The sequence below is a fragment of the Sorangiineae bacterium MSr12523 genome, from assembly GCA_037157775.1.
Classification (GTDB): domain Bacteria; phylum Myxococcota_A; class Polyangia; order Polyangiales; family Polyangiaceae; genus Pendulispora; species Pendulispora brunnea.
The window spans coordinates 8,623,602-8,681,272 of sequence record CP089982.1; the positions used below are offsets into that span (position 1 = coordinate 8,623,602).

General features: G+C 63.1%; 50 protein-coding genes and 1 pseudogene (1 of these 51 only partly in view). 30 read left to right on the forward strand and 21 right to left on the reverse strand.

Annotated elements, in window-relative coordinates:
* The 8 genes in view from LZC95_33835 to LZC95_33870 are tightly spaced (at most 10 nt apart) and all read left to right on the forward strand, a layout consistent with a single transcriptional unit that may run on beyond the window.
* Positions 1-1,618: the 3' portion of a fatty acyl-AMP ligase gene (locus LZC95_33835; protein WXA91426.1), read on the forward strand. It extends 71 nt beyond the left edge of the window; only the last 1,618 of its 1,689 coding nucleotides appear in the window; its start codon lies off the left edge, out of view; it ends in the stop codon at positions 1,616-1,618.
* A complete protein-coding gene (locus LZC95_33840) occupies positions 1,615-2,649 on the forward strand; it encodes a fatty acid desaturase (protein WXA91427.1) in 1,035 nt (344 codons plus the stop codon). The genes LZC95_33835 and LZC95_33840 overlap by 4 nt, the downstream gene beginning before the upstream one ends.
* Entirely contained in the window at positions 2,646-2,873 is a 228-nt protein-coding gene (locus LZC95_33845) for an acyl carrier protein (GenBank protein WXA91428.1), read from the forward strand. The genes LZC95_33840 and LZC95_33845 overlap by 4 nt, the downstream gene beginning before the upstream one ends.
* A 5-nt stretch (positions 2,874-2,878) precedes the next feature.
* Entirely contained in the window at positions 2,879-3,787 is a 909-nt protein-coding gene (locus LZC95_33850) for a cyclopropane-fatty-acyl-phospholipid synthase family protein (protein ID WXA91429.1), read from the forward strand.
* Entirely contained in the window at positions 3,769-8,778 is a 5,010-nt protein-coding gene (locus tag LZC95_33855; protein ID WXA91430.1) for an SDR family oxidoreductase, read from the forward strand. The genes LZC95_33850 and LZC95_33855 overlap by 19 nt, the downstream gene beginning before the upstream one ends.
* Positions 8,765-9,565 (forward strand): methyltransferase domain-containing protein, encoded by an 801-nt coding sequence (locus LZC95_33860; protein ID WXA91431.1) that lies wholly within the window; start codon positions 8,765-8,767, stop codon positions 9,563-9,565. The genes LZC95_33855 and LZC95_33860 overlap by 14 nt, the downstream gene beginning before the upstream one ends.
* A complete protein-coding gene (locus LZC95_33865; protein ID WXA91432.1) occupies positions 9,562-10,890 on the forward strand; it encodes a condensation domain-containing protein in 1,329 nt (442 codons plus the stop codon). Before LZC95_33860 ends, LZC95_33865 begins: the two co-directional genes overlap by 4 nt.
* Before the next feature lie 10 nt (positions 10,891-10,900).
* The gene (locus LZC95_33870; GenBank protein ID WXA91433.1) at positions 10,901-11,968 is read left to right on the forward strand and encodes a methyltransferase domain-containing protein; all 1,068 of its coding nucleotides are present in this window, start codon (positions 10,901-10,903) and stop codon (positions 11,966-11,968) included.
* Positions 11,969-11,973: 5 nt separating this feature from the next.
* On the opposite strand, the gene LZC95_33875 is transcribed toward LZC95_33870, so the two are convergent.
* The gene (locus LZC95_33875; protein WXA91434.1) at positions 11,974-13,032 is read right to left on the reverse strand and encodes an AraC family transcriptional regulator; all 1,059 of its coding nucleotides are present in this window, start codon (positions 13,030-13,032) and stop codon (positions 11,974-11,976) included.
* Positions 13,033-13,161: 129 nt separating this feature from the next.
* Between LZC95_33875 and LZC95_33880 the strand changes: the two genes are divergently transcribed.
* The 5 genes from LZC95_33880 (at position 13,162) to LZC95_33900 (ending at position 19,625) form a co-directional block, all read left to right on the forward strand.
* Entirely contained in the window at positions 13,162-14,292 is a 1,131-nt protein-coding gene (locus LZC95_33880; protein ID WXA91435.1) for a fatty acid desaturase, read from the forward strand.
* Between the two features lie 167 nt (positions 14,293-14,459).
* Positions 14,460-16,136 (forward strand): hypothetical protein, encoded by a 1,677-nt coding sequence (locus LZC95_33885; protein ID WXA91436.1) that lies wholly within the window; start codon positions 14,460-14,462, stop codon positions 16,134-16,136.
* A 16-nt stretch (positions 16,137-16,152) separates the two neighbouring features.
* The gene (locus LZC95_33890; GenBank protein WXA91437.1) at positions 16,153-18,039 is read left to right on the forward strand and encodes a hypothetical protein; all 1,887 of its coding nucleotides are present in this window, start codon (positions 16,153-16,155) and stop codon (positions 18,037-18,039) included.
* A 216-nt stretch (positions 18,040-18,255) separates the two neighbouring features.
* Complete coding sequence (locus LZC95_33895; GenBank protein ID WXA91438.1) at positions 18,256-19,005, forward strand: methyltransferase domain-containing protein; 750 nt, start codon at positions 18,256-18,258, stop codon at positions 19,003-19,005.
* A 59-nt stretch (positions 19,006-19,064) separates the two neighbouring features.
* The gene (locus LZC95_33900) at positions 19,065-19,625 is read left to right on the forward strand and encodes a DUF3455 domain-containing protein (protein WXA91439.1); all 561 of its coding nucleotides are present in this window, start codon (positions 19,065-19,067) and stop codon (positions 19,623-19,625) included.
* On the opposite strand, the gene LZC95_33905 is transcribed toward LZC95_33900, so the two are convergent.
* Positions 19,612-21,240 carry a hypothetical protein gene (locus LZC95_33905; GenBank protein WXA91440.1) on the reverse strand — a complete coding sequence of 543 codons (1,629 nt, stop codon included), beginning with the start codon at positions 21,238-21,240 and terminating at the stop codon, positions 19,612-19,614. The genes LZC95_33900 and LZC95_33905 overlap by 14 nt on opposite strands.
* A gap of 482 nt (positions 21,241-21,722) precedes the next feature.
* Between LZC95_33905 and LZC95_33910 the strand changes: the two genes are divergently transcribed.
* The 3 genes from LZC95_33910 to LZC95_33920 all read left to right on the forward strand — a co-directional run bounded on the left by LZC95_33910 (position 21,723) and on the right by LZC95_33920 (position 25,284).
* Positions 21,723-22,880: a hypothetical protein gene (locus tag LZC95_33910; protein WXA91441.1), complete on the forward strand. Its 1,158-nt coding sequence runs from the start codon at positions 21,723-21,725 to the stop codon at positions 22,878-22,880.
* 75 nt (positions 22,881-22,955) lie between these two features.
* Positions 22,956-23,879 carry a hypothetical protein gene (locus LZC95_33915; GenBank protein ID WXA91442.1) on the forward strand — a complete coding sequence of 308 codons (924 nt, stop codon included), beginning with the start codon at positions 22,956-22,958 and terminating at the stop codon, positions 23,877-23,879.
* Positions 23,880-24,048: 169 nt separating this feature from the next.
* A complete protein-coding gene (locus tag LZC95_33920) occupies positions 24,049-25,284 on the forward strand; it encodes a DUF2252 domain-containing protein (GenBank protein ID WXA91443.1) in 1,236 nt (411 codons plus the stop codon).
* 35 nt (positions 25,285-25,319) lie between these two features.
* Here the strand turns inward: LZC95_33920 and LZC95_33925 are convergent, their stop codons facing one another.
* From LZC95_33925 to LZC95_33940, 4 genes are all read right to left on the reverse strand, one after another.
* On the reverse strand, positions 25,320-25,661 hold the full coding sequence (locus tag LZC95_33925) for a hypothetical protein (protein ID WXA91444.1): 342 nt from the start codon (positions 25,659-25,661) through the stop codon (positions 25,320-25,322).
* A 19-nt stretch (positions 25,662-25,680) separates the two neighbouring features.
* Positions 25,681-26,055 carry a nuclear transport factor 2 family protein gene (locus tag LZC95_33930; GenBank protein ID WXA91445.1) on the reverse strand — a complete coding sequence of 125 codons (375 nt, stop codon included), beginning with the start codon at positions 26,053-26,055 and terminating at the stop codon, positions 25,681-25,683.
* A gap of 149 nt (positions 26,056-26,204) precedes the next feature.
* A complete protein-coding gene (locus tag LZC95_33935) occupies positions 26,205-26,924 on the reverse strand; it encodes a YafY family transcriptional regulator (GenBank protein WXA91446.1) in 720 nt (239 codons plus the stop codon).
* A gap of 60 nt (positions 26,925-26,984) precedes the next feature.
* Positions 26,985-27,251, reverse strand: coding sequence for a hypothetical protein (locus LZC95_33940; protein WXA91447.1), 267 nt, complete (start codon positions 27,249-27,251; stop codon positions 26,985-26,987).
* Positions 27,252-27,828: 577 nt separating this feature from the next.
* Here LZC95_33940 and LZC95_33945 point away from each other — a divergent pair.
* Complete coding sequence (locus LZC95_33945; protein ID WXA91448.1) at positions 27,829-28,179, forward strand: hypothetical protein; 351 nt, start codon at positions 27,829-27,831, stop codon at positions 28,177-28,179.
* Between the two features lie 271 nt (positions 28,180-28,450).
* Positions 28,451-29,282: pseudogene (locus tag LZC95_33950) on the forward strand (IS5 family transposase).
* A gap of 210 nt (positions 29,283-29,492) precedes the next feature.
* On the opposite strand, the gene LZC95_33955 reads toward LZC95_33950, so the two are convergent.
* Together LZC95_33955 and LZC95_33960 are read right to left on the reverse strand one after the other, a co-directional pair.
* Positions 29,493-30,146, reverse strand: a complete 654-nt coding sequence (locus LZC95_33955; protein ID WXA91449.1) for a transposase — start codon at positions 30,144-30,146, stop codon at positions 29,493-29,495.
* A gap of 920 nt (positions 30,147-31,066) precedes the next feature.
* The gene (locus LZC95_33960; protein WXA91450.1) at positions 31,067-31,519 is read right to left on the reverse strand and encodes a nuclear transport factor 2 family protein; all 453 of its coding nucleotides are present in this window, start codon (positions 31,517-31,519) and stop codon (positions 31,067-31,069) included.
* 75 nt (positions 31,520-31,594) lie between these two features.
* Here LZC95_33960 and LZC95_33965 point away from each other — a divergent pair, with 75 nt between their 5' ends.
* Positions 31,595-32,233: a TetR/AcrR family transcriptional regulator gene (locus LZC95_33965; GenBank protein WXA91451.1), complete on the forward strand. Its 639-nt coding sequence runs from the start codon at positions 31,595-31,597 to the stop codon at positions 32,231-32,233.
* Here the strand turns inward: LZC95_33965 and LZC95_33970 are convergent.
* The 3 genes from LZC95_33970 to LZC95_33980 are packed head-to-tail and all read right to left on the reverse strand — an operon-like array spanning position 32,230 to position 35,520.
* A complete protein-coding gene (locus tag LZC95_33970) occupies positions 32,230-33,549 on the reverse strand; it encodes a HAMP domain-containing histidine kinase (protein WXA91452.1) in 1,320 nt (439 codons plus the stop codon). The two genes, LZC95_33965 and LZC95_33970, sit on opposite strands and share 4 nt — an antisense overlap.
* A 1-nt stretch (position 33,550) precedes the next feature.
* Positions 33,551-34,273, reverse strand: coding sequence for a response regulator transcription factor (locus LZC95_33975; protein WXA91453.1), 723 nt, complete (start codon positions 34,271-34,273; stop codon positions 33,551-33,553).
* The gene (locus tag LZC95_33980; protein WXA91454.1) at positions 34,273-35,520 is read right to left on the reverse strand and encodes a hypothetical protein; all 1,248 of its coding nucleotides are present in this window, start codon (positions 35,518-35,520) and stop codon (positions 34,273-34,275) included. Before LZC95_33980 ends, LZC95_33975 begins: the two co-directional genes overlap by 1 nt.
* A 140-nt stretch (positions 35,521-35,660) precedes the next feature.
* Between LZC95_33980 and LZC95_33985 the strand changes: the two genes are divergently transcribed.
* The 4 genes from LZC95_33985 (at position 35,661) to LZC95_34000 (ending at position 39,511) form a co-directional block, all read left to right on the forward strand.
* Positions 35,661-36,368, forward strand: a complete 708-nt coding sequence (locus tag LZC95_33985; GenBank protein ID WXA91455.1) for a peroxiredoxin family protein — start codon at positions 35,661-35,663, stop codon at positions 36,366-36,368.
* A 23-nt stretch (positions 36,369-36,391) separates the two neighbouring features.
* Positions 36,392-37,861, forward strand: a complete 1,470-nt coding sequence (locus tag LZC95_33990; protein WXA91456.1) for a multicopper oxidase domain-containing protein — start codon at positions 36,392-36,394, stop codon at positions 37,859-37,861.
* A gap of 126 nt (positions 37,862-37,987) precedes the next feature.
* Positions 37,988-38,542 (forward strand): DUF695 domain-containing protein, encoded by a 555-nt coding sequence (locus LZC95_33995; GenBank protein WXA91457.1) that lies wholly within the window; start codon positions 37,988-37,990, stop codon positions 38,540-38,542.
* Between the two features lie 48 nt (positions 38,543-38,590).
* Positions 38,591-39,511, forward strand: coding sequence for a LysR family transcriptional regulator (locus LZC95_34000; protein WXA91458.1), 921 nt, complete (start codon positions 38,591-38,593; stop codon positions 39,509-39,511).
* Positions 39,512-39,515: 4 nt separating this feature from the next.
* Here the strand turns inward: LZC95_34000 and LZC95_34005 are convergent, their stop codons facing one another.
* On the reverse strand, positions 39,516-40,514 hold the full coding sequence (locus LZC95_34005; protein ID WXA91459.1) for an MBL fold metallo-hydrolase: 999 nt from the start codon (positions 40,512-40,514) through the stop codon (positions 39,516-39,518).
* Positions 40,515-40,787: 273 nt separating this feature from the next.
* Here LZC95_34005 and LZC95_34010 point away from each other — a divergent pair, with 273 nt between their 5' ends.
* Together LZC95_34010 and LZC95_34015 are read left to right on the forward strand one after the other, a co-directional pair.
* Positions 40,788-42,005 (forward strand): glycoside hydrolase family 88 protein, encoded by a 1,218-nt coding sequence (locus tag LZC95_34010; protein WXA91460.1) that lies wholly within the window; start codon positions 40,788-40,790, stop codon positions 42,003-42,005.
* Between the two features lie 118 nt (positions 42,006-42,123).
* Complete coding sequence (locus tag LZC95_34015) at positions 42,124-43,335, forward strand: phospholipase D-like domain-containing protein (GenBank protein WXA91461.1); 1,212 nt, start codon at positions 42,124-42,126, stop codon at positions 43,333-43,335.
* Positions 43,336-43,344: 9 nt separating this feature from the next.
* Here the strand turns inward: LZC95_34015 and LZC95_34020 are convergent, their stop codons facing one another.
* Both LZC95_34020 and LZC95_34025 read right to left on the reverse strand, forming a co-directional pair.
* Positions 43,345-43,623, reverse strand: coding sequence for a hypothetical protein (locus tag LZC95_34020; protein WXA91462.1), 279 nt, complete (start codon positions 43,621-43,623; stop codon positions 43,345-43,347).
* Between the two features lie 169 nt (positions 43,624-43,792).
* Positions 43,793-45,370, reverse strand: coding sequence for a hypothetical protein (locus LZC95_34025; protein WXA91463.1), 1,578 nt, complete (start codon positions 45,368-45,370; stop codon positions 43,793-43,795).
* A gap of 477 nt (positions 45,371-45,847) precedes the next feature.
* Here LZC95_34025 and LZC95_34030 point away from each other — a divergent pair, with 477 nt between their 5' ends.
* A complete protein-coding gene (locus LZC95_34030; GenBank protein ID WXA91464.1) occupies positions 45,848-46,117 on the forward strand; it encodes a hypothetical protein in 270 nt (89 codons plus the stop codon).
* 10 nt (positions 46,118-46,127) lie between these two features.
* On the opposite strand, the gene LZC95_34035 is transcribed toward LZC95_34030, so the two are convergent.
* The 5 genes from LZC95_34035 to LZC95_34055 all read right to left on the reverse strand — a co-directional run bounded on the left by LZC95_34035 (position 46,128) and on the right by LZC95_34055 (position 51,648).
* Positions 46,128-48,902, reverse strand: a complete 2,775-nt coding sequence (locus tag LZC95_34035) for a tetratricopeptide repeat protein (GenBank protein WXA91465.1) — start codon at positions 48,900-48,902, stop codon at positions 46,128-46,130.
* Positions 48,903-48,949: 47 nt separating this feature from the next.
* Entirely contained in the window at positions 48,950-49,741 is a 792-nt protein-coding gene (locus LZC95_34040) for a hypothetical protein (GenBank protein ID WXA91466.1), read from the reverse strand.
* A 530-nt stretch (positions 49,742-50,271) separates the two neighbouring features.
* Complete coding sequence (locus LZC95_34045) at positions 50,272-50,559, reverse strand: hypothetical protein (protein ID WXA91467.1); 288 nt, start codon at positions 50,557-50,559, stop codon at positions 50,272-50,274.
* Positions 50,556-51,068, reverse strand: a complete 513-nt coding sequence (locus LZC95_34050; GenBank protein ID WXA91468.1) for a hypothetical protein — start codon at positions 51,066-51,068, stop codon at positions 50,556-50,558. Before LZC95_34050 ends, LZC95_34045 begins: the two co-directional genes overlap by 4 nt.
* 94 nt (positions 51,069-51,162) lie before the next feature.
* Positions 51,163-51,648 carry a Rid family detoxifying hydrolase gene (locus LZC95_34055; protein ID WXA91469.1) on the reverse strand — a complete coding sequence of 162 codons (486 nt, stop codon included), beginning with the start codon at positions 51,646-51,648 and terminating at the stop codon, positions 51,163-51,165.
* A 231-nt stretch (positions 51,649-51,879) separates the two neighbouring features.
* Between LZC95_34055 and LZC95_34060 the strand changes: the two genes are divergently transcribed.
* The 3 genes from LZC95_34060 to LZC95_34070 all read left to right on the forward strand — a co-directional run bounded on the left by LZC95_34060 (position 51,880) and on the right by LZC95_34070 (position 53,754).
* Positions 51,880-52,317 (forward strand): YciI family protein, encoded by a 438-nt coding sequence (locus LZC95_34060; GenBank protein WXA91470.1) that lies wholly within the window; start codon positions 51,880-51,882, stop codon positions 52,315-52,317.
* Positions 52,318-52,451: 134 nt separating this feature from the next.
* On the forward strand, positions 52,452-52,811 hold the full coding sequence (locus tag LZC95_34065; GenBank protein ID WXA91471.1) for a DUF2325 domain-containing protein: 360 nt from the start codon (positions 52,452-52,454) through the stop codon (positions 52,809-52,811).
* Between the two features lie 19 nt (positions 52,812-52,830).
* Complete coding sequence (locus LZC95_34070) at positions 52,831-53,754, forward strand: acyl-CoA dehydrogenase family protein (GenBank protein WXA91472.1); 924 nt, start codon at positions 52,831-52,833, stop codon at positions 53,752-53,754.
* Here the strand turns inward: LZC95_34070 and LZC95_34075 are convergent.
* Positions 53,751-54,986 (reverse strand): hypothetical protein, encoded by a 1,236-nt coding sequence (locus tag LZC95_34075; protein WXA91473.1) that lies wholly within the window; start codon positions 54,984-54,986, stop codon positions 53,751-53,753. The two genes, LZC95_34070 and LZC95_34075, sit on opposite strands and share 4 nt — an antisense overlap.
* Before the next feature lie 405 nt (positions 54,987-55,391).
* On the opposite strand from LZC95_34075, the gene LZC95_34080 reads away from it, so the two are divergent.
* Entirely contained in the window at positions 55,392-56,111 is a 720-nt protein-coding gene (locus LZC95_34080; GenBank protein WXA91474.1) for a glycoside hydrolase family 75 protein, read from the forward strand.
* Positions 56,112-56,176: 65 nt separating this feature from the next.
* Here the strand turns inward: LZC95_34080 and LZC95_34085 are convergent, their stop codons facing one another.
* Positions 56,177-56,878 carry a hypothetical protein gene (locus LZC95_34085; GenBank protein WXA91475.1) on the reverse strand — a complete coding sequence of 234 codons (702 nt, stop codon included), beginning with the start codon at positions 56,876-56,878 and terminating at the stop codon, positions 56,177-56,179.
* Positions 56,879-57,671 lie beyond the last annotated feature (793 nt).

The window sequence follows — 57,671 nt, forward strand, 5'->3', positions numbered from 1 at the left end:
TTTCCTGGGCGACGGAGAATCCGAATCGGCTCGCATCGCATTCGGTGAACTCGACGGGCGTGTAACCGCCGTGGCGAGAACGCTGCGCGAACGATACGACTCGGGAGATCGCGCGTTGCTCCTCTATTCTGCAGGCCTCGAATTCATCGTGGCCTTTCTCGGTTGCCTGCGCGCGGGCGTGGTCGCCGTCCCCTTCTATGCGCCGAGACCGCGCGAGGGAACGGACAAGGTCCTCGCCGTCGCCGCCCATTGCGGCGCCCGCGCCGTGCTTACCACCTCCGCCCTGCGCCCTCATTTGGAGCATCGTTTCGGTCGGGCCGGAGCTTCGAACGCCCTCGATTGGCTGGAAACCGACGCCCTTCCGGCGTCCGCGAGCCCCGTGCTTTTGCCACCCACCAACACGGAATTGGCATTCCTCCAGTACACCTCCGGCTCGACCGGCTCACCGAAGGGCGTCATGGTGAGCCACGCGAACATCCTCCAGAACGAGCGCATGATCGAGCGCGCCTTCGAGCACTCGCCCGAATCCATCGTCGTGGGCTGGCTGCCGTTCTTTCACGACATGGGGCTCATCGGAAATATGCTCCAACCCCTGTATCTGGGGGCTACGGGCATTTTCATGTCGCCCATGGCTTTTCTGCAGAAGCCGGTGCGCTGGCTCCGCGCCATTTCCAACTACCGTGCGACCACCAGCGGCGGACCGAATTTCGCATTCGACCTGTGCGTGGAAAAGATCACCCCCGATCAGTGCGAAGGGCTCGACCTGCGCTCCTGGAGTCTCGCCTTCAACGGGGCGGAGCCGGTCAAACGCGACACCCTCGAGCGCTTCACGCGCGCGTTCGAGCCCTATGGTTTCCGAAGGACATCGTTCTTTCCTTGTTACGGATTGGCCGAGGCGACGCTCTTCGTCACGGGCGGCCGGAGCCACGCAGGTACCGACGTCGTGAGTTGCGGCCGGCCCGAGGATGGCCTCGAGGTGGCCATCGTCGATCCCGAACGCCACGTTCGCTGCCCTCCGGGCCAGGTCGGCGAAATCTGGTTGCGAGGTCCCTCCGTCGCCTGCGGCTATTGGAACGAGCCATCGCCAGCCTTCTCCGCGGAGCTGTTCGAGCACGACGGCCGAACGCGCGAGGGCCCTTTTCTTCGCACGGGCGATCTCGGCTTTCTCGACGATGGTGAGCTTTACGTCACCGGCCGCATCAAAGACATTCTCATCGTGCGCGGGCGCAAATACCATCCGCACGACATCGAACGCACCGTCGAGGGCTGCCACGCCGCGCTCAAACCGGCGGCAAGTGCAGCCTTCACCGCCGATGGAATGGGCCGCGAACGGCTGGTGATCCTACAGGAAGTGCGCAAAGAGCATGTGCGCCGATTCGATGGTCGCGAGATCCTCGGCAACGTTCGCGAGGCCGTCGCTTCCCAACATGGACTGACGGTCGATATGTTGATCCTGATGCCGCCTGGCGGCGTCCTACGGACGTCGAGCGGCAAGGTTCGCCGGAGCGCGTGCCGCCAAGGCGTGCTCGATGGCTCGCTCCTCCAATCGTCGCTCGCCACCTTCGGGCGGCTGTCCGGCGAAAAAGCCCTCATCGAAGGGGAACGTTCATGTTCGTGAAATCCATACGAGAACCCGACGCGCTGGAGTTGGATATTCCGGGCGAAGATCCCGGAGCATCGGCCGAGAACCGCGCCGCCACGAAGTTCGAAACGCGCGCGCCCGCCAGCCGCACCGTGGATCTGACCTTCGCCGTCATCGTCACCTTTTTTCCGCCCATCGCTTTCGCCGGCGCCCTCTATTTGCATTTTCAAGGCTGGTACCGCATTGGATTCATCGACATCGCCTTGATGCTGATGATGTGGTTTTTGAGCGTCACCGGCATCGAAGTTGGCTATCACCGCCTCTTTTCGCATTGCTCGTACAAAGCGCACCCCGCCGTGCGCCGCACCTTGGCTGCATTGGGATCCATGGGCTTCCAGGGCCCGGTCATCTGGTGGGCATCCATCCACCGCAAGCACCACCGCACCAGCGACAAGCCCGGCGATCCCCACTCCATGTACCTCTTTGGGACCGGTCCGTGGGCGCTCTTTCGCGGCTTCATTCACTCCCACGTGGGCTGGATCTGGACCGGATCGAGCATCCGCTTTCGCGGCCTGGAGCGGTACGTGTCGGATCTGTACCGCGACGAGGACATCTTCCGCGTCCACATGCACTATTTCCGTTGGCTCGCGGCGGGCTTCATCGTCCCGGCCATCATCGGCGGGGTGGTGCGCGGCTCGTGGCAAGGCGCCTTTCTCGGGTTTCTCTGGGGCGGATTCGTGCGGGTGTTCTTCATGAATCACTTGACCTATTGGTGCACGAATACGGTCACCCACAGCCGGCTTGGCAGGCGCGCGTACCATACGTCGGATCGGAGCAGCAACAGCTTGCTGCTGGCCATTCCCACCCTCGGGCAAACATTCCACAACAACCATCACGCGTTTCCGAGCTCCGCCATCATGGGCCACGAGTGGTGGCAAATCGATGTCGGCACCTGGATTTTACGCGCCCTCGAGCGCCTTGGATGGGTGTGGGACGTGCGCGTGCCCGACGAACGAATGATGGCCAAAAAGCGCATTGTCGAACGAAACGAGGAACATCGCACATGACCAAAGAACACATTCAGGACTGGCTAATCACCGCGTTCGCGCGCGTGCTCGAAATCGCCCCCGAGGAGCTGGACACGTCCATTCCCTTCGAACGCTATGGCATCGATTCGGCCTTCGCGGTGCAGCTCACCGGCGATCTCGAGAAGCTCCTCGGCCGGAGTCTATCCCCTACCCTGCTGTACGATTATCCAAGCATCGATTTGCTCAGTGCCCACCTCGCGTGAATGACATGAATGCATCGACTCAAGTCTCGGGTCAGGCCTCGGGCGCTTCGCCCGAAGCGATTCGGTATCACTACGACGTCGGCAATGACTTCTATCGTCTTTGGCTCGACGCCAACATGGTTTATTCCGGCGCCATGTGGGGCCCCGATGACGATCTGGAGGCCGCCCAGCTCCGAAAGATCGATTACCACATTTGGGAAGCGGGTGCGCCTGGCTCGGCCAACGTGCTCGACATCGGGTGCGGTTGGGGAGCGCTGCTCCGGCGGCTCGTGGGAGAACACGGTGTTGCGCGCGCGGTGGGCCTCACCTTGAGTGATGCGCAGGCCGAATGGGCCCGCGCGCGCAGCGACGGGCGCGTCGACGTGCGCGTCGAGAGCTGGGCGGACCACGTTCCCGCGGCTCCGTACGACGCGATCATTTCCATCGGCGCGTTCGAGCACTTCGCGCGCTTGGAGTCGAGCGAAGAGGAAAAGATCGACAACTACCGTGCTTTTTTCCAGCAATGTCAGCGCTGGCTTCGCCCAAATGGGCGCATGTCGTTGCAGACGTTCGCCTACGGCAATACGCGCTCCCGCCGCGAAGCCACCGCCTCGCCGTCGACGCAATTTCTGGCAAACGAGATCTTCCCGGAGACGGATCCTCCGCGCTTGGCCAACATCGCCGAGGCCACGGAGGGCAGTTTCGAGGTCGTCTCGCTGCGCAATGACCGAAAGGACTACGCACGGACCTGCCGCGTGTGGCTCGACAACCTGCGCACACGGCGCGACGATCTGGTCGCCCTCGTGGGCGAGGAGAAGGTCGCGCGGTACGAACGCTATTTGCAGTACTCGTTTTACGGCTTCGAGACGGGAAATCTGGGGCTCTTTCGAATCACCTTGCGGCGCATCGAGCCGAAGTGGCAACCGAAGCGATGATGCGCGAGCCGATCGCCATCGTGGGGCTTGCCTGCCGTTTTCCCGGCGCGAGCGATGCCGGGGCGTACTGGCAGCTGCTCGACGAGGGGCGGGATGCCATCACCGAGATTCCAGCATCACGCTGGAGCATCGAGGATCTGTACGATCCCGTCCCGGGAAGACTCGGAAAGACGAGCAGCCGCTTCGGCGGCTTTCTCGACGATGTCGATCGCTTCGACGCCACGTTCTTCGGAATCACGCCGCGCGAAGCTCGCGCCATGGATCCGCAGCAGCGGCTCATGTTGGAGATCGCGTGGGAGGCTCTGGAAGACGCGGGCGCGGTGGCCTCTTCCCTGTCGGGAAGTCGCACCGGTGTTTTTCTGGGGGCCACCACGTGGGATTACAACAAAATTGCCAATACCGACGTGCGGTTCATGGATGCGCATGCCTCCACGGGAACCGTGCTCTGTATTCTGGCCAATCGCTTGTCTTATCTTCTCAACTTGCGCGGGCCCAGCATGGCCGTCGACACGGCATGCTCCTCGTCCCTCACGGCGGTGCATCTCGCGTGCTCCAGCCTGCGGAGTGGGGAAAGCCATCTCGCGCTGGCCGGCGGCATCAATTTGATTCTATCGCCGGAGACGTCCATCGTTTTGTCGCAGGCGCGCATGCTCTCCCCGGATGGGCGCTGCAAGGCTTTCGACGAGACGGCCAATGGATACGTTCGCAGCGAGGGGTGCGGTATCCTCGTTCTGAAACGCGAATCGGACGCGCGCCGAGACGGCGACCGCATTCACGCGCTCATCCGCGGGACGGCCATCAATCAAGATGGATTGAGCAATGGCCTTTCGGCGCCCAATGGACTCGCCCAGCAGGACGTGATCCGCACGGCCCTCGAGAATGCCGGCGTGGCCGAAACCGAGATTAGCTACGTCGAAACGCACGGCACGGGCACCCCGCTCGGAGATCCCATCGAGGTGGCCGCCCTCGTGGCGGTGCTCGGCGCGAACCGGCCTTCGGATCGGCCGTGTGGGCTCGGATCCGTGAAGACGAACATCGGACACACCGAGGCGGCGGCGGGAATCGCGGGGCTCATCAAGGTCGTGCTGTCCATGCAACATGGCACGATACCGCGGCATATCCATCTTACGTCGCTCAATCCCAAGGTGCGCGCCCTCATGGCGCAAACGCCTTTTTACATTCCGACGGAGGCGAGACCGTGGGTCTCGGAAACGCCGCGCCGGGCCTCCGTCAGCTCCTTTGGATTTGGCGGGGCGAATGCGCACGTCGTTCTCGAGGAGAGCCCCGGCGAGGCTCCACGCCCCGAATCCGTCGACCGTTCGTCGCTTTTGCCGCTATCGGCCAAAGATCAGCGTGCTCTTCGCGCCCTCGCTGCGCGTTTCGCGGAGTTTTTGCGAACCACAGCAGAATCGCTCGAGGATATTTGCTTTACCGCCGGCGTTCGCCGAACCCACCATGCCCACCGGCTGGCCATCACCGCGGGCTCGAAGGTGGAGGCGGCGGAGGCGCTCGATACCCTCGCCCGAGAGGCGGAAACGCGCCCCGCTTTGCGACGCCCGAAGGTCGTATTCGTCTTTTCCGGCCAGGGGTCGCAATGGGCCGGCATGGGCCGGGCCTTGCTGCAGAGCGAACCCGTTTTTCGAGAGGCCGTCGAACGCTGCGCGGCGGCGATGGAGGCGTACTTCGATGCACCGCTCGCGGAGCTTTTGTCACGCGAACTCTCCGAAGCGGAGTCGCTCGATCCGGCGCGGGTGCAACCGATGCTCTTTGCCATGCAGGTAGGGCTCGCCGCGCTTTGGGCGTCGTGGGGGGTGAAGCCCGATGCCGTCGTGGGGCATAGCATGGGCGAGGTGGCGGCCGCATGCGTCGCAGGATCCCTCTGCCTCGAAGATGCCGCGCGCGTGATCTGCATTCGCAGCCGCCTCGTCGGGCGAACCTCGGGCAAAGGTGGAATGCTCCATGTGGAGCTTTCGCGTGCGGACACGGAAACGCTGCTCGCGCACTACGAGGGGCGCCTCTCGGTGGCTGCGAGCAATGGGCCCACCACGACGCTCGTCTCCGGAGATCGCATGGCGCTGTCCGAGCTTCAGGGGGTGCTGGAACGGCGCGACGTGTTCGCCCGACCCGTGAAAGTGGATTACGCATCGCACAGTGCGCAAATGGATCCCATTCGGTCCGAATTGCTCGCACTCCTCGGGAGCGTGCGTCCGCGTGCCCCGGAGGTGCGTTTCGCGTCGACCACCGTGCTCGGCGACGAGGTTCCCCGGCTCGATGCGGCCTATTGGTGGAAGAATTTGCGGCAGCCGGTTCTCTTCGCCGAACGCGTGGGCACGCTGCGCGAAAGCGGATTTGCGACCTACGTCGAAATAAGCCCGCACCCGGTTTTGACCGCCGCACTCCAGGGGATCGTTCCCAATGGCACGGTCGTCGGCACCCTGCGACGCCAGGAGGAACCGCGGGCGTCCATGCTGCAAACGCTGGGGGCGCTGCACACACGCGGATATCCGGTGTCGTTCGAAGCGCTGTCGCGGCCTGCGGCCCGCCACGCCTCGCTGCCAAGCTATCCATGGCAACGGGAGCGGTATTGGCTGGGCGGCGACGAGCCTCGCCCGGCCGATACCCGCCCCGCGGAGCCAGCTCCCAAGTCGACCGATGCATGCTTGTTCGAGGTGGCCTGGCTCGAAGACGCGGCTCAGGGTGTTCCGCTTCCGCGCGGCACATGGCTCGTTGTCGACGACGGCGACGGCGAACCCTTTTGCCGCGAGGTGCGCTCCCGCGGCGATCGGTGCATTCGCGTCAGCTCGAATCCCAACGAGCCGCTCGACATGGCGCGGTTGCTCCACGAGATCACCTCCCCCGTCGTGGCCGTCGTTTTCTTGTCCGGTTACGACTGTGGAACCGTCCTCCATGGAGTCCAGGCCATGGCAGGCAAGGAATGGGACGAACCGCCGCGCCTTTGGCTCGTCACGCGAGGCATGTCCGACGCGCCAACCGACGCTTTGGCGGGCGCGATCTGGGGCATGGGCCTCACCGTCGCACGCGAGCTGCCCGAATTTCGATGCACGCTTCTCGATTTGGAGCACGGCGCCAGCTCGGAGTGCGCATACGGCGAAATCGTCCGCGGGGCTGGCGAGGAGCGGATTGCCCTTCGCGGTGGCGTGCCACACGTCGCGCGGCTACGTGCTTTTTCCTCGGGCGTGCGCGACACGAAAGCACATGTTCGACCCGACGCGACGTATGTCCTGTCGGGAGGTCTGGGGAGCCTTGGACTTCTCGTGGCCCAGTGGCTCGTCGACCGCGGTGGACGGAATCTCGTTTTGCTCGGGCGCAGCGCGCCCACCGAGGAAGCAGAACGCGTCCTTTCCGATTTGCGATCCCACGGGGTGGACGTTCGCGTGGCCGCGGTCGATGTCGCCGATGCGGACGCCGTCCAAAAGCTGTTTACCCAATGGCCTGCCGCGCTGCCGCCCGTGCGCGGCGTCTTTCATCTCGCGGCCGCGCTGGAAGACGGCACACTGCTCCATTTGAGCGCGAAGCACTTCTCCGGGCCGGCGTTCACGTCGAAAGCCCTTGGCGCCTGGAATCTGCACCGAGCGACGGAAGGCATGAACCTCGACTGGTTCGTCCTGTTCTCGTCCGCGTCGAGCGTCTTCGGCGCACCCGGCATTGCCAATTACGCCGCTGCCAATGCATCCCTCGACGCACTGGCCCGCATGCGCCGGACTCGCGGATTGCCCGCCGTCAGCATCAATTGGGGTCCGTGGGCGGGCCAAGGCTTCGCGGCGGCCAAACATCGCGAAGACCGGCTCGCGGCACAGGGCATCGGCAGCCTCTCCCCGACGGAGGCGCTCTCCTGCCTCGAGGAGATTCTCGCCTCGAATGCGTCGAACGTCATCGCCGCACGTTTCGCGCGCCGGCCGGCCTCCCTTCGCGGCCCGTTGGCACGTTTCGTCGAACACCTCGAGATCGGAACCAGCACGGCGCCCGTCGCCGTGGACATGGCCAGCATCGAGCCCGCGCAGCGCCTCGAGCATCTTCAAAAACTGGTTTGCGCGCGCATCGCCCGCTCGACCGACATTCCGGCCTCCCGCATTCCCATGCACGAAACCTTTTACGGGCTGGGCATGGATTCCCTCCTGCTGCTCGAACTTCGCAATGGTCTCGAGGCCGACCTCGGTCTGTACGTGCCCATGACCATTCTCGCGCGCCATCCGACCCCGGAATCGCTGGCCCAGTATCTTTTATCGAAAATTGCCGCCGCGCCCCTTCGTGCGCCCGACACCTCGGGATCGCGAATCGTTCGCGCCGTGGTCCGGCCGAATGCGAGGCTTCGGCTCTTTTGTTTCCCCGCGGCAGGCGAAAGTGCGTTTGCCTTTCGACATTGGCACAACGCACTACCGGATTGGGTCGACGTCTGCGCCATCGAGCTACCCGGGCGCGAAGCCCGCGCGGGCGAAGCTCCGTGCGCATCCATGACCGAGTTGCTCGACGATGTGATGGCCGGCATCGAAGGCGAGCTGGATCGCCCCTTCGCGCTCTTCGGTACCAGCTTGGGCTCGCTCGTCGCTTACGAAACCGCATTGCGCATTCACCGCGAACACGGCATCTGGCCAAAGAAGTTCTTCGTGGCAGCGTTTCCTCCGCCCGCCGTCGTCCGACAGACGAAATCCGGAATTTCGGAACGAGAATGGCTACGACTGTTGGCGCCGGACGCTCCCGAGCGCGACGATGCCCTCTCCGTACTCGCGGCCGACGTCCGTGTGGGCTTCACCTGGAATCGCACGATCGATCCGCGACTTGGCTGCCCGATCACGGCATTCGAGGGTGCGCACGATCACATCACGGAAGCATCCCTGGAGGGCTGGCAAGAGTATGCCGGCGGCGCGTTCGCCCGGAAGGTGCTGCCCGGAGGGCACATGTTCACGCAAACCCACGAGCGCGAATTTCTATCGAGGCTGCGGGAAGAGGTCGAAAACGATGACATCGAATGATTATTTTGGAATCGACACCCCCGAAGGCATCGAGGGGCGCCGGCTCGCACGATTGGAAGCCGTTTCCGACCCCATCACGGTCAGCCGGCTCACGCGACTGGGTGTAGCGCCAGGGTGGCGCTGCCTCGAAGTCGGCGCCGGAGGTGGCTCGATCGCGCGATGGCTCGCTGACCGTGTCGGCCCCGAAGGGAGCGTGGTCGCCACCGATCTGGACATGCGCTTTCTGGCGCACGCGGACCTCGGCCCCGTCGAAGTCCGCCGGCACGACATTCTCACGGATCCCCTGGAGACGGACGCGTTCGATCTGGTTCACGCGCGCGCTCTTTTGATGAACCTGCCCGACCCCCAACTGGCGCTTCGTCGCCTTGCCGCGGCCGTGAAACCGGGTGGCATCCTGTTCGTCGAGGACGCCGATTGGAGCTCGCTGTCGTCGCTCGATCCCACCATCGAATCGGAGTTCCATCGATTGAGCCATGCAGGCTTTCAGGCGCTCCGCGCGGCGCGCATTTCCGATGGATACTTCGGCCGGCGGCTGCTCGGGCTCGTCGAAAGCATCGGTTTCGAGCACGTGGAGGGGGACGGCATCGTCCGAATGGGACGGGGCGGCGCAGATCCGTGGGGGCAGTTTCAAAGCATGAATTTGCAACTTCCGATCGCCACCAGCCTCGTATCCAAAGGAATCATGACGCAGGCCGATCTCGATTGGCTCCGCGCCACCTATGCCAATCCCGAATTTTCGTTCCTCGGCTTTACGCTCTTCGGCGCCTGGGCGCGCAAGCCGGCATGAACACGCAACGCAGACTCTGTCACACGGAAAAAGGGCTCTGGAAATTCGATCAGGCCGCCCCGGCCAATACGTGTGTGGCCGCCCGCATCCGTGGCGTGCTCGCAGAATCGGCCTTGCGCGAGGGGCTGTCCGCTCTTCGTGCGCGCCACCCCTACCTTCGTGCGGCGTTTGGCTTGGACGGCTCCGGAGAGCCCGTATTTCAATTCGAGCGCAGCGCGGATATCCCACTACGGGTACTCGATACTACGCCCGATGGCTGGCTTTCCGAGTTCGAAGACGAGCTCAATGATCGATTCCCGGCGCTAAATGCCCCCTTCGCACGCAGTGTATGGCTGCGCCATGCTCCCGACGACCACACCGTGATGCTGACGGTGCATCACGCCGCGAGCGACGGATTCAGCCTCGGTCTTGCCATGCGCGATCTCGTGCGCGCCACCGCGCGCGCAGCCTCGGGTTCCCCGGCCCGCCTCGAGCCCCTTCGCGATACCCGCTCCGTCGAGGAGCGTTTACCCCATCGGCTGTGGAGCCGGCGAGGTATTCGCCTCTTGGGTCGTTTCGTCGCCGAAGAAGCGCGGCTTTCTGCGAAGTACGGGGCGCCGTTCAAAGTACCACGTGATCGCCCCGCGCGCGTCGAAGGCCGTCGATTCCGCTGCATCCCCCGCATCTTCGACGAAAGCACGACACGACGTCTTCTCGCCCGCGCCAAAGCCGAGAACACCACGGTTCATGGCGCGCTCGCGGCCGCGATGATTCTCGGCGCATTCCGCGAGGCCAGCATCGCGCGTCCCACGCGCGTTGCACTCGGGAGCCCCATCAACCTGCGCGAGGCCCTCGTTCCACCGGTGAAAGAGAGCCTTGGGTATTACGTCTCCATGGTTCCCTACCGCGCGGCGGTCGACCCTCACGCATCCTTTTGGCAACTCGCGCGATCCATTCGAGAGCAGATGTCGCTCGGCATCGCCCGCGGTGATGCGCCGCTGATGCTGGATCTCTTCGAAGGGGTGTTTCGCCTGCTCCGCGGACACTCGGCAAGCCCGTCCGAAATTGCGGCACGCTGGGATCGAACGGTGGTCAATTCGATGATCCTGAGCAATCTCGGGCGTCAGGACTTCGGTTTGGAAAATGGCCCGCTCTCCGTCGAGGCCGTGTACTTCTGCGCCGCCATGTCGGTTCTCGGCGACTTCGGCTCGGTCGCCAATACGTTTCGCGACAGGCTCATTTGGACATTCATTTGGGCCGAGCCTCTCATTGGGTCCACCCGGGCCCATCGCTTGATGGACTTCACCGCCGAACGCCTGCTGCAGGCGCTCGACGAAGCCTCCTAACGGACGAAACATGCGCGTTGGTCTCATTCCTCAAAGCTTTCTCGAACGGATATCCCTCTCTTCGAACGTCGGGCCCACGCCGATTTTGCTTGCGGTGTGGGGCCTCGGGGCCTGCCGCACCATGATGGCCGGAGTTCGGCTGGGCATTTTCGATGCACTTTCTCGCGACAAGGGCGGGGACCGGTCGGCGGAAGAACTCGCGCGCCAGCTCGGGTACGATCCCGCCGGGACCGAAACGTTGCTCGATGCACTGGTAGGCTTCGGGCATCTGTCCCGCCGCGACGGCCGCTACCAAAACGGCAAGGTCGCGGAAAAATGGTTCACCGCAAACTCGAAATCGAGTTTGCACAACATGGTTCTTTTTCTTTACCACGTCTGGGATTTCATGAATTCCCTCGAGGAAGCCGTCCGTGGCGGGAAATCCCACGTTCGGGACTTGCACGATCCGGAGCGGCCCCCCGAATTTTGGGAGCATTATCTGCGCGGCCTCGCCGAGTTCGCCCGGCTTCAGGGCTGGGAGATGGTGCGGCGCGTTCCTTTGCCGAAGAACGCGAAAAGCTTGCTCGACGTCGGCGGCGGCCACGGAATGTTCAGCGTCGCCTTCTGCCGCTACCACGAGGGCCTCGCGGCCGACGTACTCGACTTCCCACCGGCGGCTGCAGTCGGCCGGAGCGTGGTCGCCGAGGAACGAATGGACCACCGCGTTCGATTCATCGAGGGCGATCTGCGGCATACGGATTTCGGGCAAGATCGTGATGCGATTCTATTGTTCATTCTGGTTCATCACTTTTCACCCGAGGAGGTGCAGCGCATTCTGGCGCGCGCCTTCGCCGCGCTCCGCCCCGGAGGCACCATTGCCATCTTCGAGCCCGAGCACCGCGGCGGAAGCGACGACGTGACGCAATCGGGCGGAATGATGGAGCTGATGTTCTTCCTCACCAGCCGCGCGCGCGCCTACCGCGAGGAGACACTGCGCGGATGGCTCGAAAAGGCGAAATTCGACCGAATTCGCACCACCCGGCTGCTCACCGCCCCGATGACCGTGCTGCTCACCGCGCGCCGCCCCGAGCACGCATGATGCGATCAGCCGCGCTTGCGATACTCCCCCGGGGTATGCCCCGTCCACCGCCGAAAAGCGCGGACGAATGGCCCTACCTCGGCGTACCCGAGGCGCGCGGCCACATCGCTGATGCGCAATCGAGGCTCCTGCAGGTAGAAGAGCGAGAGCTCGCGCCGCGCGTCGTCGACCAATTTGTTGAAAACGGTTCCCGCGTCGTCGAGCCGTCGCTGGAGCGTGCGCACGCTCATGTGATGAGCCTCCGCCGCATCCTCGATCGACGGCGGCGCTCTTCTCTTCAACGCTTCGACGATGTAATTCCGAACCGACGCCACACAATCACCGTCGCTTCGTTGTCCATCGGTTTCGGACAAAGGCATGGCCTGCAAATGGCGTTGCGCCAGTCCGTCCAAAAGCTCCAAGAGGTCGGCGTCCGCCGTCACGATGGGCATATCGGCCATCTCGGCCGGAAAGACGAGCGTGTTGATCCCTCGGTCGAACTCCACGCGATCGGTGCCGAAAAATTCCTTCACCTCGAGGGTGCCGGTCGACCGCGCGTGCGCGAACCTCGCAAGCTTCGGGGCGACGGGTATCGACGTGACGTCGCGGATCATTTTCATCATGACGGCCATGGTGAACTCGTGGCCGTGAACACCGGTGCCGCGAGGATCGCCCAAGATGCGATGCGAGATGACCAGTTCGTCGTCTTTGATTTCCGCATCGAAGAAGGCGAGGTTGTTGATCAATCGTTGGTACCTCGCCAGCCGCTGGATGGCCTCGCCCACCGTGGGAGCGCTGCGAGCGGCAAATTCCAATACGCCGTAGCCTCCTCGTTTTTGCTTCGTGCCCAAGTGAAGTCCGAGGTGCGGATCGTCCATCACGTTTTGGGCGGCATCGGCCACGTCCCGCGTCAGGTCGAGCGGGGCCGAAAACAGCTCGCCAATGGGCAAACTGGTCGGAAGACGAAAGGCCCGTTCCAACGCGTCCGACTTCCCTCCCGCCTCGCGCACGTGCGCGAGCACCCTGGGAATGAAGAACGAGACCATCGCCGGTCCGCGGGCACGAGGACGCTTTCTCGACACCATTTTAGCAGCAAGTTCATATGACGCGGCGACGGCCGCGCAATCCGGATTTCGCAAGCCATCGCTATTCGAGCCATTTGGGTGTCATTGCAACACCACGAAGCCTCACAACATTACAACCAGCCGAAAACCATGCACGATTCCCGCTCCTTCGACTTGTCCACCATCGATCTGGATGGCTTCCTTGGCGAGCTCACCGAATTACGCCGTGAAATCGATGCTTCGATTGGCGAGGAGGATCTGCGCCACCTCCGAAAGGTGGAACGGTGGGGGCGCGCGTGCACGGCACTCGGCCTGCTCACCGCGGGAATCGCGCCGAATCCGCTGAGCCCTGCGCTGCTCGGCCTGGGCCGCGCGGCGCGTTGGTTGCTCATGCACCATGTGGCTCACCGCGGATACGACAAGGTGCCGGGGGTGCCCGCGCGCTTCACGAGCAAGGTCTTCGCACGGGGCCGGCGCCGATTCCTCGATTGGGCGGATTGGATGACGCCCGAGGCTTGGGTGTACACGCACAACGTTCGCCACCATTCCTTCACCGGCGAGGCGCGCGATCCGGACATGGTCGACGTGGGCGTCGCCATGCTGCGGCCTTTGCCCAGACCGCTGCGTTACGCGCTATTGGGCATCATGGCCACCAACTGGCGGCCCACGAGCTACACGCCGCAAAGCGTTCGCACTTGGCTAAGTCGGCGCGAATCACGCGAATCCCATGCGGAAAAGCCGGTCTTCCCGCCGGTGAATCCCAAAGGACACTTTCGCGAACTTTGGCTTCGATGCTACCTGCCTTGCGCCACGTTCCAGTTTGGGCTGCTTCCCCTCGCCTATCTGCCGCTGGGCCCCTGGGCCGTATTCAGTGCATTCTGCAATTCACTGATGGCGGAGGTGTTCTACAACCTCCACACGTTCGTCGTGGTGGCGCCCAATCACGCAGGTGACGATCTCTACTGCTTCGACGATCGGCCGGCATCCCGTGCGGAACACGCCGTGCGACAGATCGTCTCCTCGACGAATTACGCGACACGCGGCGATTTGCACGCGTTCTTTCATCTCTGGCTCAATTATCAAATCGAGCACCATCTCTGGCCGGACATCCCCATGCGGCAGTACGGGCTCGTCCAGCCCAAGGTTCGCGCGCTCTGCGCAAAATACGGAATTCCGTATGCGCAGCAGAGCGTCTTTTCGCGCCTTCGGAAGATGATCGCGGTCATCGTGGGCAACGCAGAGATGCCGCGCGGCGTGATTCGCAAGCACGCGACGGGGTAGTTTCGATAACATCGCCACGTCGAGGGAGAACGCGCTTTTCGATGTATGGCTCCGCCCGCTGCCACTTCGTTGCGGTGGGTGCGGATTAATTTGCGACAGTCGAACGCGCGCTGCGTCCTAATGCCGGACATGGGCGGTAACACGCCCTGTGCGGAGGTATTCCCATCGTGCGATCGAAGAAGTCTCTTTCCCATTTGGGGCTTGCGTGCTCGGCGCTTGGCGCCGCGGTCGTTGGGTTCGTCGGGTGCTCGGGAAGTAGCGAGCCGCCTTCGGCCTTGGAGGACGGAAAAACGACCGAGGGCCCGCGCCATGCGTCGGTGTTGCAACTAACGTACGACGAAAGTGCGAAACGCCTCGGGGCGCGATTGAACCGCCCGCTCGGGGAGCATGAGCAGCTTTACATGCGCGTCCGGCGAGGCACGCTTTCCGGCCCCCCAACGTGCTCCGAGCTCGCGGCCAGCGGCCCCGCCCTGCGCGGGATGCAGGAAGGAAGCTCCGTCCTTCGTTTCGATGGACCGCAGGTCGAGGACGAGTTGCTCGAGTTGCCACGCCGGTTCGATTCCGAAGTATGGGTCACTGGACCTTTCACCGAGTCGATGCGCGAGGAGCTCCGCAAGGGCACCGACGCCATCGTCGAAGCGTGCCTCGTCAAGGATGGCGAGGTCCGCAACGAGCAGTACACGACCTTGGGCAACGTGATCGACCGCTCGCGCGAAGAGGACGCGGCCCCAACCGGCAATCCCGCCGCGCGCGCCATCACGACGAGCCGGCGCGCCGTCGAAAGCATGGAAGAGTACGCAAAGCTTTGCGTGAAGGACCTCGGGGAGATTCCCTTCTTCCCCAAAAAGGGTGAGGACTGGAAGTACGAGACCTTCGATTGCCGTGACTTCCAGGCCTCCGATAGGACTGGCCCTCGATCCATCGACGGGGTGCAGGGCGCGCCCATTCCCCTCACGGTGGAGGACACGCCGAAACCCGACTGCGACTTCCCCAAACCAGTCCCGGATCGCGACAACCAAAGCCGCAACTACTATTGCGTCAACCGCTGCGACAAACCGCAATATCTGAATCAGGGGTGCGAGCCCGGACCGACGGTCACCACGGCCAAGAACGACAAAGGTACGCACTGGGTACTCCTTTGCCGCGCGGCCAACGCCCCCACGCTCGACGGAATGTCACGGACCAAGACGTTCCGCGACATCGCCATGATTGGCCACAACCCGAAAACGGGCAAAACGTGCTTCTTCCAGAACAAAATCGGCCCCGCCAACGACGGAGAGCACATCCCCCACCCGGCCGACAGCGACAAATCGAAGTACACGTGGGACGCCCCAAAGGGCTACTGCACCAAGAATTGCCATGCGGCCGATGCCTTCGTGCACAGTCCCTGGATCGACGGCGCGCTGCGGCGCAACGGAAGAACGATCGTCCCCAAGATGGGCGAACACCCGGACTTTCCCATTAGCTGGCTCGATGCGCCTTATTCCGTCGTCAACATGGATGCGCAGGGCTGGAAGATTGGACAACAGCTGGTCAGCGAAGAGGCCGCATCCTGCACGAGCTGCCACCGCATCGCAGGGAAAGGCAGCAGCCATGGAATGATGGGCGAGTTCACTTCCTGGGGAACGATGAGCGATCCGAACGACCCCTACTTCGCGCACGTGACGGATTCGTACAAAACGGACTTCCTCAAGTCGCACTGGATGCCGTCGAACGTCGATGGCTTCAACGCGCAGACGTGGGCGAACTCGAAATGGAAGAAGGCCGCCGACCACGTCATACGCTGCGCCACCTCCAGCAGCCCCGAATGTGTCTTTGCCGACGTTCCCCGCGGCCGCCCCTGACCCAGGACGAAATACCATGATGCATACCTACAATCCGTCGGCCCTACGCTGGATCGCCTGGCCCATTCTATCTTTGTCCGTGGGCTGCTCCGCGGGCTCCTCCCCGAACGGTGACGAAGCCGAGTCACGCGGTGTCGTGACCTCCGCCCTCCGCGCGCCATCGACCATGGGCGACGAGGAGCTCGCGCGGACGTCGCTCCGCATTCTGGGCGCCAAAGTGGCCGATGCCAGCAATCAGTGCAACCGCTGCCACGACGTGAACAATGCCAAAATGCGGCGCTGGGCGAAGGATTACGAATCGACCATGGCCGTGCTGCGGGATACTCGAATCCCCGTCGCCACTCGCTTGAATCGCCTCCGCGCCGACCGGCTCAATCCGGCGGCCGATTTCTCACCGGCGCACATCGGTCTTCTTGCCGGAGGGGCGCATCTTGGCACGAGTCCGCACGTCAACCCCACGCGTCATCCGCGGACCCTCGAGCAGGGCAAGCTTCTCGCAGCCCTCTTCCAAGGTAAGGACGACGAATATGCCAAGTTCCGCAGCGCCGTTCTCATGCCCGTCAAACCGCAATTCGACCGTCTGACACCGAGCGAATACGAAACCGTCCTGACGTGGGTGGGAAAAAAGCTGCCTAAATTGGACGAGCTTCTCCCCGATACCGGGCGGCCGACGAGCTGCACCGACGATTTCGAAAAGCTGGCCACCCACGCGCGCAAGATGCGCACGGCCGGCTGGGCCGCCGTCAACCGCGACAATCGCGTGCCCATGTTCGCCTGCAGCACCCGCAACCCGCTCGAGTGCTTCTCGCAAAAGCTCGCCGGAAAAGACGTTTTCCCGAATGCCAAGGACACGACCTTTGCGAAGACTTGGGCCGCCCCCGGTAGCACGGTGCGCGTCCTGCGGGAATTGAGTTACAAGGGATTCTACTGGACCCGCAGCTCGGCGGACGGACGCTTCGTGGGAAGTGGCGTATCGGATGGCGGAGAAGACAGCGCGGTCGTCAGCGATCTGGAGGCGGCGCTCCATGGCAGCACGCGCGACATTTGGGTGAATGCGAATTACGACCCGAGCTTCTACCCCGACAATGAAGGATTTCTCTTCCAAGGGAATGGCGCCGGGGCCGCCTATTGCAAACAAAGCCTGCTCACTCGCCCGACCACCACGCACATCTCGTTCGACGAGCCGGAGTGCTCCAAGATGGGCTCGCACGGGCTCTACCAGAGCGTGGGGCAGACGCTCGGCGACGATGCTCTTGGCGATCGCTTCGTCGTGTTCAGCAAGTGGGTCGGTGACGATGGCGGTCGCAATCTGCAGGAGACGGATCCGCCGCCCGATCAGGGTCCCGATGCAGGGGTGACCATCCACGTTCTCACCGCGAGAAGCTCGTCGGACGGTTACGAGCTGCGTCAAACGGAGACGCTTCCGACGCCGTTCGAGGGGGACACGATGATGTCGCCGACCACGACCTTGATCGCCAATCGTGTGGCCGGTGCGAATGGTACGCAACAGGGTTACATGATCCGCCGGGTCACCCCCACCATCACGGACACGGGCTACCAATTCGCACTGGCCGAGGCAGGGCGCATTTGCATGAAGGGACACAAGGCGAACTTCTCGTACGACGAGCGATTCCTGGTGACGTATCACTACCTCACGCGAGAGGACTTCGCTTCCGACGCGGAATATGCGCCGTACGAGAACCAGGGAGCGAGCGACATCTACGTGGCCGACATGCTCACGGGCAAAAAGCTGCGGGTCACGCGCATGGCGCCAGGGCAGTTTGCCCTTTTTCCGCACTTCCGCTCCGACGGTTGGCTTTATTTCACCGTGCGCGATGCCCTTAATGAGAAGGAATACATCGCAGCAACCGATGCCGCGCTCCGGCAGCCCGAGAGTCCATGATGGCGGAACCCAGGGTGTGATCTGCGTTTACCCAGCAAACCGCATTTCACACGCTTCGGGAGACGCGGAGGCGCGGAGGCGCCGCCGAATCGTCCGGTGAGTCGATTGGAACATGGCGCGCCGGCGTGATGCCCATCATCGAATGATGAATTGATGTGTTGATCGTCTTCGCTCATTCGAGTCAATATCGACACGAATGACGAAGACGACTCGCGCATGACTGGAAAGTTCGATACCAGTTCGGGCACGCAATGGCTGGCAATCCCGGAGAACGTGAATCCTCGCGTATTGTCCACGCGGGAAGGGTACGATCTCTGGTCCGAAATCTACGATAACGAAGAAAATCCGCTCATCTTACTCGAAGAGCCGCAAGTTCAATTGCAGCTAGGAAATGTGCAAGGCCTTTCCGTCGCCGACATTGGCTGTGGAACGGGGCGCCATGCGGTCCGACTGGCCCGCGAAGGCGCGCACGTCACCGCGCTGGATTTCTCCGCTGGCATGATGAGCCGCGCCAAGCAAAAAGCGGCCGACTGTTCGATCGACTTCGTCATGCACGATCTGCGGATGCCGCTGCCCATCGCCGATCGGAGCATGGACCGCGTCATCAGTTGCCTGGTGATCGATCATTTTCAGACGGCGCAGTTGCCCACCCTTTTTCGCGAGTTGGGCCGGATATGCAAACAGGATGGCTTCATCCTCATTTCCGTCATGCATCCCGCGATGTTGCTGCGCGGTGTGCAAGCGCGCTTCGTGGATCCGAAAACGGGGATCGAAACACGCCCCAAGGCCAGTACGAACCTGCTGAGCGATTACGTACTCGCAGCTCAAATCGCCAATTTGCCTTTTCTCATTTTGTCGGAGCACACGATGGATGTAGCCATCGCCGCAAAGGCGAAACGCGCTCGAAAGTACATTGGCTGGCCCGTGCTGCTCATGATGAAACTCGCACCACCGCCGCTCGTTTAGAACCGCTAATCCATCTTGGCGTCTTGGCGGTTTCCAGTGTGGTAGCCTCCGCCGGTACGATGATGCCGATACGACGACTCCGAGCCACCGATTCTCCCGCCGCCCTTGCGCTCATGCTGGGGTTGCTCTCGTGCAGGCCGTCCGCGGAAAAGGCCCCCACCGTGCCCCCGGCCATTGCCGTGCCGGATGGCGCGGTCGTTTCGCTCAAAGTGCATGCGGTGGGCGTGCAGCGGTACATGTGCAAAACGCCCCCGGAGGGAAATGCGAGCTTCGCCTGGACCCTGGTGGCCCCCGAGGCGGATCTCTTCGATGCGGCGGGCAAACGCATCGGCAAGCATTATGCGGGACCGACGTGGGAGGATCTGGCAGGGACCAAAGTCGTGGCCGAGGTAAAAGCCAAAACCGATAGCCCCGATCCGAATGCCATCCCGTGGCTGCTCCTCCAAGCCAAGTCCCACGAGGGCACCGGCAGCCTCGGTCACGCGAAGTTCATTCACCGCATTGCCACCTCGGGCGGAAAAGCCCCCGAGGGCGGCTGCGACGAGGCCTCCGTGGGCTTCGAAAAGCGCATTCCCTACAACGCGGATTACTACTTCTACGACGCCGCTAACGGCACGTGATGGACGTGGCCATGACTTTGAATCCGTGGGGGGTGGCCGCAAGGTAGGCGACCATCCCGTGCCCATCGGCAAGGATGGCGGCTTGCGCCTGGCCTGCGTTTTCGCCTTCATCGGAGATGACGAGGGGCGAGCCTTGCGGATGGCCTTCGGCGTCGACGGTGAGCCCGCGCACGCGATGGCCGGACGTTGGACCCTCGGTCCAGACGAGGAGGAAGCGGCCGGCCCCAAGGGAGCTGACCGCGGGAGCGATGTAAGGCGCACCCAATCCGCCCTCGGGCACTTCGAACGTCGAGGCAGGGGTTTCTGCCGCGGGCTCATTCGCGTGCGGAAGCCGCCATGTCCGATAGCGCAAGCCCCATGCGTCTTTGCGGTCCGTGCGATCGGCCCACGCCACGAGCACGGTTTCGCCGCTCACCGCAATCGAGGGCGATCCGACCTCGCCACCGAGGCCTTTGGTCTCCGTCAAATCGCCCAGCGGCGACAATCGATGGTTGCCTTTCGCCGAGATGAAGCCGGTCCAAATCGACGTGCCACGGCGAAATGCCATGGCGTAGCCCCGTCCCGACGCGTCGAGGGGAACGGCGCGCAGCCCCTCGATGGGCGCACCACCGGGCAGAGGCCACAACGCGTTCACCTCGTCGGAATCGTGCGGGGCCCAAACGAGCTGGCCGCCGGCGGTCCCGAGATCGATGGGGATCGCGCCCGATGACGTGCGGCGCATCGCGATGGCGTCGCCGGGACGATCGGTGGACACGGCGACCTTCGGCCGGTGGTTCTTGGATGGCGCGGCGCCCGCCGGCGCGGGTGCCGGAATGGGCGTCACCCGTCGAATGGAGTCGTGCGAATGCGTCACCCGACTGCCCGTCAATGCGAGCGTCGCGGGATCGACGAGCGCACTGACCGCTTGCACGGGACGCGGCGCATATCCGACGACAATTCCCCGCGTGCCTGCCGCGACCTCGACGCCCGGCGAAAGGAGCGCCTGCCCCGCGATCATTTTCGGTTTGCCGGCGACACTGCATCCCGCGGCCGCGGCAGTAGGCTGCGCCGTCGACGGCAACTCGATGACCGCCGGCTCGGAGACGGGCGCGACCGCGCTCGCAGGCGTGGGCTCCGCCGCACGGGGAGGCGCGGCAACACGCGAAGCGTCCGCGCGTGCAGTGGACGCCATTTGCTTTTTCACGAGAACGCCGGCCGCCGTCACCAGCGCCAAAAGGCTCAAGCCCACGACCACCGGCCGCAGGAATCGCGATCGTTTCGGGGGCTCGGCACGAAGCGCGGGGCCATCGCCCGCGACACCCGTGCGCGCAAGCATTTGCTCCTGCGCCTGCGCCTGGAACGAAGGCGGAAGGATGATGATGGGAATTTCGTTTCTCGTCGTAACGGCAGTACTGCTGCCCTCGTCACGAATATGCGCGGCTTGAAAAGCCGTTGGAATCTTCGAGCCCACGGCGAGCTTTTTCAGCAGCGGTACCAGCCGCGTAACGGCCGTATGGTCGGAATGGTTCTCGACCACGGAAACGGAATTTCCGTTTCGGCTCTCGCCGACGGCATCTGGAAGGACTGGCACGCCAATGATGGTCGGCACGCTCCCGGGTTCGGAGGGCGACGGCATAGAATGACCTCCACGTGACCGGATGGCCGGGGGGATAGACTTCGTCAGTCCGTAAGGTCCCTCGAATTGCCCCGAAAAGCCACGACTTTTTGGAGCTGGATATACGAATATCCAACCCAACGATTGCACACTACGTACATTTTTCCGGGGGGCCGTTCACCCCTATCGTGATGTTCTCGTTCGGCAGAATCACGATGCCCGCATGACACGCAAGGGGCACGCGCGCCTCAGTTCTCAGTCCGCTATGCGCGATCCAATTCGAACGTGGTGCAATCCATTCTCCCCCGGCGTGAGAAATGGAACCTACGGCCAGGGCCGGCCAAAAGCGCCTACGCACCCCTACTCTGCGCCCACCGTCCCACCGCGATCGCCGGGGCCCTGGGCACCAAGTTTCATGAATGATCGCGAATATTTATGCGTGTTGACCGGGGACGGTGAAACGGACGCGCGCGCAGCTCCGCCGTGCTAGATCTTGGCCAACCGTGTACCGCCGCATCGTTCCTCTCGCCATCGCGCTTCCATTCGTGATCCTCGTGGCGGCGGGAGGCTGCCAGGGAATCGTGAGCGATACGGTCCCCTCGTTTCACTGCGATTCGCAGTTCGACGCGGGGGTGTGTCCCGCCGGTCAGTATTGCCTGGGATCCACGTGCGTGCCCAATGGCACGCTCCCATTCGATGCCGCGGTCGTCCGTTGCGGCGAGCAGACGTGCGCGCCCGGCCAGGTCTGCGCGCCGAAAACGAATCAGTGCATCGACGGGGCGACGGCCTGCACGACGGGCAGCTGCCCGGGATCGGAGGTCTGTGATTTTGGGACGCGGCAGTGCGTGAAGCCCGCGGCCACGCCAATCGGCCAGGGTTGCAAGGCCGATGCGGCGTGCGAGCCCGGAACCTTTTGCGGCTACTCGCCGGTCCTCACGACCGACGTGGTGAAGGCCGACGGCCTCTGCACCAAGCCGTGCTGCACATCGAGCGACTGCCCTGCAGACTTCGTCTGCTATGGCGCTGGCACCGGCGGAAACTATTGTGTGAGCAAAGGCGCCTTGCAGCGCCCCGCATTGGGCACGCGCGGCGGTGGCGAGTCCTGCACGGTGCAAGCCGATTGTCGCTCCGGCGTTTGCGACAGCACGAACAAATGCGCCGATACGTGCTGCGATCCCTCGCAGTGCACGAACGGCACGGTATGCCGTGCCATGGCGGTTCAAGGTGTTGGAACGGCCACGAAATACGTGCTCGGATGCGGTGCACCCGAGGGCCAAACCAAACCGGGCGATGCATGCGGAGGGCTCCTGGCCATCAAGTGCGCGCAAGGCGCGTGCGAGGACGGAGCGGACAGGTGCCGAACCGCTTGCCACCGCAGCTCGGACGCGTGCTATTGCGACAACACGAAGGCCGGCGGTCACACGGACCTCATCACGGTTTGCACGAACTCGGTGACCACGCGGGGCACCAGGCAGCTCGGCGAAGCGTGCGACACGGCGGACCAATGCTCCGGCAATCGGTGCCTCCAGGACTCGCCCGAAAGTACGAAATATTGCTCGGACGCGTGCAGCACCGACTCCGATTGCGCGAGCGCAGGCCTGGTGTGCAGGCCGCGGGACGCCGGCCAGGGGCGCTACCTGCTGCGGTGCGTGCGGAGCTGACGCAGAAGTTCACCATCGCGTCACCGAGTCGAAGAATTCGCGGTGCAACCTCGCGGCTCCCGAACGGAGCCATCGATGATCGCACGCACGCTGCCCATTCCGTCCTTGCTCACCATCCTTTACACGGGCTGCTTCGGCGGCAGCGCCGAGTCCACGGATAGCCACGCCAGCGCACTCGCCGCCTGCCGCGTGGCGGACGCATATGGTGCTGCCGTCGAAGTGGGCACCGTCGCGAGCAGCGCCATCGACGAGGCCTCGGGGCTGGCCGCCAGCAAGCGCAACCCCGGCGTGCTGTACGTGCACAACGACTCGGGCGATTCCGCCCGATTCTTCGCCCTGAACGAGCAAGCCGGCCTGATGGGAACATTCTCCGTGGGCGGCGCCACCGCCGTCGACTGGGAGGACACCGCCGTCGGCCCCTGCCCGCAAGGAAGCTGCGTGTACCTGGGCGACATCGGCGACAACGACGAAGCGCGGACCAACGTCGCCGTCTACCGCGTGCGCGAGCCCGATGTTGCCGGGGGCCAGACCTCCGGCTCGTTGCCGGCAGAGAAGTTCCCCTTTGCCTATCCCGATGGGCCACACAACGCCGAATCGTTGATGGTGCACCCCACCACCGGCAGCATGTACATCATCAGCAAAACGAAGACCGGCAAGAGCCGCGTTTATAAATTCCCCGAGCCGCTCACTGCGAACACCAAAGTGACGCTCATTAAGATTGCCGAATTGAATTTGCCATCGGGCCAAAGCGGCACCGCCACCGGCGCGGATATCCATCCTTGCGCGCCCCGCTTTCTGCTTCGCACCTATTCGCGCGTCTATGAATTCCGCGCGGGGGCGAACGAATCGTTCGATCAAGCGTTCACCAAGGCCCCCGTGACCTTGACGGCCCCCTCCGAGGACCAAGGCGAGGCGATTGCCTATGCCGCCGACGGCTCGGGCTATTACACGGTAAGTGAGGGCACGCAGCCGGCGCTTTATCGCATCAACGCGAAGTGAGGTGGTGGATCTCGCTTCAACCACCCGGCGGACACGCACTCGTTCAATCAAAGTGGATAGATCTCGTCGCGTTCTTGGAAATCGTTCGCGGTGAGTCGCATCGCCGCAATTGGACATGGCGCGGCGGGAGCTTTGGCGTATGGTAACGTTATCACATACGGAGGGTCCCATGCGTCGCCACGACTCGTATCACCGGTCCATCTTCGCGATTCCCCTCTTGGCTCTGGCGCTAAATGCGATAAGCACGATTGGGTGCGCCGGGTCGAGCGTCGAGGAAGCATCCTCGGGAGATGATTCGCTTCGAGCGGCCGCGGGAGAAGCGGGGCCGATCACGGCGAGTGAGCTCGGAGGCTCGCTCGATCGAGCGCATCTGCGCGCGACGAATCCCGATCTCGACGACACCGCGTTTCAGCTCAAATGGGCAGCGGCCAAGAAGGACGCGCTCTCGTTCTTTCGGTCGTTCGACGCAGCCTATCACGCCGACTTGGCCGGCGTGCCCGTCGCACGCGTGCCCGGCAAGGAAACCTTGTGCGCTGGGGACGCGCACCAGGAGAACTTCGGATTCATGAAGCTTCCCAGCGGCACCCGATTCGCCGTCAACGACTTCGACGATGCGGGCTATTGCCCCGCCGCGTTCGACGCCGCACGCTTCTTCGCAGCCATTTCGCTCGGTTACGGTGACGACGCACTCACCAAGCAGGTACTCGAGCGCTACGTGGATACGCTCAAAGACGCATCCAAGGCGAAGACCATCGATTCCGATCTCGCGCCGAGCTGGAAAAAGAAGCACGAGAAAGGGCTGAGCAAATACACGAAGAATGGCGCATTCGTTCTCGACGATGAGACGAAGCTCTCCGCACCGGATTCGGCCGATCGCGCGGCGGTCGTTGCCGCTGTCTCCTCGGACTCACGCCTCGGGGGCGCCACCGTGCGCGATGTCGCGGATTACGAGCGCGTGAATGGCGGCAGCGGAGGCCTTCGTCGGATTTGGGTGCTCGCCGACGTGAGCTCGACGCGCACCATCCTCGAGCTGAAGGAATTGACCTCACCCGGCGTGACCTGGGGACGTCACACGCGCACCCTCGAGCCGAGCGCCCGCTTCGATACATTGAAGCGGACGTTCTGGGGCGACGCCGATCCGGGCGATGTCTTCACCGTATCCCTCTTGGGAGAGACCTTCATGCTTCGCGACCGCCTCGTCCGCGATGCCCCCGATTTGGGCGATCTGAGCGCTGGTGATCGCAGCAAGGTGCTCGAGGTCGAGGCGAGCCAGCTCGCCATTTTGCATACCTCCGCCTTCTCCGAGGTGAAGAAGGATGCCCTGCGCACCTGGCTATCGGGCACCGCGCAGACGCTCGCAACTCGCTGGAAGAAAGCGTGGAGCGCCGCGCGAAGTGGTCCTTGATGAACTGATAACGTTACCATCCGCGCGGATGGTGTTCATCCGCCGAGCTGCACGGCCTTGCCGACCCACGTGTCGACCTCCGCGGCCTCTACGAGGAAGTCCGCAACGTCGGCACGAGACATCGAGCTCGGCACCTTCTCGAGCTTGATCGTTTTGTCACGGGTGTCTTGCTCCTGTCGCACGCGATCCGCGTACGGGAGCTTCAGGAAGATGCCGAAGATGACCTTCTCGGCGAACCAGCCGGTAAGTTTCGGGTGCTCGATCGCGAGTTTTTCGGCGCTCCGCGCGAAGGCCGTTACCTCGTGCCCGCGCGCGAGCGCCGCCTCGACGGCAAGTGCACCGGTCCCCTTCGACGCTCCGACAATCAGAATGCGCACGTTCGTCTCCGGTCAGCGCTTATTGGCGATTGGGGGCGTTCGCGAAGACACTCTTGTCATAGAGCGCCTTGATCGCGGTGATCTTCCCGTTGTTTGTCGTGAAGTGTTTCGCGGAGAGCACGCTCGAAACGGGCTGCGTGTGCGTATAGTACATCAAGAGCGCGGTCGTCTCATCGCCGTAGGCTGCAACCATCGTCGCGCCTTCGAGCATGGGAGCGAACGAACTTTCCGCCTCGTGCAACGCGTCCCCGCCTTCGATGCGACCGAAGGGCGTTTCGGAGACGACGTCGTCCGCAACGACCTTCATGGCGGTCGCGTGATCGCGGTTCTTCCAGGCCTCGTGGTAGGCGAGGGCTAGTTCGAGGGCGGGACTGGTATTGGCGTTCTTCGTCATGGCAAAGGTTCCTTTTGGGTGGTGACAGAATCGGTCCGCAAGCGACGCGCTCACGTCTTGCTGTCCAGCAGGAACTCTAGGCACGGACGCCGACGGAGGAAGTGAGGAGGATTGTCGATGCTGACAAGCGATGTCAGCATGTTCGCCCGCTATCGCGGTTTGAAGCCCTTCGTCTCGGTCCATTCGCGTAGCAGCGCTTGCCGGCTCTTTGGATACCGCTCGTTCAGCACCGTAATCTTCGAAATGCGATCGGTCCGGAAGTGGCGGAGATCGGTTCGAAGCTCGCACCACGCGGCAACGACACGCCAGATCTGAAAGAAGCCGAGGGCGAGAGGCCAGATGACGCGGCGGGTTTCCTTTCCATGCCCGTCCTTGTAGGAGATGGAAAGCTTCGACTCGGTGCGGATGGCGCGCCGAATCTTGCTGAGCTCCTCGTCGCCCGCAGCGGGGGCCTGCTTTCGCTCGCCGATGACAAGCACGCCCGAGGCGTCCAGGCCGCGCCGAAGATCTCGGGGGAGAACGGCGGCAATCTTCGAGAGCGCAGTCCTCCCAGCATCCGCCAGTCGGGTGTCCGCTTTCTCTGCAACCCATCGCCAGCCGACGGTGAGCGCCTCGAGCTCCTCTTCGGTGAATATCAGAGGCGGCAGAAGAAACCCAGGTCGCAGCACATAACCGACTCCGGGCTCTCCGTCGATGCGTGCCCCCATTTTCTGGAGCGCCGCGACGTCCCGGTACAAGGTGCGAAGGCTGACTTGCAACTTGCCGGCGAGGACAGCGCCACTCACCGGGGAGCGATAGCCGCGCAAAACCTCGACCAGTCGAAGAAGGCGTTCACTGCGTGTCATCGCGCTGCCCCACGATGCTGTCACGGGCCGTCGGCATAGTCGATCACATCGGCTCGATCGGCATCCCGGACTTCGAACAATGGATCAGTTCTCGCGTGAGAAGCGCTCCCATGCGGCTTGGCGGCTCACGCCCAGGGCGGTGGCGATGCGCTCCCAGCTCACGTTTCGTGCTCGCAGCATATCGACGTGCTCGTGGAGCTTCTCGGCCGTGGCATGTACGGCGGCTTCGGCGGCGGGCAACGCATCGAGGAGTTCCTCGTCCGTCATCGATTGCCAACTCGCGAAGGCTGCGGTCGGCTTTCCGGTGAGGATGCGCTGGCAAAGGCCAACACACGCGTCGCAAATATACACGCCTGGCCCGGCCACCATTTCGCCCGAAGGAGATTTACGGCAAAATGAGCACTGCGGCCGTTGCGTTTCTTTCGTTGTGGCGCCCTGCATTTTCGTTCTCCTTTTCACGTACGTGTCAAGGTAGCCCTGACACGGTTCGCGTCAAGGCAACCCTGACAAGTTTTCTCAGCTTGAGATTCAGTTGGAGCTATCTTGGGGGGATTTTTCGTTGATAAGGGACTAGGGATATCTCCAGTTCACACGCAAATAATAACGGTAGCACTCGTACGAGATGAAACGCTCATGGGCTTCCCGAACCGAGTGCCCGCGCCTCCGTAGCTACCCATTGACGCTTCGCTCGCTCGTCCATCGCATGCCATGGCTGCCCAATTGACGCGTCATAAGCGGGGAGGACGCCGGTTTTGATTCTTGCCGGGAGGCCGTTCCGCTTCACTCGAAACTGCGGTTCATTTACCGCGGGTCGTTCGCGTGCGACGATCAAAAGGATGGACTTCGCGTCGACTTCAATGGCTTTTTCGCGAACGCCTTTGCCTGTCGCACGAGTACATGCATTGACGAAGCCGGAGAATCCATTGACTTGCACACCGGCATGGTGATGACGGTGTTCGACGAGTACGGCAACGAGCTCGGCGAGCGGCGCCAGCGAGGCGCCGAGCACACCGAAGATCAATCCGTCCGCAATCAAGGATCGATGTCGTCGCATGAGGGCTCGCTAATGCCATCCTCACGACGACGACATCCGGAACGTCTCGAAATCGATCACGGGCGATCGGATTGCGAGCGGCGCCTTGGAGCCCGCGCCGGACTGGCCAAGGTGCACCGGCTCGAAGCGCGTCCTGAGATCGACGCCGACGGCGTGCGGCACGGACGAGGGCCGGGCGAATGGGTGAACGGCTCCAGTTTCTCGTGGATGAACGCGTCAACGTGAAGGACGCCAGCCGACGGGCTACGCAGATTCGCGAAAAGCTCATTTCAGATGGTTGGATCGTCTCGTCTGCCGACGAGGAATGCGTTCTCTGCGCGAAGGGCCACCGCCCAGGACCTCGCGCCCAGTCATGGTACTCGCGTGAAAGAGGCGAACTGGACTTCATGACGCCAGAACGCATCCGGCAACCTCCGGAACGGTTAAGTGATCGATATTGCACCATATTTTCGAACGGTCTTTCCATCGACGAAGGAACGTGTATGTACCTTCGTCGTTGGATCTGACGGACGAGCAGTGGGAGGCGGTGCGAGACAGCATTCCGGAGCCTGAGCGACAGGGGACGACGGAGCGAGGCGGACGGCCGTGGCGAGATCCTAGAGATGTATTGAACGGGATCCTTGGATCTTGCGAACAGGTGCACCGTGGGCTGACCTGCCTCGCCGCTACCCAGCGTATCGGACGTGTCACGACCGCTTTCAGAAGTGGGACGTGAGGGCGTCTTCGACGCAATACTGACAGTCCTAGCAGAGGATTTGCGCAGTAGAGGCAAAGTGGACTTGAGCGAAGCATTCATCGACGGCAGCCATGCCGGCGAAAAAGGGGGGCCTTGATGTTGGGATCACTCGCCGCGGCAAGCGACCAAGATCATGGCAGTGGCAGACCGCCATGGTCTTCCTATCGCCGTCTGGACTGCGAGTGGTCAGCGACATGAAACGAACCTTGTCGAAGAAACGCTCAACGCCCGATTCGTAAAGCCGCTGCCGAAGAAACTGATCGGCGATCGCGCGTACGACAGTGACGGGCTCGACGCGCAGTTGGGTGAGCGCGGCGTAGAAATGATCGCGCCACATAACCCCAGAAGGAAGACAAAGACACAGGACCTTCGCGCGCTGCGACGATACCGCCGCAGGTGGCATGTCGAACGCCTCTTTGCCTGGATGATGCGCTTCCGTCGCATCGTTACTCGTTACGAGCGAAAGGCACGCAACTTCCTCGCTTTCGCGAAGCTCGCCTGCATGGCGATTTTGCTCCGGCAACCTACATTCCGCGGCAAGTCACGCCTCGGCGACAGTTTCCCATTCAACAGGTTGCCGGATGCGTTCTAGGGACGGGTCCCTTCACGAACCTCGCGGCCGCTCCCTACGCGGCGGATCTCCTGTGCTGCCCCAAGTGCGAAGCTCGTATCGAAGAAGAGCCAGCGAAGCTGATGCCATCCTGACGTGCGAATCGTGCGGTCAGAGCACGCATCTTCGGTCTCTGCGACGCACCGACGAACATGAACCGCCGGTTGTCTGTGGATACCTCACCCTGACCTTCTACAACTGGCCGCCGGTGGACCTTCCGGCATGGAAGGCGAACATCGAGCTGCTCGTGCAGGGAGCCCTTCGTGGACCTTCGTCGATACCGAGCAAACGATGGCGACGCCACCCTTCGCGAACGAGCCACGTTCGCGCGGGTTGGACCGGTGGCGCGAGTCCGGTGAGCCCGCCGAGATCGCGCAGCGCGTACTCGAAAAGGGCGTCCCTACGCCACCCGTCAAACCATGCGGCGGAGGATCGTGGATCGAGCCAAGCGGGAGACGTTCCGTGTTTCCTATGATTCATGAGTACGTAAAGCAGCGCATTGCGAACCTCCCGTGGTCTCCTGAGCGCGTGGGCGTGATACCGCTCTTTCCATACCGATCCACGGCGTGCAAGCGCACGATTGACTGCGCGCGCCAGCCGAATCGTGAGTCCGTGCATTCCGCGTGACAAGGTGACCTTGTCGTGGGCCTCCACGATCAAATGGACATGGTCGTGCTGGATCGAGAAGTGCACGACCCGAAACTCCGCATCGGATGCATCTTTGATGCTTCGCACCAGCAACGCGAATACCGCGCCTGTTCGCAGGCCGTGCACGTCTTCGCGGGTTCGCAGTGTGACATGAACCGGATGTGCAGCCTTGTGAATGGGGCGTGCGCGATGAGACACGCCCGCCTTCGGACTGCGCTTCCTGCCCGCCCCCTTCCGCCGACCACCCCATGAACGGCCGGGCGGCAGCTCGAGCTGCTGCGATTTGATCGCCCGCTTCATCTTGAATAAGGCATATAATAAATATGGCAACAAATCAAGTTATTCTAAGCTCCGCCCGCGACAGCGATAACCCGTTAGAAGCCTATTTGATAACATCGGTAACACCCTGGCCGTGGCGAGGCGGTGTAGCGTTGCCCTCGGAGGGAACACCTGCCGTGGAGCAGAGGAGCAATTCATCGCTTCGCATGGCCAAAGGCATCGCGGAGCTCTGTCGCAGATGCTCGATAAGCCGCTTCCGAGGCCATTGCGCGCTTGAAGGCCGTTCACGTCGACCGCTCGATCGCACTCAGCAACGCGGCTTCGACAGGTTTTGCAGGGAGTACAACCACGTCCGCCCGCATGAGGCCCTTGGCAATGGCATTCCCGTCGCCTTCTACGAGAAGGCCCGCCAACGCTTGCCCGAACCGTGCTTTGGATGCGACTTCGAGACCAGGCGCGTATCCAGGCCCGGTCGACGGCCCGAAGCTCGTACACTTCGGAACCCTTCACATCGGCACGCTGTCGCGCAAAGACAAGTCCCTGCAATTTGCCGCGAGCAACGAGACCCCAACAGCGCTCGCCGTCACACCCCTCTTTCGGCGGGGGATGCCGCCGCTCCTGTGTCCCTAGAAAATATCGCCCGCCCCATGTCCTTGACGGTACACCGTCGGCGACAGCGGTAACCGATTACGAGCTTGTTTCATCATATCGGTAACACCCATCCTGGGGCGAGGAGGGGTAGCCTGGTCGCGCAGGTCGGCCGGGCACCAGGTTCTATTTGCGGGATTGCTCTCTACGGCAAGCCACTTCTCCGGAGCCCCGAAGCCGCTCTCGACGACTTAGCCCGCGATGGGGGCGGCGCTGGCCGCGGCGACGCCTTGGGCGGCGAGGATGCCTAGGTTCTTCTCGATGAGGGCGGTGTCGCAGTGGACGCGGAACTCGATTGCCTTGCCCCAGCGAAGGCGCAGGATGAAAACCCCTTGATTCGGTAGCGGATCGTCGTTGCGATCGCGGGCCTCGTCCGCCCATTCGATGGCGGCTTGTGTGTTCCACGGAGGGCCCGCGACAATGAGCTTTTTGATGTCGAAGCGGATTCCTGGAAAGACGTTTGCCAGCCGCTCGTACCATTCCTTGATGCGGGCCGGTGATGTCCGCTTTCCGGAGAGCGCGTGGCGGCCTGCAAACCAGTGGACGGCGCCCGGGTCGAACTGGCGCGTGATGAACGCGTAGTCACCCGCGTTGAGTCGAGCGAAAACCTCCCTCAGGTGGCGTCGGACGAAGAAGTGGTACATCCCCTCGAGCATAGCGCCAATATTGATGCCGTCAACATTGGCGGCAAAGGGCTCTTCCCGTGATAGATGTAGGCCGTGGCGAGATTACCTGGAGGGCTGCGACCGCAAAAGAAACCCGCGGGCAGGTATCATCATGGCGAGCTTCGCCGCGCGCTGCTCGATGCCGCGCTCGGCATTGTCGAGAAGGATGGAACCGGTGCCGTTTCGCTGAGTGCTGCCGCGCGGCGCGTCGGTGTCTCGCCCCAAGCGAGCTACAACCACTTTCGTGACAAGGGCGCGTTGCTCGCGGCCATGGCGGAGGAGGGGCTGCGTGGGCTCGAGCGGAGCATGCGCGAGGCCGGCGCGGCCGATCTCGGTGAAGGCGAGCGCCTCGAGGCCATCGGTGTTGCGTATGTCGCGCACGCGAGTGCCCACCCCGCACACTTTCGCTTGCTCAGTGCTCCCGAGCTCGCAGACAAGACGGAGCACCCGCAGCTCTTGGCCGCGTACGAAGCCGCGTTCGGCGTGCTCCTCGCAGCCATCGAGGCGTGCCAAGCGACCGGCGTCGTGCGCAAGGCCGATGCGCGGAAACTCGCGCGCGCCGCATGGGCGATGGTTCACGGCGTGGCGTGGCTGCTCGTCGATGGGCAATTCGCGGTCGCCGGAGCCGACGCCGCACATGTGGCGCGTGAGTCGGTGCGGGTGCTGTTCAAAGGACTGGACGCGCGCCGTTAGCGCAAAGAGGCCCGGCCCGCGTTCAGCGGAAGCTCAACGCGTGCGGTCGTTCCTTGACCGAGTTCGCTCGTCAGGGACAAGGTGCCGCCGTGGGCCTCGACGATGTGGCGTGCGAGTGTGAGGCCGAGTCCGAGTCCGCCGGTGGCGCGGGTGCGGCTGCGATCGGCGCGGAAGAAAGGCTCGAAGATGCGCTCGAGATCCGCGGCGGCGATACCGATGCCGTAATCGCGCACCTCGACCACGACGCCGTCGGGAATCGATGCGCACGATAGATGAATCGGGCGATGGCCGTCGTCGGTGTACTTGTGGGCATTCTCCAGCAAATTGTCGAATACCCTTCGCAGAAGGCGCGGGTCGGCCAAGATCGTCGGCATTGGAGTCGAAATCGACGCGTCGAGCTCGCGCTCGGAATGGGCCGATCGAAACCGCGACACGGATCTCTCGAGAAGGCCGCTCAGCCTCACGGACTCGAACGAAATGGGAGGAAGTGCGCTTGCGGAACCTGCTCCCTCGCGGAGTGCGAGACGTGTCGCCGTGAGCACGTCGCCCACGAGCACTTCGAGATCGGCCAGGTCCTCGGCGATGTCACGCAGCGAGTCGTGCGCGGTCGTGGCATCGCCCTCCGCGGCAAGGTCCAGCGCGATTCGGATTCGCTGGAGTGGGGTTCGCAGCTCGTGGGAAATGTTCGCCAGAAGCTCGCGCTTGGCCTGAATGGCCTTGGTCACCCGATCCGCCATATCGTCGAATGCCCGCGCGACGTCCCCCAGTTCGTCGGTGCGTAGCAAGTGCGTGCGCGCCGACAGGCGGCCCGCGCCGAACGCCCTCGCCGTGGACGCGAGCCTCTCGAGCGGAACGGCCAGCGACCGCGCGGTGAGCCACGACGAAATACCAACTACCGCCAGTACGAAAATACCAAATAGAGCGACGCCAGGCGACGGGGGAAGATCGGGAAAGGATACGACCATCTGCATGGGCAACTCGCCGCGAAGGTCGAGACGGCGGCGCCTCACGGCCGACGGTTGCGGCTCGGCCAATGGCTGCGACTGCGAGAACGCAATCGGTGCCCCATTCGCATCGTAAATCGTGACGGACCAGTGCAACTCGTCCGCGGCGCGGTCCACGATAGGCTGCAGGGACGCGCGATCTCGCGCCTCGGCCTCGAGCGTCGCGACCACGAAGTTCAGCGCGCTATCGCGAAACATCGCAATGCGCGACGAACGCATCACCAAAAATACCACGACCGCCACGATGGCAACGACCGCAAACTGCGCCATACCTACGAGGTAAATGCGCTGCACGAGGCGCAAACGTCGCACGTCACTCCTGTTCCAGGGCAAGCATGTAGCCCCTACGGCGCACGGTTTTGAGCATGCGGGGATGGCGCGGATCGTCATTCAGCTTCTGCCGCAAGCGCGAGATATGCACGTCAATCGCGCGCTCGAACGTTTCGTCGGCGCTCCCGCGCACGATTTCCACGAGCTGCTCGCGAGTCATCACGCGGCCTGCACTCTCGGCGAGTGCGCGAAGCAACATGAACTCGTACGTGGTGAGCGCGAGCCCTTCACCATGGATCGTGGCACTCATGGCCCGTGGATCGAGAACGAGCCCGCCGACGCGCAGCCGCTCGATGGGCGGCCCAGCACGCCCGCGGGCGCGACGCACGTGCGCCCGAATGCGCGCCAGCAGCTCCCGCGAGGAAAACGGTTTGACCAGGTAATCGTCCGCACCGCCCTCGAGTCCCATGACGCGATCGGCTTCCTCGGTGCGTGCACTGACCATGATGATGGGAACCCCGGTGCGGCTACGCAGCTGCCGGCATACTTCGATGCCGTCGGCACCGGGCATCATGAGATCCAGAAGCACCACGTCCGGATCGCCCCGCATGACCGCAGTGATCCCGGTGGCACCATCCTCCGCCAACGTGATGCTGAGGCCATGCGACTCGAGGTACTTGGCCATGAGGCATGCCGTACGAACGTCGTCCTCGATGTAAACGACGGAAATGCCATCTTCCGTACGATTCGCAGGAGGCTCCATCATCAACGAGTTACGACATAAAGGTTGGCTTTGCATTCTTCATCTTGAATGCCTGCACCACGTTGGATCGGACGTGCCGTCGATTCCGTATTGTAAACACACGTAATCTTGAGCCGGTCCCCTGGCTCGAGCTGCAACGGCTCATCGTAAATGAAGAGCCGCTGGCTGTAGAAATTCCAATGGTCGAAGTTTGCGGCGCAATCGCGGGAGGCACCGCGAACAAGGTCGATCTGCATCGTTCGACCCAGCGTGTGCATCTGCGGGGCCACGCCGAGAACGGTGGTCGGACGATCCACTGCGCGTTCGCCCTCGGCTTCGACTTGGACTTTGCCAGGGGCCAGCGCGATGTCGCGCGCGGAGAGCGCCTCGAAGGACGCTGCCCGAACCTCCTCGATGTCGTTGAGCCTCATATCCACTCGAGTTCGAGTGGCGGCGCCCAACCCCGACGTGATCACGTTGTAGTGAATTTGGACCACCAACTTGCGACGCGCCTCGAGACGCAATCCGGTCCCTTCCGGAAATGGCAATGAAGGCGAATCCCACGTCCAGCTCGCAACGAGGCGCGCCGGCTCGGCCCGTGGCGAGCCGTAGCATGAATAGCCCGGCCCCGGATCCTCGCGATCGAGACGCGCGATCTCGGCCTCCGCCTCGTCGGATTCGGGGGAAAAGATGGTCACTTGCGCCACCATGCGCGGATCGGTGGACACGACGCGAATCCCGGTGAGCATGCGATCGCGCGGAAGCTCCGGGTCCACCACGAAACATCGATACGCGCTGGCGCCGAGTCCCGCCGTGTAGTCGGCGCCCGTGTCCAGGGTCACGTCGGCGCGCCCGATATCGGGCAAGGATTTGCGCTCGAGGGGCGACGGCGCGGAGGGATCGCCCCGGGGCATCCCCTGCTCTTGCCAATGAACCAAGGTCGAGAGTTCCTCGTTGGTGAGCCACGAGGAATCGTTCCAGGTCCTGCAGATGCCGCTGTTTTCAGCGATCCACGGCGGCATCATGCGCGCTTGAACCATGTATTTCATCTTCGCGCCAACCTTCGACACGTCTTCGTAGGTGCCGAGACGGGGCCGCGCGGCAAGGCCCCCGGTGGAATGGCAGTGCTCACACCGACGGCTCAGGATCGGGGCCACGTCGCGATAATAGGAATAGGACGGCGCGGCGCGCTCTCTCCAAAGGCCAATCCCAGCAAACACGACCGCAACGGCGGGCAAGCCCACGACCCAAGGAAGTCGAAATTGGCCCATATTCGTCGTTGGATATCACATTTCGGTCCGATATCCAGTGATGTCATTTCATAGCGAGTTTGTTTCGTAATGTTAACTCGCCACCCGCCGTCGCAAAGGCATCCGGTTCCGGCCATATACGGAACGGAGTCCTTCGTCCGATGACCCGACTCGCGCATGTTGCCATGGGTATGCTCTTTCTTTTCGGCGTGCCTCTCTTCTCGATGCTCGACCGCCTGATGATCCTTCCGCCGTCGCTGCGGGATCGTCCATGGCCGTTCGAGATCCTCCTCGTCTTTGGCTCTGCAGGCATCTTCATGGCGGTTCGCTACTTCAATGGCAAAGGGCGATGGGTGATGGCCGGCGCCATCGCTTGTCTTCTGAACGTTGTCATTTTGAGTGTCCTCTCACGGTCGAGCAGGCTTCCACCGGTTCCACCGGAGCTTTCCCTCGGGACACGCGTGCCGGAGGTCACCTTGCAAAATCAAAGTGGTGTCCCCATCGAATTGGGCAAGACCAACGGGCCCCTCCTCGTCGTCGTCTTTCGCGGGGTGTGGTGCCCTTATTGCCGAAAAGAGCTTTCCCGACTGGCGCAACAAATCCCTCGTTTCGCATCGAGCGAGGTTCGCGTGTACGGCATCAGCGCCGACGAGCCCGATGCCCTTCTTCGCCATCAGCGCTCGTCCGAGCTGCCTTTCTCCTTGTTGTCGGACCCCGAGCAAAGGGTCACGAGCTTGTGTGGCGTATCGATGCATTGCCTGCTGTTGTTCGATCGAAACGGCGCCCTTCGGTGGGGGGGCTTCAGCGAGAGCTGGCGCCGCCCGCCCCAGTACGAAGACGTTTTGCAAGCCGCTTATCGCCTTCAGTAGATGCGCGAGAAAGGAAGTTGCCTATGAACCTACGTACATTTGCACGCATATCGATATGGGCAAGCATGCTCGGAGTGAGCTTCGTTGGATGTTCGGGCTCGAATGCCGAACCCGACGAATCCAATGAACCCGGTACGCGAACCCAAGCCGCCCTCACGGAGGAGACCCCGTTCACCAATCCATTGCGGATCCCGCCGGTGATGGCACGCTCGAGCACCGCGGGCGCGGCCGCCGCGACGCTGGCGGCTTACAACCTCACGATCAAGACGGGCACTGCGCAAATGAGGACGGGGAATCCGACCCCCATCGTGGGCTTCGATGGCATCTTTCCGGGTCCCACCCTCGTCGTGGAAAGGGGCGAAACGACGACGGTCACGCAAACCAACGCGTGGACCGAAAATGTCACGATCCACAACCATGGCCACAAAGTCGCCGCCGAGAGCGATGGCCACCCCGTCGATTACATCACCCCGGGCTCGTCGAAGGTCTACACCTATCCCAACGACCAACCTGCGGGCACGTTTTGGTACCACGACCACACCATGGATCTGACCGGCGCGCACGTCTACAACGGACTTGCCGGATTCTACATTATCCACGATGCCGCCGAGGATGCGCTCAACCTACCCTCTGGCAACTACGACATCCCCTTGCTGCTTCAAGACAAGCAATTCAACGCGGACAATACGCTCACCTACACCAGCCAAGTCGGCGGTTTTCTCGGCAACACGCCCGTGGTCAACGGCGTGGCCAATGCCGTCCACAACGTGGCCAACCGCAAATACCGTCTTCGCTTGTTGAATGGTTCGGATGTTCGCCTGTGGAATCTACAGCTCCGCGCCGGAACGACGCCCCAGACGTTCCAGGTCATCTCGTCCGATGGCGGGCTGCTGCAGGCACCGGTGAGCACCACGAGCCTGTCGATTGCCCCGGGCGAGCGTTACGACATCGTCGTCGATTTCGCGCCGCACGCCGTGGGCACCTCGCTGTCCTTGTTCAATACGGATGCCACGGCCCCGGCCATCTCGACACTGATGCAGTTCACGGTGGATCGCACCGAAACGGACACGAGCGCGGTACCGAGTGCCCTGGCGTCGATTAGGCGTTACACCGAGGCCGAGTCGACCGGGTCGGCCAATATTACGCTGGCGTTCGCGAATGGGAATTGGCAGCTCAATGGCCTAACCTACGATCCGGCGCGCATCGACATCACATCCCCGAGCAACGCCGTCCGCATCTGGACATTGACCAACAACTCGGGCGCCATGCATCCTTTCCACAAGCACCTGGTGGAATTCAATGTCCTCGATATCAATGGCCAACCACCGCCCGCCCATGAAAACGGCCTCAAGGACACCATCCAGGTCCCCGGCCGGGGCACCGTGCGAATCATCTTCAAGAACGAAGGGTTCACCGGAACCTACGTCTTTCACTGCCACCGGCTCGGGCACGAAGACCACCGCATGATGCTCCAGGAGAGCGTCACGCCGTAGTCGCCCTTGCAGCCACTCGCGACGTCGCGACCACGGATTGGCTTATTTTCCGCCATGTCGATGGCGCCTTGTTCGTAGACCTTGCATTTCGAGACACTTGGATCGAAGGGATGGCGGTCGAACGCCATGACCCTTCGATTCTTTGTCGCCTTCCTCGTGTGCCTCTCTCTTTCCGCCGTCGGATGCATGCCCGAGGCACCGGCCGAATCCCCTGCCGATGCTCCCGAGGCCGAGTCCGCGCCGGCGCCCCCCGTCCGCTCGTTGGATCGGTGGAACCTCGGGCAGGGAAATGTCCAGGGTCACCCCACGATTTTGCGCGTTCGAACGGGCCTCGCCCGGGTCGCCGGCGACGAGAATTACCCCACGCGCGTCGAAATCGTGGCCGACTTCCTCGACCCGCGAGACGACGGCATGCCGCAGCCGGATGACGCCCGCGCACTCGGCCCCATCGAGGACGAGATCGTCAAGCAGTTCGACATCCGAAACGAGGGCCTGCTCGCCGCCGTGATCACCGGCAATGGCGCGCGAACGTACATCCTCATGTCCAAACGAAGCAACGTGGACGCCGCGTTCGCCGCCGTGAAAGTGCATGCCGGCGGTCACGAACTGCACCTTCGCGTCGAGGCCGATCCTGCGTGGAAGCGATTCCTCGAGCTCGATGCGGCGTTGCGGCAACGCTGACTGTCGCCCCCGTTTGCGCTCCTCGGTCTAACATGCGGGGCTGCGCGAATGACCTCGAAGAAGATCGACGACCTCGACATCGACCTGCTGCTTGCGCTGAATGCGCTGCTCGATAGCCAGAACGTGACGCAGGCTGCGCGCAAGCTCGGCATTACGCAGCCGGCGCTTTCGGCAAGGCTGGGAAGGCTGAGGGCACTGTTCGATGATCGGCTGTTCGTCGCGGGTGCGGCGGGGCGCGGGGTCGTCCCGACGCCGCGGGCCCTCGAATTGAAGCCGTTGGTCGCGGACCTGGTGGAGCGCTTGCGCGCGTTGATGGCCACCGCGCCGACGTTCGATCCGGCGCAAAGCAAGCGCACCTTCGTCATCGCGGCGCGGGAGAATCCTGCCACCATGATGGCGCCGGCGCTGGTGCCGCTGGTGCGTTCCCAAGCGCCGCGGGTGCGGCTCGCCTTCGTGCAGCCGCATGTCGACCGCATCTTTTCCGATCTGGAATCGGGCAAGGCGGACGTCTTCATCGGCGCCACCCACGGCACCGGAAGGGACGCGCTGATCAGCCGCACACTGTTCGAGGACGACTTCCTCACCGCGCAGCGCCGTGGTCATCCGCGGGGCACCGGCCCGCTGTCGCTCAAGGAATTTTGCAAGCTGGAGCATCTCCTCGTGGCGATCGACGGCAGCTTTTCGGGCCTGGTCGACGACGCGCTGGCCCGCAAAGGGTACACGCGCAACGTCGTCGTCTCCGTGCAGAACTACGCCCTCGCGCCCATCATCGTGGCCAACAGCGACATCGTGTGCACCCTTCCACGGCGGCTCATCGAGCCGCTCTCCAACGTGCTCCACACGGTGCCCCCGCCCATCGACGTCCAACGCGTCGAGCTCGCCGCCTATTGGCACGAGCGCAGCCAGCTCGATCCAGGACACAAGTGGCTGCGCGACCAAATCTTCGCCATCGCCCGCGCGAACAAGTGATTCGCTATTTCGCTTGCCGATTGGTGTACTCGATGGGCACCCAAGCAAAGCTGCCGCCCGGCTCCGCACGAACGTGCCCAATACCCGGGAATGGCAAATGCGGCGCGGCCACGAGCATTCGCTGTTGCGAGAAAATCTGGAACTGCTGCGTCCGAACCGCGGCCGCTGCCTTCGTATCGAGATCGTAGACGACGGTGACGTTCGGATTCGGGAATTGAACGGCGCCAAAGTGAACGATGTCCCCGATGAAGGTGATTTTCTCCCCACGGCTTTCGGCGACATAAAACGCCGTTCCCGGCGTATGCCCCGGATGAAGGCTCGCCGTGATTCCGGGAAGCACCTCCGTCGTGCTGGAAAAGGCGCGCACCTTGCCTGCGTCGGCATAGGGTTTCACCGTTTTGATGGCCTCGTTGAAGTAATGAATGTCGTATCCCGTCTTGGCCGAATTGGCCGGATCCAGGAAGAAGTCCACGTCGGGCTTACCCAAATGGAGGATGGCATTCGGAAACGAGATTTTGCCGTCCACCACCAGGCCGCCGCTATGATCGCTATGAATGTGGGTAATCAAAATATCCGTAATCTGCTGCGGACGAACGCCAGCCGCCGTCAACGCGGAGAGCAACTTGCCCCCATTGCCGGGTCCGAACAATTCGCCCGCCCCCGTATCCACGAGCACGAGCCGCGGCCCCGCCTGAATGAGAACGACATTGATCGAAGCCTCGACGGGGTTCGTGAGGTACCCGCGGTACAGCGCCCCATCGAGCTCGGCCTGCGACGTGTTCGACGCGATCTTGTGGACATCCTGCGCGACCGTGCCATCGGACAATGCGGTCATGTGAAAATCGCCCACATCGAACCGATAGACCCCGGGCACCACCTGCACGTTGACCTTCCCAGTCGACGACCCCGCCTCGGCATCCGAATCCACCGTCGCACACGCCGTCGCCATCGCCAGGAGCAGCGCCGTCCTCGCGAAATTCACCGCCATTTTCCTCGTGTTCATGGCGCGGATGTGAGGGCGCCCTCGCTGACCGAACAGTTCAGCAGCGTTGATGGCACCCATCCACCGGGTGGATTGACGTGTGCGCACGTGCAATTCGCTCGGATGTCACGATGCATCGCGCAGTGCGTCGCCATAGAACCGTCACCAAGTGGCCAATCGGACGGCTTTCCAAATGTGCGAGCCTAAATGACACCGGTGGACAGCTTGGCCGTCGGCGTGTAGAAAACGCTAGGGCTACTTCGCAGTGCAGTTCTCCCAAGCTTGGAGGGGACGATGAGTCTGAGCAGACGCGCTCTGTTGACCAGTGCAGCCGGTGCCGCCGTCGCGGCAGGGACACTCGCAAAAACGACGTCGGCGACAGCGGCCGCGCTAGGAAGCGGCGACGCGCGCACATTGAAGGCGGCCGCGGACTACGCCATTGCCAAATTGCGTGCGGTCGCGCCGAATGTCACCGGCTTTCCATTGATCACCAAGTTCGAGAAGTGGACCTATACGCAGAACGGCGATTGGGTCGGCGGCTTTTGGCCCGGCACCTTGTGGCTCGCTTGGCTGTACAGTGGCGATGCGCAGTTCAAAACCCTCGCGCAGGATTGGGCGGACAAACTCGCACCGCGGCGCACGGACACCGGAACGCACGACCTGGGCTTCCTCTTCTATCCGTCTTGGGTCACCGCCTGGAGACTCACCGGTGAGGACAAATGGCGCACCGGGGCCATTCAGGCCGCCTCGTCGTTGATCCAGCGATACAATTCCAAAGGCCACTTCATTCGCGCCTGGGGCAACCTCTCCGATCCGAACAATGCGGGGCGCGTCATCATCGACACGATGATGAACCTCGATCTGCTGGCCTTCGCCACCGAACAGACCGGCGATCCCATTTACCTCGACATTGCCACGGAGCACGCGAAGACGGCCCAGCGGGCGTTCCTGCGGCCGGACGGCTCGACGCCGCACGTCTTCGACTTCAATCCCAGCACGGGCGCCCCCATCGGGCCGAACACCGTGCAGGGGTACAGCCCGACCTCGTGCTGGTCGCGCGGCCAGGCCTGGGGCATCTACGGCTTCACCACGATGTACCGCCGCACCGGCAATGCGCAATTCCTGGCCACCGCCACCCGGCTGGCCGATTTCGCGCTCGGCGCGCTCACGCCGGACAACGTCCCGGTGTGGGACTATCTGGCACCGCAAGCGCCCAACGACATCAAGGACGCATCGGCCGGTGTGGTCATGGCGTGTGGCCTGCTCGATCTGGCGAATGCCTCGCAGCGGTCGTCGTACCGACACGCCGCCGTTCGCATCCTCACGGCGATCTCGCAGACCTGCTTGACCACCAAGTCCACGCGGGCCGATGCCATCGTCGCGCGCTGCACGCGCAATCGCCCGTCGGAGGACGGCGTCGAGGTGTCCGTGCCCTACGGGGATTACTACCTGCTCGAGGGCATTTTGCGCATCCTCAAGCCGACGGAGCTCGCGCAGGCCATCGGCCTTTAGCCCTCGCCTTCGATCCTCCCACCCGGATCGTTTCAACGCCGGGTTGACATGGCGCCGCACACGCAAGCGGAAGGAAAACCGTGATTCGTCATGGCCCTCCGCTTGCAATTCGGCGGTCATGCTCCATATCCGTTACGGTTTACCCCTTGCTGTGATCCTCGGGCTCTCGGCCTGCGCTGGGAGCCCCGACGCTGCGGACGACGACCCCGCCCCCAATGCCCTGGAAGGCGCGGAACTCACCGCCGACGAGATGGCGGCGTACGTGCCGCCGACGGGCGCGGTCTTCAATCGGCCGACCGCGGCGGGCGCGGGCGCGGAAAATGCGATTCAGAATCATCTCATTGCGCTGATCGACCATGTGCCGGCCGGCGCGGAGATCCGCGTGGTCATGTACACCTGGCGCGAGGCGCCGGTCGCGGATGCCCTCATTCGGGCGCATGCGCGTGGCGCGCGGGTGAAGGTGTTGATGAACAACGCCACCGACGGCGACTCCACGGCGATGTTCGACAAATTGCGGGCCGCCCTGGGGAACTACGGCGCCAGCGCCCCCTCATGGGGCGCCCAATGCAAGCGAGGCTGGGGATGCCTTGGCACGGGCATCAATCACAACAAGTTCTTTCTCTTCTCGCAGGTCGGGGAGACGAAGAACGTCGTCGTGCAAAGCTCCGCGAACCTGACCCACGACAATCGGGTCAAATTCTGGAACAACGCCTACACCACGGCCGATCAAGGCCTTTATGGACTCTATTCGAAATACTTCACCCGGCTGACCGCAGGCATCACCCGTACGAGCACGCCCCCCAACGACGCCTACACCGCGGAGAACGCAGGGGCCTACAAGCTTTATACATTCCCCAGGGCCGGCTCGACGTCGTCCAGCGACACCATCGTGAACGTGCTCGAGAATGTCACGTGCAGCACCGATCCCTCGTCGCGCACGCGCATTCGCGTGGCCGTGCTCCAGCTTTATCGCCCGGCGGTGGCGTCCAAACTCGTGGCCCTGAAGAATCAGGGATGCCAGGTTTACTTGGCCTACGAGTCGTTCGACGCGGGTGTGGACGACATCGTTCGGAACAAGCTCACGGGCATTCGCCATTGCGCGGGCGATAAAACCGTACACTCGAAGTACCTGCTCATCGAAGCTGGCGCCGGCAGTTACGCCGGAGAGAAGGGCGCGAAGCTCGTTTTCACGGGCAGCCACAATTACAGTCCGAATTCGCTGCGCAACAACGACGAGACCATCCTGCGCGTCGACAATGCCAACGTGTACCAGCAATACGAGGACAACTTCGACGAAGGCGTCTTCGCGTCCTGCCCCGCCTGGCCGTAATTCAGCCAATCACGTCAGGAACATCAGCCAAAGATCCCAGCCACCGCCATTGGCGCGACATTCGTAACCATCTGCGCCACCTGGGTTGGCCGGCCAAAGCAACGATTCACCCTTGGCCCGGCATTCGCTCTCCGTCGCGTAGTGCCCCTCCATGTACCAGTAATTCATGGGCTGGAGGCTGCGGCTCTCGGCAGCTGGATGGGCAGGCTCCGCCCATGCCGGCATGCCAACCGTGAAGCCAGTTGCGGCCAAAACAACGATTCCCAAAACACGCGCGCGCACGTCCATTGGAGCACCTCACCTTGGAAAATTATAGTTAGGAAACTTTCTTAACTATATGACACGGCGCGGTTGAATAGGAAGAAATCCAGGTTGAGCCTTTGGCAAAAAAAGGGCCGGACCATCGGGGGAGGCGCCCGACGATCCGGCCCAGCGAGAAACGGAATTGGCAACTACATTACGGCACGAGCGAATACTCCGGGGCGCGCAGCTTCGTCCCGCAGCCGCCGCCGCACGAGCCACCACCGCTGGAGCACTTGGTGTTGATCGTGAGGTCCGCCTGGATGACGGCTTGGAGGCAGGCGCGGATTTCCGCTTTGATATCGACGGAGATGCCCTGATCGAGTTTCGCCTGGATGGCCGCGATGGCGCGAATTGCCGCCTCGACGTCGGCATGAACGTCGACGCCAACATTGAGGCACAATTGCAGTCTCGCCTGCAGGTCCACGCCAATGTGAGCGACCACGTCGAGCACGAGATCGAGCAATGCGCCCACCAGGCCGAGTTTGGCCTTGAGGTTCGCTTCGAGATCGACTGCGAATTTCGCCTGAAGGTCGGCAATCGCCTCGATGCTGACCGCGGCTTTGATGTCCAGCTGGAGCTTGGCCCCCGCATCGATGACGGCCTGGATGACCTTGGGATCGCAGCCCTTCGATTGGAGGTCGATGACCAGCTGATCGATCGCGGCCTTGATTTGAGCGTTCGCTGCGATCTTGACCTCGGCGTCGACCTTCGCCTTCAGTTCGGCGTTGACCTTGGCCAGGATCTCCACGCCGACGACCGACTTGAGTGCCGAACCGAGAGCGACGTTGAACACCAGGCCAGCCTGCGCCTTCGCATCGGCGATGATTTTGGCCTTCGCCGCCACGTCGAGTGAAACATCGACATCCAAGGCCGCCTTGATGCACGCGTCGAGGTTCGCACGCGCGGTCACGTTGACCTTTGCCGCTAGCTCGAGGGCCGCCGTCGCGTCGAGCGAAACATTGGCATCGAGGAAGGCATTGAGTTCGGCGGCCGCCTTGATCTGGGCCTTGATGAGCGCATTGAGATCCAGCGAAGCTTTGGCGTTGGCAATCGCCTCCAGCTGCGCCGTCTGCGCCAGCAACGAGGCCTGCGCCACGGCGTGGATGACGGCATTCACGTCCGCGCCGGCATTGAGGGACGCCACGACCTGCGCGACGAGGTTGACATCGACACACGCATGCAACTCGGCCGCGAGCTGCACGGCGAGTTTCACATCGACTTTAGCGTTGATGAGGAGGTCGATGAGGGCCTTCGCCTCGATGGAGCTCTCGGTCGTAATGGGCGCAGCGTGGATACGGGCATTCGCCGCGATGCTCAGGCTCGCGTCGATCTCGAGGATCGACGAACCGATGACATTCGCATTCACGTCGAGCGACTCGACAATGAGAACATTGCCGCATGCCGCCAAATCGAGGTTGGCCGGAAGCGAAAGGGCGAACGAGCCGTTTGCATCGACCTTCGCCGTGGCGACCACCGTCAATTTGCCGGCGATCACCGCGGAGAGCCGCACGTTGACGGCCGCCGAAACCGCGGCGCTGCCCCCGAGGCCCACGTTGATGCTGCCGCCGCCCTGACCGGTCACATGGCCGACCACCAAAGCCGAAGTGCTATTTCCAGTGCCATTATTATTTCCGTTATCGACGCTCGAATCATCACTCGATGCGCACCCCATCGCGAGGGTGAAACCGAGGATCAACGCCCCAAACCCAAGCTTCGCCGACATCTTCCTCATGGAGATCTCCTTCTATAGTAGCCGGCCGGCGTGCGCCTCCGATGCCTGGTAAAAGCATCGACCAACACGTCCATCTCGCGCGCGCCACTGCTTCCTCGCGGATCGTGTCCGGCCTGCAGTCATGTAGATGGCCGAGCGACGACAGCATCACGAAAAAAAGAAAACTGAACGCATATCTCTTTTCGAAACGTGAATGCGCCTTTTGTAGGTTTGCGTGTGCCCCAAACGTTCGAATCGATGTTTTCCCTATTCACGTAGCGCGCGTTAATTACTAATCAGTGCCGCTGCGCAACTCCCGCGCTCACCGTCAACGGGTCGACGGTCCTGTCGGGAGGCTGACACGCTGAGGTTGTCTGTCCGTCAGGCTGTGCACGCCATCACCGGGCTCTGTCACGATTATTTCGCGTGGAAGACTGGCCGATGCCGCAGTGCGTCACTAAAGGTACCCGCGACGCTTCGACGAAGGAGAAAGCTGTCATGGTTTCACTGAAAAAAGCATCGATCGCGATGGTACTCGGACTCGGGCTGATGGGATGCGGCAGCGCCGCAACGGCTCCGTCGGCAGCCCCAGCGGCAGATCCGTCGGTCCTGATGGGACCGGAAGCGAGCGCGCGAAGGAACTGCCGCGAGGATCACTCGTCGGCCGGGGCGGCCATCTTTACACCCAACGATCCCGAGTCGACGCCGGCTGCGGTCTCGTCCCAGCAGGCGTTGGCGTATTGCAATCCCAAGCGCAGCGTGCGCTAGTTCGTAATCGTCAATTCCGTATTGTCCGGGCGTGCGATTCGAGCCAAGCGACGGCGGCGTCGCGTTCCCGTTCGTAATGGGGCATCGCGCCGTAGGCGTCGCGCACTTGCTCGGCCAGCGTGACGGCCCGCCGCCGATCGACGCCCGCGTCCCAGAGCGCGCGTGCGAGGAGCATGCGCGTCTCTGCGAGTTCGCTCGCGTCGGGCTTCGCCGCAACCCGCAGGGTGTGGCTGCGCTCCAGCGGATCCAGGGCCTTGCGCGGCTGGCCCAGGCCCAGGTGCGCCGCACCGAGTAGGGTCAGAACGTCGGGCGTATGGTGCGCGGGATTGCCCAAGCGCTCGCACAAAGCGCGTGCCCGCTGCTCCACCTCGAGCGCCTCCGCGTAGCGCCCCATGCGGAGGTAAACCGTCGCCACGGAATTCAACGCATTGATCATGTCGCGATCCTGGGGAGCGATCCGTTCGGCCATGGCCAGCGTGTTCTGCGCTTCCGCCAGCGCCTCGGGGTACCTTCCCAGGTCGCCCAGCAGATCGGCCAAAATACCGCCGGTGCGCCAGATCTGGCGGTGCTCGGCTCCGTAGGCATCGCGGTAAATGTCGCGGGCACGCCGGACGTGGCGCTCCGCATCGTCGAGCAGGCGAAGGGAGCGCTCGGACAGCGCCATGTTCGACAAAGCCATGCCGAGGAAGGGGGCATGCGGCCCGAGGCGCCGCTCGTAGATATCGACGGCGCGGCGCTGGTACTCGAGCGCCTTGGGCATTTGCCCCATTTCCATGAGGGCATTGGCGGCGTTGGCCAAGCCAAGGGCCACCATGTATCCGTCGGGCGTTTCCGCCTCGCGCAAGGCCAGGGCGCGCTCGTATTTCTCGAGGCTCTCCTCGTAGCGCCCTGCCCGCTCGTCGATGGTTCCCAAATTGTTCTCGAGTGTGGCTCGAAGCCCGGTCTCTTTCGGGAGGCGCGCGAGAATGGCACCCGCGAGCTTTCCAGCGCGCTCGGCTTCGGCCGCGCGTCCTTCCTGGTGGGAAATGGCGTAGACGAGCTGCGCCTGCGCGCGCGCCTTTTCCAATTCGTCGAATGCCCTCTCGGCGGCCACCGTGGCCTCGAAAAATTCGGCCTCGGCCAGTGCCCACTCGCCCCTGAAGGAGTGTGCACGCGCCAAGATGTAGTGGAGCTTTGCTTCGAGCGACCCATCGCCCGCCGCCCGTGTCGGTTCGATCAGGGGTCGCGCGGTCTTTTCGGCAGCGGGGATATCTTCGGCGCGGGCCAAGGCCTCCGCCTGCTCGACCTGCGTGTTCAAGCGTTCCAACTCGGCACGGCGCGCGGGATCGGAAGGCGCGGGAACGCGCGCACGGTGTGCGTCGACGTCCGCGCAGCCGTCGATGCGCGACAGCGCCGAGACTGCCTGCACGGAGCGCTCGATGCTCTTTGCATTTCCGCTCGCGAAGACGTCGGTCAGTGCCCGCACTTCGCGCGCGCGGGCGTCGAGGCATGCGATGCGCAGATCCATCAGCGCCTCCGATTGGTCGCCGTGAACGCGTGTGGCCTCGCAGATTTCGGTGTGCATGGCCACCCAACGCGCCTTGTAGGCATCGAGCGCTCGCTCGGTCTCGTTCCATGCGTCGCCCGCGTAGCTTCGCCCCACCGCCATGAAGGCCGCGCGGATCGGCTGCTTTCGCGCTTCGTCCCAGATGCCGGCGAGTTTGCGGTCGGCCCCCGCACACGGCGCCGGAATGGCTTGATGCGCGCGCGCGTAGGCCACGACGCCGAAAGCGATTCCGGCCGCCGCCGCGAGCACGCTGGCACTTCGCAACCATAGGGCGCGGCGGTCGCGCGATAGCTCGGCGACGAGGGCATCCATCGACTCGAACCGCTTCGCGGGATCGACGGAAAGGCCGCGCTCGAGCGCGTTGCGGATGCGCGCAGGCACGCCCGTGCCCGCGAGCTCGCCTGCACCGCGAACGGGAAGCTCTCCGTGGAGCGCCTCGTGGAGCGCCACGCAAAAGCTGTATTGGTCGCCGCGCGCATCGACGGCGCCTCGCCGGAGTTGCTCGGGCGAGACGTACGCCGGTGTGCCGCCCCACGAGCCCTCGATCGAAGAAGTCTCTTCCTCCGGGCGCGTGATGGCGCGGGCGAGTCCGAAGTCGGTCACGCGTACGCGCCCGTCGTCGCCGAACAAGACGTTGTTCGGTTTGAAGTCGCGATGGACGATGCCCGCGGCGTGCACGGCGCCGAGCCCGCGCGCGGCATCGATGTAGCGTGCAAGGATGGTTCGCCACGGAGGCTTTTCGCGGCGCAGCCACTCGGCCATGGTGCCGCCGCGCACGTGCTCCATGGCAATGAAGATGTGCCCTTCGTGTTCCCCGACGTCGTACACCGCGACGACATTGGGATGCGACACGCGCGCGAGCGACTGCGCCTCCCGCAAGAGGCGCTCCGCGTCCTTGTCGCGCTCCGTCTCCGCGCGAAGCACTTTGATGGCCACACGCCGCTCGAGCTTGGGATCATACGCGCCATACACGACGCCCATGCCACCTTCCCCGAGCCACTCGAGGACGGCATAGCGGTCGATGCGCTGCCCGACGGTTAGCCGCTTGCGGGGCGGACGCAGTGCGACCGTTGCCGCCGCGTCGGTGGTCTTCGCGGCGACGCGCGCCAGCTCACCGAAGCGGGTGCGGCACGTGTCGCATGCGTGGATGTGCTTTTGCACCGAAACGCGTTCTTCCGGGGAAAGCTCCCCGTCGAACCACATCGTGACCGTGTTCGCGTCGATGCACTCTGCCGCCATTTCCTCCGGCGGGAGTGTCGCAGCTCAGACGCAGTCCGGCAATGGTGCTACTTGAACATCGCGTTTCCCGATGCCGGCTTGCCTTTGACGTACACGTCCGTGCTCAAACGCAGCTCGGTCCTCTTCTTCGCATTGGGCTCGCGAACGTTCTTGACCATGGTGGCGAAACTCAGGCTACCGGGCCCGGCCGGGAGATCTCGAAGGAGCTCCGCGGGGACGGTGCCCTTGCCGGCCTTTTGTGGCCAACCACAATTGACGTACGCCGAGTAGTCGTTGGTGCCAAGGTACAGGTTGATGCGGCTCTTTCCCTGCTCGGGCCTCTTCGACGGGGTCCACGTAACGTGGAAATCCGCATCGCGCGAGATTTCGACCCCCACCGCCGGATCGTATTCGGGCGAAACGAGATTCAGAGGTTCGGGCGCAAACGAGAATGCGACGAACCCACCACGCCGCTCTTCGTTGCCGCCCACGAAGGCCAAAATGGGATCGCCCGTCGAGTACAGCGGGGTCGTCGAGTCGTGCGTTGGATAATTGCCATTGGCATCGGGAACGAGCTGAATGGCCGGATCCGTCCCAAAAATATGCACGGTACCGATCCCCGTGTTCTTCTCGGTGGGCTTGCATTGCACACGCTGGCACACGCCGCCGTCGCCCACATCGATCCAAGCGCACTCGGGGAGCGATGCCAAATTCGACGTAAAGCCCCGGGCCCACGCGTAATTGGCAGTGCTGTTGGCGGCCGAATAGAGATATACGCCGCTCCAGAGCGCCTCGCTTCCCTGGGTTTCACTCTCGAGGGTGTCTTGGAGCGAGGCGGCGTGGAGGCTGTGGAACAACAAGGCAGAGCCGCCCGCGGTCGACGATTCTAGCTCTTGCGAACCGCCCGCGACTTCGGGGCTCCGGTCAGCGCCATCCGCGCTGCAGCCCGCAAGGATACTACACACCAACACACAGCTCGCTCCCACGATCGCAGCTGCCGGACTTCGCATGGACATGTGTATCTCCTGGTGAAAGCAGTGAAGGGTTCGGCGCACCGTGTTTTGCGCTGCGTGCGCCTCGCGCGACGGATGGGCGGACCGCACCGTGCACGTATATGTTCATCTACCGAGGAGTGGCTTCTTTGCCTCCATCTCGTCTTCCGCAACGCGGTCGCCAAGAACGTATGTTCGCTCGTAGGACGAGCGCACCGCGTTGTCAAGCCGCGGAGGCGCGCTCGTCGATGGTCGCGTGAATCGGACCGTGCCGATTCGTCATCACCTTCGAAGCCAGATAACGGAGTCGGCACGATGACCGATATGGGAAATGCGGGAACCTTCGGGCGCCATGGCCGCGCGCGTAAGCACGAACGAACATGCGCCGATCCCGCCCATCACGGTTGGTCGATTTCTTTCTCCAGTTTCTCGAGCTCCGATTTGTAATTCTGTTTGGTAATTTCGGCGCGGGCCTTTTTGGTGGCTTCGGAGTGCGCCGGGAGAGGATCGTTTTCGGCGGTGGCCGGCGGTTCGCTGGGCGCTGCCGATGCGACGGCGGACGCCGGGGCGCTTGCGACCGTTGCGACGCCTGCCTCGGCGGCGGCTTCGGTCTTCTCCTTCGGGGTGCATCCCGCGATGCTTGCGGCGATGGCGAGTGCGATGGCTGCCGCTCCGAACGAGTTCATTTCGTACCTCCCACCTTGGCGCTGAGTTTCTCGAGTTTCGCTTCGGAGCGCTTTTCCTCACGCTCGATCGCGGCGTCGACCCGCTTGATGACCGCATCGTCGTGGGCCTCTTGGGCGAGCTCTCGAATGCGCATGAGCATTCCCAGACGCAACCAATGTTGCCGGATGAGGTCACGCTCGTCGTCGGTCAGATGTTTTCCGCCTTTGTGGACCAGCGCCTCAATGGCCTTTTGACGGCGCTCCCAGAGCCCTCTTCGGAACGTGAGCTGCGCCGGGGTGCGTCGGTGATCGCCGGGCTTTCCGCCGTCGGCAATGTCATCGTCCTCATCGTCATCGGCATTTTTCGCCGATGTGGGCTCTCCCTTGTTCGGAGGACCTTTGTCCTCTTTCTCGTGTTTGCCTGGACCAACATGTCCAGGCGGCGGCGCGCCTTTGCCTTTTTCCGGCTGCGCGAATGCCATCGATGTTGCGAGCATGACGCCAAGGATGGCGAGTCGAAATGAACGCATGAGACCTCCCCGAATGGGCGGCATCCTAACGTCATCTCGACCCGAGATCACCTGCTTCGACGTCGATGGCCGGTGCGCTCCAGCTCGAAAGCTGTCACTCCGTCACGGCGATGCACTCGATTTCGACGCGCGCGCCGAGGGCGAGGCCGCTGGCTCCGAAGGCGCTGCGGGCCGGTTTGTTCGTTGGGAAATACGTCACGTAAACGCTATTCATTCGAGCCCATTCCGCAATATCGGCCATCATCACGGTGCATTTGACGACGTTGTTCATCGATGCACCGCTCTTGGCGAGGACGTCCTTGATGTTCTCCATCACCTGCCGCGTTTCGCCTTCGATGCCGCCGGGCGCGAGTTGATCCGTTCCGGGCACGGTCCCGACCTGGCCGGCGAGGTAAAGGGTCTTTCCAACACGCACCGCCGGGGAAAACGGTCGCCCCGGCTTGCCTCCCGCCGTGAGAAACTCCACCCGCGACGGTTCGGTGGCCGTCGTCTGGGTGGGCGCGGCCGGCGGCGGGGTCTCGCGCGCGCAGCCCATGACGCACGATACGGCGGCGACGAACATCAGCGAACATCGATTCATGAAGAGGCCTCCGGCGCGCAACACTACCGTGCTACTGGCGAATGCTGCGCCTTTTGTCGTGGTCAAGCTCGGTGCGCACGGCTGAGAAGGGTGTACAGGATACCTGGATTTTCACGTCGCCGGCCGGCGGCGAAAAAAGTCGCTCGGCCCGTGTCGATCTCGCCCAGACCCAAACGACGCCTGTACGTTCCCCACCGGGCGTGGAAGCGCCCCCAACGAAAGGCACGACAGATGAGGGTCATGGTCATCATCAAGGCAACGAAGAACAGCGAAGCGGGCATCATGCCGAGTGAGGAGCTGCTCCGGGCCATGGGCGACTTCAACGAGGAGCTCGTCAAAGCGGGCGTCATGCTGGCCGGCGATGGTCTTCACCCGAGCAACAAAGGCAAACGGATCAAGTTCAGCGCGGGAAAGCGACTCGTCGTCGATGGTCCCTTCAGCGAGACCAAAGAGCTCATCGCCGGCTTTTGGGTCTGGCAGGTTCGCTCGATGGAGCAAGCCGTCGAATGGGCCCGTCGCTGTCCCGATCCGATGCCGGGCGAGGACGCAGAGCTCGAGCTCCGTCCGATCTTCGAGGCGGAGGACTTCGGCCAGGAGTTCACGCCGGAGCTCCGCGCTCAAGAGGAACGGCTGCGCGCAGAGGTCGAGCGACAGCAAAAGAAGGGCTAAGACACTTTGACAAGGGGCGGCCGCGGGGCCGTCCTTGCATTTGCCAAGGTTGCAGGAATAGAGCGGCTACGGCACGAATCCGCGGTAAAGCCGCTGCATGAAGCGTTGGCCCTGCTCTTGCTGTTCATCGAAATATGATGAGCAAGTCCAGAGGGGAGGTCCAACGAAGCCGAGGTTGCACGACGAGCGGCGCCCCGAAGGGTGCGGTCATCGTCGTGGGCGGGAGCGGAGGAATGTCCGCGCACTACCGTGCCATCGTCGAAGAACGCGGGCTCGAACTGCGCCATTTCGAAAAACGAGTTCCCAACGGAGCGCGCCGGGCACTTGGACAAGTTGCCGCGGTCATCGTCATGGTGAGCATGGTGTCGCATGCGCTTCGCGATCAGGCAAAGGCGCTCGTTCCCGACAATGCGCCCGTCGTATACTTGCGCTCTCCGTCGGTGTCCGCCCTGCGAAGTGCGGTGGCAACGCTCGGAGAGCGCTCTCCGGCGTGATATCCATCGAAGAGCAATCATGATTGCTCTTCTTCGTCATTTGCTCACCGCCGCAATCGACCCCATTGATTCCATGGACGCGCTCCGCGTCCGCGCGCGCGAAGCCGCTGCGACATTCCCCGTGCCGTTCGACCGGGCCGTGGTGACGGCGTTGGCGTGCGATCGGGTCGGCTTTGCCTTCGCGGCGGGGTATCAGGCTGCGCTGCATACGCTCGTACCTGCGTTGCCCTTCGATCTTGCGGTGTCGCTCTGCGCCACGGAAGAGGGAGGTGCGCATCCTCGTGCCATTGCGACGCGCCTCGAAGAGACGGAGGCGGGCTTGGTGCTCCGCGGGAAGAAGCGTTGGTCCACGTTCGCGCCCGCGGCCGATGCGCTGCTCGTGGTGACGTCGATCGGCGTGGACGATGGCGGGAAGAATCGGCTGCGCGTGGTGCGAGTGGATTCGAAGGCCGATGGCGTACGCATCGAGCCGATGCCCCCGCCTCCGTTTGCGCCGGAGATCCCACATGCCGAGGTGACGCTCGACGGGGTGCGCGTTCGCGAGGAGGACGTCCTCGAAGGTGACGGTTACGACGGCTATTTGAAGCCGTTTCGCACCATCGAGGATCTCCATGTCTTCGGGGCGCTGGTTGCGCACGTGGGTGGGATGGCACGCGCTCTGTCGTGGCCGCGGGCATTCGTCGAAGAGGTTGCGGCGGCGATTGTCGGGCTTCGTGCGATGGCGCTCAGCGATGCAATGTCCCCGGAGCTCCACATTGCGCTGGGCGGTGCCTTCACGCAGATCCGCGCGCTCCTGGACCGCGCGACCCCGCTCTTCGGGGCCGCGCCCGCCGAAATACGGGAACGATGGGAGCGCGATCGCGCGCTCCTCGGGATTGCGGGGAACGCGCGTGGCAAGCGGCTCGAGGCTGCCTGGGCCACACTCGCGCGCGAGCGGGATTAAAGGCCGAGCTGCGCACTCGCGACCCGTTGCAGCATCGACGCATCGCTCGGGGCAATGCCGAGTTCACGCGCGGCGCGCTCTCCCTCGCCGAGCGAGCGCGGGTCGCGCCCGGTGATGACACCGAACTGCAGAAGCGCATCGAGGTACGACCCGTACTTGCTCGCATGCGTGGAATCGACCCACCAAAGGTTGATCGGATCGCCCGGCTGCTCGACGGTGAATACGCCGTTCGCGTCGTAGAAAGCGCTGGTCCTCACGAGGTTTTGGTCGACGGCGAACTGGAACGCATCGCCAACCGAGATCACGCCGACGAACTTCGGATTCGAGGCTACGGCCGCCGCGAAGCTCGCGCGGAGGTCGGTGGTCATGCCTGCGAGGCTCGTGTAATAGAGTTTTGCATCGCCTCCATTGTCGGAGGTGTCGACGATGGGCGATCCGGTCGGTGAGTTTTTGTCGGGGGTGGTGATCTTGTGGGCGAAGACCATGTCGGGCCGCGCCCAGGTCTCGGTCAAATAGATTTTCGTTGCGGCGCTTGCGTTCGGGTTCGCGGGGATGGTGCGCTCGGTGGTGCACTGCTCCTCCGACAAGCGCGCCGCGGTACAGGCCTCCAGGCTGCCAAACAACTGCGCTTCGGTATACGTTTGCGCCGCGCCCTCGTGGATGAATCGCTCGAATTGATTCGCATACGCCTTGAAGGACGCCAAGTTCGCATTTTTTCCTTTGCCGGGCGGTAGCGCGCCATCGCTCAGTTCCTGAAGGACGACGATATCCCAGGTTTGCGATGCGACATTGCCACGCAGGTCCCAATCATTGTTCGCGGTATTCAGGAAATGGCCGCGCAGCGACGCCGCATTGCGCGTCGAGATCGAGACGTCATAATCGAGCCCCGCTTGCACCGTCATGGCTTTGAAGATGCCCGGGACACCGCCCCATGGATGCGGCTCCCAAGGATTCGTCCCGGTCGCGTTTTTCGCCGCGAAGTCGGCCGTCAGATCGTGCACATTGGCCGCGTTGTAGCTCATGGCAGGATCGAGCCGGGCGAAGGTGTAGCTGTTGCCGAGGAAAAGGATCTTCGTCGGCTTGGGCGGCGTGGACGCGTCGTTGGGAGGCGAGGCGTCGTTGGCGGGTGTCGACGGCGGCGGCGCCGAAGCGTCGTCGTCGGAGTCGCAGGCGAAGACGGCTACCGCGACGAATGTGATGGCCAAATGGGCAAGCAGGCGTGTGCGGGTCATCGAGAGGTCTCCTTCGCCAACTGAGAGTAGGCGCAGAGAGCACGGTCCAATCACGAATGCGACAATGAATGTATCTGGAGCCCATCTTCCGGAAGGATGACGAGCTCGAACGTCCGGCTGAATGGTCTGCGCATTGGCAGCGCAAATGTAGGCATGCGGCCAATACACCTGCTTCATGCATCGCTTTCACGTGGAGGCTGCGAAAATCCGATATCGCTTACCGACGGAGTCGAAAGACCAATTGGTCTTTCGCTGCGCGTCATCGAAGCGTGAAAAGCATTCGATGGAGTGGGTCGCTGCCGAGTTCTGCTTGATTAAATTAGTAAAACTTATTAACAAATAGAATACCAGACGCGCGCGGGCACGTTGGAGGTGCCGTCGCTGCGAAAAGAGGAGGGTTCCCCCATGTATTGGCGATCCAATCGTGCCGCCTGCATCCTATTGGTTCTCGCTGGCCTGTCCGCCCCCGCGTTCGGATGCAGCAGCGCCACGACAGAAGATGGGTTTCATCAGGAAAGCTCGATGACGCGTGCGGCTGCCGCGGGACCCACCGCTGCTCAGTTGTTGGAGAAGGTGCAGAACTGCAACCAAGTCTCCAACGGAACGTACAAGACCGACACGGAAACGGCGCCTGCGATTCCCGTCTGCGACAAGAATGGCGCGGTCTTCTGGACTGCGGACATGGACATCGATTGCGATGGGCAGACCACCGACCGATGCAACGCCAATACCGATCCGTGGTATCAAAGTGATACTTCGTTTTCTCAATCCGATGGCCGGCCCCTCATCGCGGACCAGCTTCCCTACGTTGTCATACCGAGCCCCAGCGCCATTTGGAACTATCAGAACTTCGAAATCCGAGGGGGAGCGGTGGTGGCGGTCATCTACAACAATCAGGTACTTTATGCCGTGTTCGGGGATACGGGTCCCCAAGATATCATCGGCGAGGCCTCTTACGCCGCCGCCGAGGGCTTGGGGATCAATCCCAATCCGGCGAGCGGTGGCACCGACAGCGGCGTTACATACATCGTATTCAAGAATTCCAGTGTGTCGCCCATCGAAAGCCATGAACGGGCGACCGAACTCGGCCAACAATTGGCGCAGCAATTCATCGACAACAATTGACGACATCGCGCGCGGCAAGGCAGCGATGTGTGCGTCTCGCTGCCTCCGCGCTATGGATTGGCTTCTTACGAGAGATCCGGAAAATCCGGACGGGACACCGGGTCCAATGCGAGATCCACTTGTTCCGCGAATCCGTTGGGGGCTGGCGAGACGAACATCCGGAATGCGGGGCACTCCGTGTCGGGGTTCTTTCCCTGTTCGCGTGCCGTCTGCTTGCATGCCGCGAGGCTTGCACTCTCCTCGGACGTATACGCGCGGGCTTTGAAGAGATGATATCCGGAGGTCATTGCGCCGCGAAAGTATTTGCCCATGAGCGATTCGGCCGCCACGTCGCGTTGCGTGTAGACGAGCAAGAACTCTCGGCTGCCGCCCACGATGGCTGCGGCCATTTCCGCTGCGTTTTGCGGGGTCCGGTCCGGGCGAACGGCAGCAATGTATGCATAGGCGATCCCTTGCGGGTCGACGACTTCGGCCGGGGGCGCCGCGGCAATGGTCAACGAGTACCGCCGCGGTTCCGCGACCTCGATATTCGAGCGAACGGCACTGCGGGTCGCCAGGATTTGCCCTCCGCCTTTGCTCCACACCAACGTGGCGATGGGTTGCCCGCTATCGGCGGGGGCTTGGCCGGTGGCGACGCCTTGGATGGTGACATCGGTGGAGGGGTCCGCCTTGGGATCCGAATCCGACGAGCACCCGATCGTGGTGAGCGCCGCGGGAACCGAGAGCAGCGCGGCCAACCGTCGATATGTACGAAATACGTCGTTCATCTTTCCTCGTGACGCGACAAAGCAAGATTGCAAGACAAAGGTTTGGCGTCGCGTCGCCTTACCTCACGTGGACTCTTGCAGCAAGGCAGATGCCAGGAATATCTCCTTCGGATGAGCCCATGGGTGTGCAGCAACGTGCACACTCCGTCGTTTCCAATGGGGGTATTGTGCAGCCGTTTGCACCATTTCTCATTGGACAGGTGGACCCAAGGCACACCGCCCGGGCGAATCTGCCGCTTCGGGCTTAGCGGTGGCCCACGGAAGCCCGCCGCCGTTTCTTCGAACCGCTTTCCCCTTGCTACTTCTACGGGTCCGCCGTGAGGACTGTCCACGATGTCCTGGCGCCGAACGTGTCAACGATGTTCTGGCATCGGCGCCCTTCGCGTCCAAGTTTCGGGCTTGGGGCTCGCGCTCGGAAGCGCAAAGCAGCTCAGCCGGATGGGCGGCACAAACGGGTGCGTGATCGCGCTTCCGCGCAATCGCACACGTTCGTCGTCTGGCTTTTTCTCTGCCAGATAAAGATGAGGGTAGCAAAAGTTCCGGTGGAGCGATCAGTTGTCTGCGCAGCTTCACCCAACTAGGAATTCGGCCACCGGTCCGCGCCCGCTGCGCTTCCCGTAGATTGGATGAACCGGCGGCAGTAAAACCTGACGCGTCGCCGCCGCCGGACGTCACGCCCACTGCAACGCCGAGATCGATGGAAGGTCTCAGCCGCAGCGGGCGCGCCGTCCGGCTTTCCTCGCGAAGAAAAACGATCGACCTCCCGCCGATCGCCGAAGCTATCGGCACCCCC

Excerpts from the sequence above, each read along its gene's own strand:
- LZC95_33845 (WXA91428.1), top strand. The coding sequence starts at position 2,646 with ATGACCAAAGAACACATTCAGGACTGGCTAATCACCGCGTTCGCGCGC.
- LZC95_33850 (WXA91429.1), top strand. The coding sequence starts at position 2,879 with ATGAATGCATCGACTCAAGTCTCGGGTCAGGCCTCGGGCGCTTCGCCC.
- LZC95_33860 (WXA91431.1), top strand. The coding sequence starts at position 8,765 with ATGACATCGAATGATTATTTTGGAATCGACACCCCCGAAGGCATCGAG.
- LZC95_33865 (WXA91432.1), top strand. The coding sequence starts at position 9,562 with ATGAACACGCAACGCAGACTCTGTCACACGGAAAAAGGGCTCTGGAAA.
- LZC95_33870 (WXA91433.1), top strand. The coding sequence starts at position 10,901 with ATGCGCGTTGGTCTCATTCCTCAAAGCTTTCTCGAACGGATATCCCTC.
- LZC95_33875 (WXA91434.1), bottom strand. The coding sequence starts at position 13,032 with ATGGTGTCGAGAAAGCGTCCTCGTGCCCGCGGACCGGCGATGGTCTCG.
- LZC95_33880 (WXA91435.1), top strand. The coding sequence starts at position 13,162 with ATGCACGATTCCCGCTCCTTCGACTTGTCCACCATCGATCTGGATGGC.
- LZC95_33890 (WXA91437.1), top strand. The coding sequence starts at position 16,153 with ATGATGCATACCTACAATCCGTCGGCCCTACGCTGGATCGCCTGGCCC.
- LZC95_33895 (WXA91438.1), top strand. The coding sequence starts at position 18,256 with ATGACTGGAAAGTTCGATACCAGTTCGGGCACGCAATGGCTGGCAATC.
- LZC95_33900 (WXA91439.1), top strand. The coding sequence starts at position 19,065 with ATGATGCCGATACGACGACTCCGAGCCACCGATTCTCCCGCCGCCCTT.
- LZC95_33905 (WXA91440.1), bottom strand. The coding sequence starts at position 21,240 with ATGCCGTCGCCCTCCGAACCCGGGAGCGTGCCGACCATCATTGGCGTG.
- LZC95_33915 (WXA91442.1), top strand. The coding sequence starts at position 22,956 with ATGATCGCACGCACGCTGCCCATTCCGTCCTTGCTCACCATCCTTTAC.
- LZC95_33920 (WXA91443.1), top strand. The coding sequence starts at position 24,049 with ATGCGTCGCCACGACTCGTATCACCGGTCCATCTTCGCGATTCCCCTC.
- LZC95_33930 (WXA91445.1), bottom strand. The coding sequence starts at position 26,055 with ATGACGAAGAACGCCAATACCAGTCCCGCCCTCGAACTAGCCCTCGCC.
- LZC95_33960 (WXA91450.1), bottom strand. The coding sequence starts at position 31,519 with ATGTACCACTTCTTCGTCCGACGCCACCTGAGGGAGGTTTTCGCTCGA.
- LZC95_33975 (WXA91453.1), bottom strand. The coding sequence starts at position 34,273 with ATGATGGAGCCTCCTGCGAATCGTACGGAAGATGGCATTTCCGTCGTT.
- LZC95_33980 (WXA91454.1), bottom strand. The coding sequence starts at position 35,520 with ATGGGCCAATTTCGACTTCCTTGGGTCGTGGGCTTGCCCGCCGTTGCG.
- LZC95_33985 (WXA91455.1), top strand. The coding sequence starts at position 35,661 with ATGACCCGACTCGCGCATGTTGCCATGGGTATGCTCTTTCTTTTCGGC.
- LZC95_33990 (WXA91456.1), top strand. The coding sequence starts at position 36,392 with ATGAACCTACGTACATTTGCACGCATATCGATATGGGCAAGCATGCTC.
- LZC95_33995 (WXA91457.1), top strand. The coding sequence starts at position 37,988 with ATGACCCTTCGATTCTTTGTCGCCTTCCTCGTGTGCCTCTCTCTTTCC.
- LZC95_34000 (WXA91458.1), top strand. The coding sequence starts at position 38,591 with ATGACCTCGAAGAAGATCGACGACCTCGACATCGACCTGCTGCTTGCG.
- LZC95_34005 (WXA91459.1), bottom strand. The coding sequence starts at position 40,514 with ATGAACACGAGGAAAATGGCGGTGAATTTCGCGAGGACGGCGCTGCTC.
- LZC95_34010 (WXA91460.1), top strand. The coding sequence starts at position 40,788 with ATGAGTCTGAGCAGACGCGCTCTGTTGACCAGTGCAGCCGGTGCCGCC.
- LZC95_34015 (WXA91461.1), top strand. The coding sequence starts at position 42,124 with ATGCTCCATATCCGTTACGGTTTACCCCTTGCTGTGATCCTCGGGCTC.
- LZC95_34020 (WXA91462.1), bottom strand. The coding sequence starts at position 43,623 with ATGGACGTGCGCGCGCGTGTTTTGGGAATCGTTGTTTTGGCCGCAACT.
- LZC95_34025 (WXA91463.1), bottom strand. The coding sequence starts at position 45,370 with ATGAGGAAGATGTCGGCGAAGCTTGGGTTTGGGGCGTTGATCCTCGGT.
- LZC95_34030 (WXA91464.1), top strand. The coding sequence starts at position 45,848 with ATGGTTTCACTGAAAAAAGCATCGATCGCGATGGTACTCGGACTCGGG.
- LZC95_34035 (WXA91465.1), bottom strand. The coding sequence starts at position 48,902 with ATGGCGGCAGAGTGCATCGACGCGAACACGGTCACGATGTGGTTCGAC.
- LZC95_34045 (WXA91467.1), bottom strand. The coding sequence starts at position 50,559 with ATGAACTCGTTCGGAGCGGCAGCCATCGCACTCGCCATCGCCGCAAGC.
- LZC95_34050 (WXA91468.1), bottom strand. The coding sequence starts at position 51,068 with ATGCGTTCATTTCGACTCGCCATCCTTGGCGTCATGCTCGCAACATCG.
- LZC95_34055 (WXA91469.1), bottom strand. The coding sequence starts at position 51,648 with ATGAATCGATGTTCGCTGATGTTCGTCGCCGCCGTATCGTGCGTCATG.
- LZC95_34060 (WXA91470.1), top strand. The coding sequence starts at position 51,880 with ATGAGGGTCATGGTCATCATCAAGGCAACGAAGAACAGCGAAGCGGGC.
- LZC95_34065 (WXA91471.1), top strand. The coding sequence starts at position 52,452 with ATGATGAGCAAGTCCAGAGGGGAGGTCCAACGAAGCCGAGGTTGCACG.
- LZC95_34070 (WXA91472.1), top strand. The coding sequence starts at position 52,831 with ATGATTGCTCTTCTTCGTCATTTGCTCACCGCCGCAATCGACCCCATT.
- LZC95_34075 (WXA91473.1), bottom strand. The coding sequence starts at position 54,986 with ATGACCCGCACACGCCTGCTTGCCCATTTGGCCATCACATTCGTCGCG.
- LZC95_34080 (WXA91474.1), top strand. The coding sequence starts at position 55,392 with ATGTATTGGCGATCCAATCGTGCCGCCTGCATCCTATTGGTTCTCGCT.
- LZC95_34085 (WXA91475.1), bottom strand. The coding sequence starts at position 56,878 with ATGAACGACGTATTTCGTACATATCGACGGTTGGCCGCGCTGCTCTCG.